Here is a 57,671-nt window from a genome sequence, read left to right as displayed (position 1 = left end):
GGGTGCGCAAGGCGATGATGCTGGCGCTGCAGTCGCCGGAATCGCGCGCACGCCTGGTGGCGCTGGCCGAGCGCGAGTGGCGCATCCAGTTCGGACGCTGGCCGCGCCAGGGGCGCCGGGTGCTGATCCAGGAAGCGCAGGCCGTCCTGTGCCGCGCCGCCTGCGCCTGGGCCGGCGTGCCGCTGGCCAATGCCGAGGAAGAAGTGCTGCGCACGGCCGAGTTCTCGTCGATGATCGACGGCGCCGGGGCGGTGGGTCCGCGCAACTGGATGGCGCTGGCGCTGCGCCGGCACACCCAGCAATGGGCGCACGACCATATCGCAGCCGTACGCGCCGGCCGCCCTGCCGACCCGGACAGCCCACTGGCCGTGATCGCCTTCCACGTCGATGCCGACGGCGAAGTCATGTCGACGGACGATGCGGCAACCGAGCTCATCAACGTACTGCGCCCGGTGGTGGCGGTGGCGCGCTACATCGTGTTCGGCGCGCAGGCGCTGTACGCCTATCCGGAGTGGCGCACGCGCCTGGCCAGCGGCGACAAGGCGGCCCTGGCCATGTTCGTCGAGGAAGTGCGCCGTTACTACCCCTTCTTCCCGGCCGTCGGCGGGCGCGCCAACGAGCGCTTCGAATGGCAGGGGCTGGAGTTCAGCAAGGGAGACTGGGTCCTGCTCGACCTGTACGGCACCAACCGTCATCCCTCCAACTGGCCGGACGGCGAGGTGTTCCGCCCGGATCGCTTCGAAAGCAACGAACGGGGCGAATTCGAGTCGATCCCGCAAGGCGGCGGCGACCTGGCCCTGGGGCATCGCTGCCCGGGCGAAATGGTGACCGTCGAGCTGACCCGCTCGGCCCTGCACCTGCTGGTGACCGAGGTGGACTACGTGGTGCCGCAGCAGGACCTGGCGATCGACTTGTCGCGCATGCCGGCCATGCCGGCCAGCGGTTTCGTGATCGAGGGCGTGCGCCTGGGCTGAGGGAAAGGGCGGCCTCAGGCGGCGTCGCGTTCCACGGCCGACGGCTGCTGATCCTGCTCCGCCTTCGGCGCCGGGGCCACGTATTCGGCCACCCGCCCGCGCCCCTGCAGCTTGGCCTGGTACATCGCCGCATCGGCGCAGCGCATCAGGCTGTCGGCATCCATGGCGTCGTCCGGATACACGGCCACGCCCAGGCTTCCCGAGATGTGCAGGGTGAAGCCCTCGGTCACGAAAGGCCGGTTCAGCTCGCGCAAGATGTCCTCCGCTACCTTTCTCACGTCAGGCGTACCGCTTACCCGCGGCAGCAATACGACGAACTCGTCGCCGCCGAGCCGGGCCAGCGTGTCGGAGGCGCGCAGGATGCCGCGCAGGCGGGTCGCCACTTGCTGCAGCAACAGGTCGCCGATGGCATGGCCGTAGTTGTCGTTGACGGGCTTGAACTTGTCCAGGTCGAAGAAGACCAGGCCCAGCAGGCAGCTTTCGCGCTGGGCCGCGAGCAGCGCCTGGTGCAGGCGGTCGCCGAACAGCAGGCGGTTGGGCAGGCCGGTGAGCACGTCGTGGTGGGCCAGGTGGCGGATCTGCTCTTCCTGCAGCTTGCGCGCATCGATATCGGCGACGGTGCCGACGATGCGCAAAGGAGATCCGGCCGCATCGCGCTCGGCGACCTGGCCGCGCGCCAGGATCCAGCGCCAGTTGCCGTTGCGCAGGCGCGTGCGGTACTGGGCCGTGTAATCCGGGGTCGCACCAATCAGGTGAGCGTCGAGCGCCTGCAGTACGGTGGCGATGTCTTCCGGGTGCGCCATGTCGGCGAAGATGGCGCGGTCGAATTCCACCAGGCTGCGCTCCAGGTCGACGATGCCCTGGGCGCTGGGCGACAGGGTGACCAGGCGGTTGGCGAAACTATAGTCCCAGACCCCTTCCCCGGCAGCATTCAGCGCCAGTTTCCAGCGCGCCTCGGCGGCGGCCAGGGAGGCGACGGCGCGCCGCCGGTGGTCGCTTGCTGCCAGCGCCGCCCAGCCGGCCAGGGCCAGCAGCAGGGAGATGGCGACACCGGTGTAGACCAGCAACTCTCTCTGTTCTGCATAGCGGGCGTGGGCGTCATGCACGGACTGGCCGACGGTCACCAGCAAGCCATAATCGGAGAGAGCGCGCCAGCCGTAGTAGCGCTCAAGGCCGTCCATGCGGCTGATGCGGTGGAAATTGCCGCCGGGGCCGCTATCCGGCGAATATGGATACCCCGTCAGCAGCTTGCCGCTGTCACGCTGGGTCAAATCGCGCGTGGTGCGGGCGACCACGATACCGTCGGTGCGCACCAGCGCGATCGAAGCGGAATGGCCGAGGTCGATCGTGCTATAAAAGCGCGAAAAATACGCGGGTTCGATGCCGGCAACGATCACCCCTGCCAGTTTGCCCCGGGCGTCGAAAATGGGCCGCGAGAAATATACTGTCCATCGTCCCGACACCTTGCCTGTGATCGGCTTGCCGATGAACAGTCGATCGCTGCGCTCGCCGCGCAGGTGGCTGCCCACATGGTCGCGGTCGGCCAGGTCGACCTGGCCTGGCGCGCCGCGAACGCTGGAAAACACCAGCCGGCCGTCGGCATCGGTCACCCCGACCTCGATGCGCATCTGGCCCTGAAGGTTATGGTTGAGCTCGGCGACAATGGTAGCGAACTGCTCGGGATTGCGCAGCCAGCTCAGGCGCAGCTGGCTAAGCGACAAATCAATGGTAACGATGCTCGAGCGCACTTCCTCGGCAAAGGCGTGCGCCAGGTTTCGGACGTTGCGATTGCTTTCCTCATGCGCGAGCTCGCCGAGCTGCTTGCGCTCGTGCGCAACGAAGAGCCAGACCAGCGGCAGGACGACAGCCAGGAAGACGGCCAGCCGGCGCAGGACGTCAGGCCGGAAATAGGCGCTGGCATCGCTCAGGGGGCGTAGGGAAAGGAGGGGTCGCTGGGGCATTGGCCGGAAAAACCCGGCTTGCTGTGCGGGTTCAAAAGTAACGGAGAGTTAATACAAGAAATTCTACAGAGGTGCTGTATGCACCTCAAGAAATAAACAACATATGTTGTTTGTAGGCATTATCCTACTGGGATATGAAATTTTATTTCATAATTGCATTGTTGGTGAAATATTCTTTCATTTTATACACTCGGCAATTGTCCGCCGCGTTCGCCCGGTTCCCGCATAATCAGGCTACCTACAAGGAAACCACATGGAACTGCAATTCCTGGGCACTTCGTCCGGCACGCCCAGCCGCGCGCGCAACGTCTCGGGCCTGGCGCTGCACGCACCCGGGTCAAAGCACTGGTACCTGGTCGACTGCGGCGAAGGCACGCAGCACCGCATCCTGCGCACCAATTATTCGCCGATGAGCCTGCGGGCGATTTTTATCACCCACATCCACGGCGACCATTGCTATGGCCTGCCGGGCCTGCTCGCCAGCGCCGGCTTGCTCAACCGCAGCGAGCCGCTGTTGATCGCGGGTCCGCCCGCCGTGGAGCGCTTCGTGCGCGGAGTGATGGAGAGCACGGAATTGCGCCTGCCTTACCAGGTCGACTTCGCCCACGTCGAGGCGGGCTGGGGCATCTCGAGCCTGCCGGACTTCCGGGTCGAGGCGGCCGAACTCTCGCACCGCGTGCCCTCCTTCGCGTTTACCTTTCTGGAAAAGAGCATCGAACGGCGTCTCGACATCGAAAAACTCGAACGCGACGGTATCGCGTCCGGACCCGGCTGGGGCCAGTTGCAGCGCGGCGAAGATATCGAACTGCCCGACTGCCGCGTCGCGCGCAGTGCCGACTATCTGCTGCCGGGCCGGCGTCCGCGCAAGCTGATCGTGGCCGGCGACAACGATACCCCGTCGCTGCTGGCGGACCAGGCGCGCGACGCCCATGTGCTGGTCCATGAAGCGACCTATACCGAAGATGTGCTGCAAAAAGTCGGTCCGGGGCCGCAGCACAGCTCGGCACATGCGACGGCCACGTTCGCGCAAGCAGCCGGCATCCCGAACCTGGTGCTGACTCACTTCAGTCCGCGCTACCAGCCGGCCGGCAACGGCAGCCCGTCGATGGCCGACCTCGAGGCCGAGGCGCATGCGGCCTACCGGGGCAACTTGTTCATGGCGAGCGACCTGCAGCGTTATACGCTCGACCGCCACGGCGTGCTGAGTACCGTGCCTTTGCCGAACGCTTCCTGAACATGCCGCTAAAGCCGTAGGGTGGACGGCTTGCCCGTCCACGCGGTGATCGTTCGCAGCAAGATCATTCGGCACGAGAGCGGAGCTTCTACCTTTCACCGCGTGGACGGGGAACCCGTCCACCCTACTGAGCCAACTACAGCGTGGATTCAAGCCAGCGCTTGCGCGCCCGCGCGTGCAACCTGCGCATCCTCGCCCGGCTTGACGCCCGACACCCCCACCGCACCCACCACGTGACCGTCGACGATGACGGGCACGCCCCCCTCCAGCGTCGCGACCATCGGCGCACTCAGGAAGGCCGTGCGGCCGTTGTTGATCATTTCCTCGTACAGCCGCGATTCGCGCCGTCCCACGGCCGAGGTGCGCGCCTTGCCGGTGGCCGTCTCGGAACTGATCGGTGCGCAGCCGTCCAGGCGCAGCAGGCCCAGCAGATGGCCGCCGTCGTCGACGACCGCGATCGCCACCGGCCACTTGTTTTTTTCCGCCTCGGCGCGCGCCGCATCGAGCATGCGCGTCGTTTCGGCGATGGTCAGAACAGATTTCGTTTGCATGCGTTTTCCTCGTGATTATTGTGGCTGCGCCGCACCGCCGCCGGTCGGTCCGGATCCCGGAGCGCGCGGGAAGAAGCGTGCGCGCAGCGAACCCAGCAGCGACCAGCCGAGCCCGGCGACGGCCAGCGTCATGATGGTGCCGACCAGCCCGTTGCTCCAGAACACCCCCAGCCCGCCACGCGAGGCCAGCATGCTCTGGCGGAAGGCGTCTTCGGCCCGGTCGCCCAACACCAGGGCCAGCACCAGCGGCGCCAGCGGGTAGTCCAGTTTCTTGAACACGTAGCCGATGATGCCGAAGGCCAGCATCAGCCAGATGTCGAACTGCGCGTTGTGCACCGTGAAGGCGCCGATCGCGCACACCACCAGGATCGCCGGGGCGACGATGGAGAAGGGAATGCGCAGGATGGCGGCGAACAGCGGCACCGTCGCCAGCACGATGATCAGGCCGGAGATATTGCCGAGGTACATGCTGGCAATCAGTCCCCACACGAAATCCTTCTGCTCGACGAAGAGCAGCGGCCCCGGCTGCAGGCCCCAGATCATCAGACCACCCAGCAGCACCGCGGCGGTGGCCGAGCCCGGGATGCCGAGCGCCAGCATCGGCAGCAAGGCGCTGGTGCCGGCCGCGTGGGCCGCCGTTTCCGGCGCCAGCACGCCGGCGACATTGCCCTTGCCGAAGCTGTCCTGGTCGCGCGCAAATTTCTTCGCCACGCCATAGCCCATGAAGGAGGCGGCAGTGGCGCCGCCCGGGGTGATCCCCATCCAGCAGCCGATGGCCGACGAACGCAGCAAGGTGGCGAAGTGGCGCGGGATCGTGGCCCAGGTCTTGAACACCACCTTGAGGTCGATCTTGCCGTTCTTGCCGCGGAAGGCCAGGCCCTCCTCGATCGTGATCAGGATTTCGCTGATGCCGAACAGGCCGATCACCGCGACCAGGAAATCGAAGCCGCGCAGCAGCGGCGCCGCGCCGAAGGTCATGCGCAGCTGGCCGGAAATCGTATCGAGGCCCACCGCCGCCAGCACGAAGCCGATGCACATGGCGATGACGATCTTCGCTTTCGACTCCTTGCCCATGCCGATGAAGCTGGCAAAGGTGAGGAAATACACCGCGAAGAATTCGGGCGGGCCGAAGCGCAGCGCGAACTTGGCCACCAGCGGCGCCAGGAAGGTGATCATCAGCACGCCGACCAGGGCGCCGATGAAGGAGCCGGTGAAGGCGCTGGTCAGCGCTTCTCCCGCCCTGCCCTGCTGCGCCATCGGGTAGCCGTCGAAGGTGGTGGCCACCGACCAGGCCTCGCCCGGAATGTTGAACAGGATCGAGGTGATGGCGCCGCCGAACAGCGCGCCCCAGTAGATGCAGGACAGCAGGATGATCGCCGAGGTCGGGTTCATCGTGAAGGTCAGCGGCAGCAGGATCGCCACCCCGTTCGGGCCACCGAGGCCGGGCAGCACCCCGACCACGATCCCGAGCAGGATGCCGACGATCATCAGCCCGCCGTTGTGCCAGGACAGGACGGTCGAAAAGCCCTGGAGCAGCGCATTGAAGTCATCCATGTGAAGCTCCGATCAGTAACCGAACATCTGTTCGAGCGGCCCCTTGGGAAGCGGTACCGTGAACATGATTTCAAAAATCCAGAACAGGACCAGGCTGACGCCGATCCCCGTGATCGCCGACCGGAGCGGCCCGAATTTGCCGACCAGCCACATGAAGATGCCGATGAACAGGCTTGAAGCCACGTAGATGCCGATCAGCTGCAGCGCCGCGATGTAGACGACCAGCGGCAGCAGCACGGTGGCCACCAGCCTGAGCTGGTTACGTTCGAGGAAGGCCGAGCGGTCGTTCTTGCGCAGCGCCTGGACGATCACCACGATGCTGGCCAGGAAAATGGCGATGCCCATGCGCATGGGGAAGTAGCCGGCCTGCGGGCCATCCTCGGCCCAGCCGGCGCCGATCTGGTAGTTGCTGACGATGGCCAGCAGCGCGAAGGCGGCGACCACGATGCCGACCACGAGTTCCGCGGTCCGTTTGGTGATGACGGTGGGCGAGGACGGCACGCCGCCCTGCCCGTCTTCCCCGCCGATGCTGTCCTGGGTATTCATGGCCTGCGCCTCATGGTGCCATGAAACCGGCCGCCTTCATGATCTGGCGGTGGTTCTGTTCGTCTTTACCCAGGTAGTTGCGCAGCTCGTCGCCCACCATCACGGTCGACTTCAGGGCGTTCTTGGTCACGTACTCTTTCCAGTCCGGCGTGGCCACCACTTTCTGCAGCAATTCCGTGTAGTACTTGGTCACTTCCGGCTGCACCTTGCCTGGCAACATGAAGACACGCAGCATCTGGTACTGCACGTCGAGGCCCTTTTCCTTGCAGGTCGGCACGTCGGCCCAGCTCTGGGTGTCGGTGACCTTTTCGGTGTAGCTGCTGCGCTTGTCGGCGAACAGGCACAGTGCGCGATGCTGGCCGGCGCGCCATTGCGCGATCGATTCGGATGGATTGTTCGGGTTCGAATCGATGTGCTTGCCCGAGAGCTGGGTGGCCGCCTCGCCGCCGCCCTTGTACGGGATATAGATGAACTTCACGCCCGCCGCCTTTTCGACCATCGCGGTAATGATCTGGTCTTCGCGCTTTGAGCTGGTGCCGCCCATCTTGAACTTGCCCGGTTCCTTCTTCACGGCGGCCAGGTAATCCTGCGGCGTCTTGAAGGGCGAGTCGCTGTTGACCCACAGGATGAATTCGTCCTGCGCCACCATCGCCACCGGCGTCAGGTCGCGCCAGTTGAAGGGCAGCCCGGTGGCCAGCGGCACCGTGTACAGGCCGGACGAGGACACGACCAGGCGGTGCGCGTCGCCCGGCGTGCCCTTGATGTCGAGCAGGCCTTCGGCGCCGCTGGCGCCGGCCTTGTTCTGCACCACGATCGGCTGGTTCATCAGCTTGTGCTTGGCGATGATGCCCTGGATGGCGCGCGCCATGTTGTCGGTGGCGCCGCCGGCGCTGAAGGGCACGACGAATTCGACCGATTTGGTCGGGGCCCAGTCGGCCGCGGCGGCGTGGCCCATGCCGAGGGCGAGGCCGGCGATCGCGAGAGCATGCGTAAGCTTGAGTTTGTTCATCAACTGTCTCCTGTCGGGCCGCAGCCCTTGTTTTTGGTGTTCTACGAGGGTTGCGTCGCCTGGACGCTCAGGCCGCCTGTTGCAGGGCCGCGTCCGGCAGGGATGCCTGCAGCGAGCGCATCGCCGCAGCCACTCCGCCGGCCTGGTGCGGGACGCCGGCCAGCGCCAGGCCCATCTCCACGCCGGCCAGCGTGCCCATCAGCGTCAGGTCGTTGAAGTCGCCCAGGTGGCCGATGCGGAATACCCAACCGCTCAGCTTGCTCAAGCCCTGGCCGAGCGACATGTTGAAATTCGTCAGGATCACCTTGCGCAGGGCGTCGGCGTTGTAGCGTTCGCCGTTGGCGCCCAGGGGCATGACCACCGCCGTCAGGGCGCCGCTGTACTCGGCCGGGTTCTGGCACAGGATCTCCAGGCCCCAGGCGCGCACGCAGGCGCGGGTCGCCTCGGCATGGCGCTGGTGGCGCGCGAACACGTTCTGCATGCCTTCTTCCAGCAGCATGTCGCAGGCTTCGGACAGGCCATACAGCAGGTTGGTCGCCGGGGTGTAGGGCCAGAAGCCGTTCTTGTTGGCTTCGATGATCTCTTCCCAGGCCCAGAAGGCGCGCGGGAGTTTTGCAGTGCGCGAGGCGGCCAGCGCCTTTTGCGACACCGCGTTGAAGGACAAGCCCGGCGGCAGCATCAGGCCCTTCTGCGAGCCGGCAACGGTGACGTCGACGCCCCATTCGTCGTGGCGGTAGTCGAGCGAGCCGAGCGAGGAAATCGTGTCGACCAGCAGCAGCGCCGGATGGCCGGCCTTGTCGATGGCGCGGCGCACCGCGGCGATATCCGAGGTGACGCCGGTCGAGGTCTCGTTGTGGACCACGCACACGGCCTTGATCTGGTGATCGGCGTCTTCCCGCAGGCGCGCTTCGATGCGATCAGCGTCGGCGCCGCGGCGCCAGTCGTCGCCGATGAATTCGGGCCTCAAGCTGAGCCGCTCGGCCAGCTTCTTCCACAGGGTGGCGAAGTGGCCGGTCTCGTACATCAGCACCGTGTCGCCGGGCGACAGGGTATTCACCAGCGCCGCCTCCCAGGCTCCGGTGCCGGAGGCCGGATAAATCACGACGGGCTGCGTGGTCTGGAAGACCTGGCCGATCTGGCCGAGGATTTTCTTGCCGAGCTGCTGGAACTCGGGACCGCGGTGGTCGATGGTGGGATAGTCCATGGCCCGCAGGATGCGGTCGGGGACGTTGGTCGGGCCGGGGATCTGCAGAAAATGCCGTCCGGACGGGTGAGAATTCAGCTTCAACATTGCAACTCCTAGATGGGGGCCAACGTATTCAGAGAGATTCGAGCGACGAGCAACTTTGCATACAATATACGTAAACGCGGCAGTGTCAAGAAAATATCGTGTTGCGCCGCAATGCAGAAACAAGGCACTCTCCCTCTACACATGCCGTATGCATGGGCGCAAAAGCCTTCCGGCATCATCTTAAAAGAATGCTTTGCTCTGAAAAAAATCGTATACAATATATTTTATGATTCACGAACCAATACTCACCACACCATCCCGCCCGGCCGTCATCGACCGTCAGGGCCTGGCTTCCGCCGTCACCGTGCGCCTGCGCGACATGATCATCGAAGGCCTGCTCGCGCCCGGCACCCGGCTCAATGAGCGGGTGCTGTGCGAACAACTGATGGTCTCGCGCACGCCGCTGCGCGAAGCCTTCAAGGTCCTGGCCGGCGAAGGCCTGATCGAGCTGCTGCCCAACCGCGGTGCCCAGGTGGCCGAAATGTCGGTGGCCGACATCGAGCAGACCTTCGAGGTGCTGGGCGCGCTCGAGGCGCTGTCCGGCCAGCTGGCCTGCGAACGCATCACTGACGCCGAGGTCACCGAGATCCGCGCCCTGCATTACGAGATGCAGGCGGCGCATGCGCGGCGCGACCTGGCGACCTACTACAAGATCAACCACGAAATCCATGACCGCATCAACGCCAGCGCCCGCAACGCGGTGCTGACGACCACCTACCTGCACATGAACGCGCGCATCCAGAACCTGCGCTTCCGCTCCAACTTCAACCAGGACAAGTGGGATGCGGCGATGAAGGAACACGGTGTCATGCTCGATGCGCTCGAGCGGCGCGACGGGCCTGCCCTGCGCGCCGTGCTCGAACGCCACCTTCTCTCCAAGCGCGACACGGTCGTGGCCGACCTGCGCGCATCGAAAGCCAGCCAGGAGCCCTAGCCCCATGAACGCACCCGCCGCCGCACCGATCAAGCTGAGCGAACAACTCGCTTCCCGAATGAATGGGCAAGGACTGGCAAGGCGGCTGGTGGCCGGAACGGGAGGTGAAGTCCTGTTCGACGCCGGCTCGCGCGGGCGCTACTCGACCGACGCCTCGATCTACCAGGTGGAGCCGATCGGGGTCTTCGTGCCGCGCACCGAGCGTGACGTGGAAATAGCCATTGAGATTGCCCGCGAGATGGGCGTGCCCATCCTGCCGCGCGGCGGCGGCACCAGCCAGTGCGGCCAGACCGTGGGCGAAGCGCTGGTCATCGACTACAGCAAATACCTGAACCAGGTTGTCGAATTCGATGCGGCAGCGATGACGGTGACGGTGCAGCCGGGGATCGTGCTCGACCACCTGAACGCCTGGCTGAAACCCCATGGGGTCTGGTTCCCGGTCGACGTCAGCACCGCGGCCCAGTGCACCATCGGCGGCATGGCCGGCAACAACTCCTGCGGCTCGCGCTCCCTCGCCTACGGCAACATGGTGCACAACGTGGTCGCGATCGACGCCATCCTGTCGGACGGCACCGAGGCCAGGTTCCAGGACGAGCGCCTAATGGAAGATGCGCCGCCGCGCGTGCGCGAACTGATGTCCGGCCTGCGCGCGATCGCCGTGCGCGAGCAGGATGAAATCGCGCGCATGGTGCCGAAGGTGATGCGCCGCGTCGGCGGCTACAACATCGACATCTGGCACCCGCAGAGCGAACGGCCGTATACCGAGGACGGCAGCGTCAACCTGGCGCACCTGCTGGTCGGCAGCGAAGGCACGCTGGCGGTCACCAAACGCGTCGTATTGAAAGTGCTGCCGCTGCCGAAGCATAAAACCCTCGGCGTGGTGAACTTCCCGACCTTCCACCAGGCGATGGACATGACGCGCCACATCGTCAAGCTGGGGCCCGTGGCGGTGGAGCTGGTCGACCGCACCATGATCGAGCTGGCGCGCGACAATCCCGCCTTCCGCCCGGTGATCGAGAAGGCCCTGATCGGCGCGCCCGATGCGATCCTGCTGGTGGAATTCGCCGGCGAATCGCTCGACGAGCAGAAGGCCGGCCTGGCCCGGCTGGTGGCCCTGATGGCGGAACTCGGCCTGCCCGGCAGCGTGGTCGAGATGGTCGACGCCAATGCCCAGAAGGCCCTGTGGGAAGTGCGCAAGGCGGGCCTGAACATCATGATGAGCATGCGCGGCGACGGCAAGCCCGTTTCCTTCATCGAAGACTGCGCCGTGCCGCTCGAGCACCTGGCCGAGTACACCAGCGCCCTGACCGAGGTCTTCGCGCGCTACGGCACGCGCGGCACCTGGTACGCCCACGCCTCGGTCGGCACCCTGCACGTGCGGCCGATCCTCGACCTGCGCCGCGACGGCGCCGAGAAGATGCGGGCGATTGCCGAGGAAGCGGGCGCGCTGGTGCGCAAGTACAAGGGCGCCTTCTCCGGCGAGCACGGCGACGGCCTGGTGCGCAGCGAATGGGTGGCCTGGCAGTTCGGCCCGCGCCTGCTGCGCGCCTTCGAGGAAATCAAGGGCCTGTTCGATCCGGCCGGGCTGATGAACCCCGGGAAGATCGTGCGCAGCACGCGCATGGACGATAAATCCCTGTTCCGCTACAAGCCGGGCTACCAGCCAGCCAATCTGCGGCCTGCGCTGGACTGGTCGGCCTGGGACGTGCAAGTCGATCCGGTGACGGAGCAGAGCACGGCGCCCGGCCTTGGCGGCGATCCGGCCGGCGGCTTCGCCAAGGCCGTCGACATGTGCAACAACAATGGCCACTGCCGCAAGTTCGACGCCGGCACCATGTGCCCGAGCTACCGCGTCACCAAGGACGAGCAGCACCTGACGCGCGGCCGCGCCAACACCCTGAGACTGGCCCTGTCCGGCCAGCTCGGCGAAGACGGTTTTACCTCCGAGACGATGCGCGAGACGCTCGACCTGTGCGTCAGCTGCAAGGGCTGCAAGCGCGACTGCCCGACCGGCGTCGACATGGCGCGCATGAAGACCGAATTCCTGTACCACTACCAGAAGAAGCACGGCCTGTCGCGCAAGGACAAGCTGATCGCCAACCTGCCGCGCTGGGCGCCGTGGGCGGCGCGCCTGCCCTGGCTGGCCAACCTGCGCGATACGGTGCCGGGGGCAGCACGGTTGTCGGAGAAGCTGCTCGGGCTGTCGGCGCGGCGCTCGCTGCCGGGCTGGCGCCTGGACACCTTCCTGGCTGGCGTGAAAGCGCCGTCGCTGGCGCCGGAACAGGCCGACGTCGTGCTGTTCGCCGACACCTTCAATAATTACTTCGAGAGCGAGAACGCGGCGGCCGCGCTGCAGGTATTGCAGGCTGCGGGCTACAAGGTGCATGTGGCTCGTGCTGCTTCGCTCGATGCCGAGCCGGCACGGCCGCTGTGCTGCGGACGCACCTACCTCGCCAGCGGCCTGGTCGACGAAGCCAAGGCGGAGGCGCGCCGCGTGGTGGAGGCGCTGCGTCCCTATGTGGCGCGCGGCCTGCCGGTGGTCGGGCTGGAGCCGTCCTGCCTCTTGACCTTGCGCGATGAATTCCTCGTCATGGGCCTGGGCCGCGACGCCGAGCTTCTGGGCGCGCAGGCCTTGCTGTTCGAGGAATTCCTGGCGCGCGAACACGCCGCCGGCAAACTGAAACTGACCTTGAAAGCTTTGCCGGAAGCGCGCGCGCTGCTGCACGGGCACTGCCACCAAAAGGCTTTTGACGCGGTACGGCCGGTGCAGACGGTGCTGGGCCTGGTCCCCGGTCTCAAGGTGGAACTGATCGAATCGAGCTGCTGCGGCATGGCGGGCAGCTTCGGCTACGAAGCAAAGCACTACGAGGTATCGATGCAGATGGCCGAACTGTCGCTGCTGCCGGCGGTGCGCGCCGCCGGTGCGGACACGGTGCTGGTGGCCGACGGCACCAGCTGCCGCCACCAGATCGCCGACGGCGCCCAGCGCGAAGCCGTGCACGTGGCGCGCGTGCTGGCACGCGCGCTGTCGTAGGGTGGGCACTCCGTGCCCACGCGGTGATACGTGACGGCGAGATCATCGTGCACGAGAACGAAGCCGTTGCGTATCACCGCGTGGGCGGAAGATCCGCCCACCCTACCTGAAAGGATGTCATGAGCGAGCAGAATGGCAAGGTACACCTGACCATATCGGATGGCGTGGCAGCCATCCTGATCGACCGCCCGCAGGCGCGCAATGCGATGACCTGGGCGATGTACGAAGAACTGGGCGCGATCTGCACCCGCATCGCGGCCGACCCGACAGTCCGCGTCGCCACCATCCGCGGCGCCGGCGGCGAAGCCTTCGTCGCCGGCACCGACATCGAGCAGTTCAGCACCTTCAAAGGTGGTGACGACGGCATCGCCTACGAACAGGCCATCGACGAGCGCGTGGGCCAGATTGAAAGCCTGCCCATGCCGACCATCGCCATCGTCGAAGGCTGGGCCATCGGCGGCGGCCTGGCCATCAGCGCCGCCTGCGATTTCAGGATCGCCACGCCCAACGCCAGCTTCGGGGTGCCGATCGCGCGCACGCTCGGCAACTGCCTGTCGATGAAGAACACGGCGCGGGTCGTCGCCGCGGTCGGCGTGCCGACGGCGAAACGCCTGCTGCTGCTGGCCGAGACCATCAGCGCGCCTGAAGCGCTGGCCTGCGGCTTCGTGACCAGGGTAGCCGAGCCAGGTACGCTGGACGAAGAAGTGGCGAGTATGTGCAAGCGGCTCGCCAATCACGCGCCGGTGACGATGCGGGTCTCGAAGGAAGCCATCCGGCGCATGGTGAACGCGGGCCTGCCGGACGGCGAAGACCTGATCCGCGCCGCCTACGGCAGTCTTGACTTCAAAATCGGCGTCAACGCCTTCCTCGACAAACAACGACCACAGTGGACCGGAGCATGACGATAAAACCAAAACACACCGGCCCGCTGGCCGGCATGCGCGTCCTCGAACTGGCGCAGATCATGGCCGGTCCCACCTGCGGCATGATGCTGGCCGACATGGGCGCCGACGTCATCAAGGTCGAGAAGCTGCCGGGCGGCGACGATGCGCGCGCCTACCGCGAGCCGCGCGTGAACGGCGTCTCGGCGCCCTTTATGATCCTGAACCGGAACAAGCGCGGTATCGCCCTCAACCTGAAGCACGCGCAAGGGCGCGACATCCTGCTGCGCATGGTGAAGGAAGCCGACGTCCTCACCGAAAACTACCGCCGCGGCACCCTCGAAAAACTGGGACTCGGCTACGACGTTTTAAGCAAGGTGAACCCGGGCCTGATCTACTGCGCCGTCTCCGGCTACGGCCGCGACGGCCCGGACGCCGACAAGCCGGGCTTCGACCTGATCGCGCAGGGCTTCTCCGGCCTGATGTCGATTACGGGTGAGCCGGGCGGCCCGCCGGTCAAGACCGGCAACTCGATCGCCGATACCAACGCCGGCATCCTCGCCATGGCCGGCATCACCGCCGCCTACGTCCATAAACTCAAGACCGGCGAAGGGCAAGTCGTCGACACCTCGCTGATCGAAGCGGCCCTGCAGCAGACCTACTGGCAGGCCGCCATCTATTTCGCGACCGGAGAGTCCGCCGGTCCGACCGGGTCGGCTCACCTGCTGACCGCGCCCTACCAGGCCTTCCAGGCCAGCGACGGCTGGATCAACATCGGCGGCGCCAACCAGGGCAACTGGGAGCGCATTGCGGTAGCGCTGGGACGGCCCGAATGGTGCGAGGATCGACGCTTCAGGACGAACACGGACCGCATGGAGAACCGCGAGACGCTGGTCTCGATGATGAGCGAGATCGTGGCGACCCGGACCAAGGCCGAATGGATCGCGATCCTGGATCAGGCGGGCGTGCCGGTGGGACCGGTGCACACGATGGCGGAAGCGCTCACGCACCCCCAAACGCTGGCGCGCGGGATGGTGCTGGAGCTGGAACATCCGCAGGCGGGAACCACGAAGGCGCTCGGCTGCCCGATTCACTTTTCGAAGACGGCGACGCGGGTCGACCGGCCGGCGCCAATGCTGGGCGAGCATTCGCGCGAGCTGCTCCGCGAGTATGGGTACAGCGATGGCGAGATCGATGGGTTTGTCGAGGCGGGCGTGGTGGAGGAAGCAAAAGCCTGATCAGGCCAGCTGCAGCGACTCGATCCTATCGCGCCCATTGCGCTTGGCCCGGTACATCAGCTCGTCGGCCGCCGCGATCAGGCGCCGCAGCGGCGGCTCGAAGCTGAACTGGGCGAGGTCGACGCTGGCGACGCCGAAGCTGGCCGTCGCTTTTAAACGCGTCGCGCCATCATTGGACACGACTTCGGTCGCGGCGAAGGTCACGCGCAGGCGCTCGGCCAGGCGCATCCCGCCCTCGAGATCGGTACCCGGCAGGACCACCAGGAACTCCTCTCCCCCATAGCGCACCACGCTGTCGACGCCGTCGCGGATCGCCGCCTGCAGGATGCGCGCAAAGCCGCGCAGGACCATGTCGCCATCGCCATGGCCGTGGGTGTCGTTGATGTGCTTGAAGTGGTCGATATCGCACAACACCACGCTCAGGCAGTTCGCTTCGGGCGCCCGGTCGATCCACTGCCCTCCCATCAAATGGTCGTGCAGGTAGCGGCGGTTGAAGCAGCCCGTCAGGTGGTCGCGCTCGGCCGCATGCTTGAGCACCGACCAGGAGCGGAATTCCTCGCGCGAGACGTGGTGGAAGCGGCGCGCGGCCAGGAAGCCGAAGGTATTCACCAGCACCAGCAGCATGCCCATCGTGAATTCGTCGGCCGGCGTAAACCGGCCATACCGGTTGGCCAGGAACACGAAGACGACCGTCGTGACCACGGCGATGATCGAGGCGTAGCGCAGGCGGTTCGGAATGTACAGGTAGACCACCACCAGCATGATCGCCAGCGACATCGCATGCCAGTGGAATTCGGCCGGGCGCAATACCGAGATGAGCATGAAGCAGGCCAGCGCCACGCTTTCCGACAGTGAAGCCGCGAGCCGCGTCGCGCGCACCGACAGGGGACGGCGATAAGCCAGCCAGGCGCAGGTGCCGGCCGTCAGTCCGACGAGGATGCGGGCGGCCAGCAAGGCCATGGCATCCGGCCCCCAGCCGAGCGCGGCCAGGTCGGTGGCGAAAAAGCCGAGGTAGAACACGGTGCAGAAGGTCAGCGTAAAGCCGAGCAGCGACCGGGTCTGTTCCTGCTTGTGCCGCAGGAAGGCGTGTTCGGTCGGCGCGCACACGAACTCGCCAGTCAGCGAATTGATTTCCATGAAGACTAACTCCAGTACCGCGCCTACTGATGAGAGTTCCATTGTGCCAGTAATTGGAACGGTAGGAAATCACTGATTGCGACTGGTGGTTACCGATCAGCTCGCCTGGACGGACAGATCAGGACTTCTCCTATCGACTTCATTAATAAAATCTTATTGTGCTATCGCCACCGGAAGCCTTAGGCTTGACCTGCTGTTGACAACTTCTTTCACGATGAGTCCCTACCCGATGGAGACCGACATGTCCGACAAAGAGAATACCCAGAGTGTCAGCGAAAGCGAAAATCCCGCGATGCCGGCGCCGACGCCGAAGGCCGGCCGGCCGCGGCGCAACAAGGACTGGTGGCCGAACCAGCTCGACCTGTCCGTGCTGCACACCCACTCCCACCTGTCCTGTCCGCTCGAAGAAGAGTTCGACTACGCCGAGCAATTCAAGAAGCTCGACGTCGAGGCGCTCAAGCGCGACCTGGTCGAGGTGATGACCACCTCCCAGGACTGGTGGCCGGCCGACTACGGCCACTACGGCCCGCTGTTCATCCGCATGAGCTGGCACGCCGCCGGCACCTATCGCATTGCCGACGGCCGCGGCGGCGGCGGCGAAGGCCAGCAGCGTTTCGCCCCGCTCAACAGCTGGCCCGACAATGCCAACCTCGACAAGGCGCGGCGCCTGCTCTGGCCCATCAAGAAGAAATACGGCCAGCAAATCTCCTGGGCCGACCTGGTGGTGCTGGCCGGTAACGTGGCGATGGAATCGATGGGCTTTAAAACCTTCGGCTTCGGTTTTGGCCGGCCCGACGTCTGGGAACCCGAGGACATCTTCTGGGGTCCGGAAGACACCTGGCTCGGCGACGAGCGCTACAGCGGCGACCGCCAGCTGGCCGGCCCGCTCGCCAACGTGCAAATGGGCCTGATCTACGTGAACCCCGAAGGCCCCGGCGGCAACCCGGACCCGCTGGCCGCCGCCCGCGACATCCGCGAAACCTTCGCCCGCATGGCCATGAACGACGAAGAAACCGTCGCCCTCATCGTCGGCGGCCACACCTTCGGCAAGACCCACGGCGCCGCGCCGGCGGTCGGCAATGTCGGCCCCGAACCCGAAGGCGCCGGCCTGGAGGACCAGGGCCTCGGCTGGAAGAACAAGTTCGGCACCGGCAAAGGCCCGCACGCGATCACCAGCGGCCTCGAGGGAGCATGGACCGCCAACCCCACCAAATGGGACAACGGCTTCCTGGAAAACCTGTTCAAGTACGAGTGGGAACTGACCACCAGCCCCGCCGGCGCCAAGCAATGGAAGCCGAAGAATCCCGAAGCGCAAAACACGGTGCCGGACGCGCACGACCCGGCCAAGCGGCACGCGCCGATGATGCTGACCACCGACCTATCGATGCGCCTCGACCCCATCTACGGACCGATCGCGAAACGTTTCTTCGAACACCCCGACCAGCTCGCGGACGCCTTCGCCAAAGCCTGGTTCAAGCTCTTGCACCGCGACATGGGCCCGCTGTCGCGTTACCTCGGCCCCTGGATTCCGGAGCCGCAGCTCTGGCAAGACCCGGTGCCGCCAGTCGAACATCCCCTGATCGACGAGCAGGACATCGCCGCACTCAAGCGCACGATCCTGAACGCGGGCCTGTCGACGCCCGACCTGGTCTCCACCGCGTGGGGCGCGGCGGCGAGCTTCCGCGGCACCGACAAGCGCGGCGGCGCCAACGGCGCCCGCATCCGGCTCGCGCCGCAAAAGGACTGGGAATCCAACGAACCGGACCGCCTGCAGAAAGTCCTGGCCAGCCTCGAGCAGATCCGCAGCGACTTCAACGGCGCAGCAACCGGCGGCAAGCAGGTCTCGCTGGCCGACCTCATCGTCCTGGCCGGCTGCGCGGCGGTCGAGGATGCGGCCGCCAAGGCAGGCGTCCAGATCACGGTCCCGTTCGCACCAGGCCGCACCGACGCCTCGCAGGAACAGACGGACGAAGCCATCTTCGACGTCCTCGAACCGCTGGGCGACGGCTTCCGCAACTACTTCCGCCCCGACGATCCGCTGACGCCCGAAACCCGCCTGCTCGACCGCGCCAACCTGCTGAAACTGACTGCGCCGCAAATGACGGTGCTGGTCGGCGGCATGCGCGCGCTCGGCGCCAATCACGGGCAGAGCAAGCATGGCGTATTCACCGAGCGTCCCGGCACGCTGAGCACGGACTTCTTCGTCAACCTGCTCGACAGCGGGGTTGCGTGGCGGCCGTCGGCGTCAGCTTCGGCCGGGCGTGTCTACGAAGGGACCGATCGGGCGACGGGAGCCGTGAAATGGACGGCCACGGCGGCCGACCTTGTCTTCGGCGCCCATTCGCAGCTGCGCGCGATTGCGGAGGTCTATGCAGCCGACGACGGCAAGGACAGGTTCGTGCGCGACTTCGTGGCGGCGTGGGACAAGATGATGATGCTGGATCGCTTTGATTTGCTGGCGAGGAGGAATCCGAGGCGGGCGTTGAAGCAAGCAGCTTGAATCGCCGGCGGTGCTGGTAACGAAAAAGGCTTACGCGGAAGGTGCGCGTAAGCCTTTTTAATATTGGTAGGCCTCCCCGGAGTCGAACCGGGCACCAACGGATTATGAGTCCGCTGCTCTAACCAGGCATGAGCTAGAGGCCCAGAAATCGGGACATTGGCTGGAAAAAAAATTCTCGCCACCTGCTTCAACGGCGCGGTACCGTAAAGCAGAGTGGCGAGAGGATATGGCTTTTGGTGTACAGCAGTCAAGCATTTGCTCAACTCAACCGCTGAACTCAGCAACAACAATCAGCTGCTACCTTCCAGGAAACTCTTCAGCTTGTCCGACCGCGACGGATGCCGCAGCTTGCGCAGCGCCTTCGCTTCGATCTGACGAATGCGCTCGCGGGTGACGTCGAACTGCTTGCCGACCTCTTCCAGCGTGTGGTCGGTCGACATCTCGATACCGAAGCGCATGCGCAGCACCTTGGCTTCGCGCGGGGTCAGCGAATCCAGCACATCCTTCACCACACCGCGCATCGAGGCATGCAGGGCCGCATCCGACGGCGCCAGCGTGTTGTTGTCCTCGATGAAGTCGCCCAGGTGCGAATCGTCGTCGTCGCCGATCGGCGTTTCCATCGAGATCGGCTCTTTCGCGATCTTCATGATCTTCCGGATTTTGTCTTCCGGCATTTCCATCTTGACCGCGAGGGTGGCCGGGTCCGGCTCGGCGCCCGTCTCTTGCAGGATCTGGCGCGAGATGCGGTTCATCTTGTTGATGGTTTCGATCATGTGCACCGGGATACGGATGGTGCGCGCCTGGTCGGCGATCGAACGGGTGATGGCCTGGCGGATCCACCACGTCGCATAGGTCGAGAACTTGTAGCCGCGGCGGTATTCGAACTTGTCCACCGCCTTCATCAGGCCGATATTGCCTTCCTGGATCAGGTCGAGGAATTGCAGGCCGCGGTTCGTGTACTTCTTGGCGATCGAGATCACGAGACGCAGGTTGGCCTCGGTCATCTCGCGCTTGGCCTTGCGCGCCTTCATTTCACCGGCCGCCATCTGGCGGTTGATGTTGCGCAGGTCCGGCAGCGGCAGCACGACGCGCGCTTGCAGGTCGATCAGGCGTTGCTGCAGTTCCTTGATCGTCGGGATATTGCGGCCGAGGATGGCACTGTAAGCGTGGCCGGCGTTGACTTCGCCGTCGACCCATTCCAGGTTCGTTTCGTTGCCCGGGAAGACCTTGATGAAGTGGGCGCGCGGCATGCCGCAGCGGTTCACGGCCACATCTAAAATCTGCTTTTCGATGTGGCGCACTTCGTCGACCTGGCCGCGCAGGGTGTCGCACAGCTTTTCGACGACCTTCGCCGTGAAGCGGATGCCCAGCAGTTCATTGGAGATGGCTTCCTGGGCCTTGACGTAGGCTTTGGAGTTGTAGCCGTCCTTCTCGAAGGCCTTGCGCATCTTGTCGAACTGCTGTTCGATCAGGCCGAATTTTTCGAGGGAAGCCGCTTTCAGCGCCTCGAGCTGTTCGGCCGAGTAGCCGGCGGCGCCAGGGGTGGCGGCGGCTTCTTCTTCCTCTTCCTCTTCTTCGTCCTCGGCTTCGTCGTCATCCTCTTCGTCGTCGGTGCTTGGGCCGACAGCCGACGGCGACGTTTCTTCGGCGCCCTCTTCCTCGACCAGGCCGTCGACGATCTCGTCGATCTTGATTTCGTCGGCTTCGATGCGGTTGGCGGCGGAGATGATTTCGGCGATCGTGACCGGGCAGGCCGAGATGGCCTGGATCATGTCGCGCAGGCCGTCTTCGATGCGCTTGGCGATTTCGATTTCGCCTTCGCGGGTCAGCAGCTCGACCGAGCCCATTTCGCGCATGTACATGCGGACCGGGTCGGTGGTGCGGCCGAAGTCGGAGTCGACGGTCGACAGCGCCGCCTCGGCAGCGGCCTCGGCTTCATCGTCGCTGGTGACGGTGGCAACATTGTCGGACAAGAGCAGCGTCTCGGCATCGGGCGCGTGTTCGTACACGGCAATGCCCATGTCGTTGAAGGTGCCGATGATGCCTTCGATCGCTTCCGGATCGACGATGTTGTCGGGCAGGTGGTCGTTGATTTCCGCGTAGGTCAGGAAACCACGTTCCTTGCCGTTCTTGATCAGCGTCTTGAGCTTCTGGCGGCGCAGCTCGATCTCTTCTTCGCTGGCTTCCGTGTCCGATGCAAACGCGTCTTTCAGCAGGGCTTTTTCTTTCGCCTTGCGGTCCTTGGCCTTGGCCTTGTCGACGGCTTTCATCTCGGCGCGTTCGACCGCGTTGAGTGCGGCGACTTCGTCGTTCTCGGGGGTGAATTCTTTCGGCTTGCGACCGCGGCGCCCCGGGACTTTCACGGATGGCAGCACGTAGCCCGACGTGTCGATGGCGGCCAATGCGGCCGCATCGGTGGTCTGGCTGACGACAGGCGCGGCGCCCGCTGTGCGAACTTCCGCCTTGTCTTGCGCATTGTCCGCCTTGGCGGACGCTCTGGTGGGTTTGGCAGCCACTTTGGGTTCGGGTTTCTTGGTTGGCACAGGCGCTTTCGATGTCACAACGACTAACTTTACGATGGTTAAAGATAAAGTTTTGTTACCTTACATCACGCTGCAAACAGCGTACAACACTGCTGCGCTAACTGAAACTCCACGCCCCTTTGGACACAATAATCGTTTCAAAGGTTGCAATAGTTAGCGTTTTATTATAGCACGCACCCCTCTTTTTCCAAGTTGCACAAATCCTAACAGCCGACTTCGCAACACACCCTCAGCGAGGTGACATCGCCGCAGCATCTTCCTGCTCCAGGACCTGCAGCTGTGCTGTAATTTCGCGATAGCGAGTGCTCACCTGATCTGGGGTCAGCCCCTTGGAAAACAACTGGTTGGTCTCCTGTTTTAGCGCATCTTTCTTGATTTGCCTCACAGCACTAGCCAGCCAGACACGGTCCGCCTCGGGGTCGGATTCCGGTTCCGAGGCGATCTCGGCGATGATGCGGTCGTAGCCATCGCCGCCCTCTTTCAGCTGTTCCGACAGGGCCGCGAAGGTGCCGTACTCGCCCAGGGCCTGGGCGGTGCCGACCAGGTAGCGCAAGGCGTCGCTCGATTCCTGGCCGAAATGGTCAAAGGCTTGCAATGCCGATTCGTCCAGGCCCAGCGACAACGCCGGATGGGCTACCAGGATGCGCACGATCTGCAGTTCCAGGCCGACCGGTTCCGGGCGGCCCTGGCGCGGCGGCGCCTGCTTCACGACCGATACCGGCTTCGAGAGTTCGAACAGGCCTTCGATCTCGGCCGGCGTCGATTCCGTCAGGCTGGCCAGGCCGCGCACGATCTGCAGGCGCAGCGCGGAGGGCGTCATGGCCTGCAGCAGCGGCTTGGCATCGTATTGGGTGGCGGCGCGCCCTTCCGGCGTCGACAGATCGTGGTCGCCCGTCACTTCGCGCAGCAGGAATTGCGACAGCGGCATCGCGTCGTTGATTTCCTGCGCAAAAGCGTCGGCACCGTATTCGCGCACGAAGCTGTCCGGGTCGTGCTTTTCTGGCAGGAACAGGAACTGGATGGTCTTGTTGTCCGATACCTGCGGCAAGCAGGCTTCCAGCGCGCGCCGTGCGGCGCGGCGGCCGGCTTTATCTCCGTCGAAACTGAAGATGACGTTGTCGGTCTGACGCAGCAGCTTTTGCACGTGGGTGCTGGTGCAGGCCGTGCCGAGCGTGGCCACGGCTTGCGGGAAGCCGAGCTGGGCCAGCGCGACGACGTCCATGTAGCCTTCGGTGACGAGCACGTAGCCGGCGTCGCGGATCGCTTGTCTCGCTTCGAACAGGCCGTAGAGTTCGAGGCCCTTCTGGAACAGCGGCGTTTCCGGCGAGTTCAGGTATTTCGGTTCGCCCTGGTCGAGCACACGGCCGCCGAAGCCGATCACCTGTCCCTTGGTATTGCGGATCGGGAACATGATGCGCTCGCGGAAGCGGTCGTAGCGTTTCTTGTTGCCGCCGTCCTCGTCCACCTTGTCGATCACGAGACCGGACTCGACCAGCGCCAGGGCCTCGTAGTCGGGGAAGACGCTGCGCAGGTTGTCCCAGCCGGAAGGGGCATAGCCCATGCCGAAGCGGGCGGCGATCTCCCCGGTGAGGCCGCGGTTCTTCAAGTAGGTGATGGCATTGGTGGCGCCGCGCAGCTGGGCCTTGTAATAGTCGCAGGCCTGGCTGAGGGCATCCGTCATCGCCAGCGATTGCGCCTGCTGGGCGGCGCGCTGCAGTGGCGGAATCTTGTCGTCGTTATCGGGGACGACCATGCCCACGTTCTGGGCCAGGTCCTTGACGGCGTCGACGAAGCCCATGCCCGAGTATTCGATCAGGAAGCCGATCGAGGTGCCATGGGCGCCGCAACCGAAGCAGTGATAGAACTGCTTGGTCGGGCTGACGGTGAAGCTGGGAGACTTTTCGCTGTGGAAAGGACAGAGGCCCATGTAATTGGCCCCACCCTTTTTCAGCTGGACGTAGCGCCCGACGACGTCGACGATGTCGACGCGGTTGAGCAAATCGGTAATGAATGATTGCGGGATCACGTGGCTTACACAGTGTTTGTCTAAGGTCAGACTATACCGCAGGGCTCGCTGCAAATTGATTTGCAACAAGCCCGGGGCCGTCCGGCCCTATTGTGCTGATGTTTGTGTTGCTTCAGGCGCCGGTCAGGGCTTTCTTGACCAGGGTCGAGACGACGGTCATGTCGGCGCGGCCAGCCAGTTTCGGCTTGACGATGGCCATGACTTTACCCATGTCCTGCGGACCGGCGGCACCGGATGCGGTCACGGCGGCAGCGACTTCGGCGGCGATTTCCTCATCCGACAGGCCGGCCGGCATGTAGGCGACCAGCACCTCGAGCTCGGCCTTTTCGATGTCGGCCAGGTCCTGGCGGTTGCCCGCTTCGAACTGGGTGATCGAGTCCTTGCGCTGCTTGATCATCTTTTCGACGATGGCGACGGTTTGCTGGTCGTTCAGTTCGATCTGCTCGTCAACTTCCTTGCGCTTGATCTCGGCGAGGATCAGGCGGATGGTCGCCAGCTTGCCGGCTTCCTTGGCGCGCATCGCCGCTTTCATGTCGTTGGTGATTTGTTCTTTCAAGCTCATGGTTTCTCCGAGGCTATGGGGGAAAACAACAAAACCCGCCGGGGTGACAACCAGGGCGGGTTCGCAGGACTTCTCGCAGCTGCCGGGACGAGCGTACCGCTACGTCACCGGATCAAGCGGCCGGGCAGTCTTAGTACAGTTTCTTAGGCAGTTGCTGGCTGCGGATGCGCTTGTAGTGGCGCTTCACGGCAGCGGCCAGCTTGCGCTTGCGCTCTGCAGTTGGCTTCTCGTAGAACTCGCGTGCGCGCAGTTCGGTCAGCAGGCCGGTTTTTTCGATGGTGCGCTTGAAGCGACGCATGGCGACTTCGAACGGCTCGTTTTCTTTAAGGCGGATAGTGGTCATGTAAAAATGAAACCGTTGGATTTAGAAAGAACGAAAGTCTAGCAGGTTTTGGCGGACAGTGGAAGAGATTACGTGGATGTGATGTATTTGATACAGGCCTAGAGCGTCTAACAACGCCTTCAGGGCAAGGCGCATCGTCGAAGACAGTACGTTAGTACGGCGAGACGATGCAACGCAGCCATGAAGGTGTTGTTAGGCGATCTCACACACTCTGGCCCGCGACGTAGCCCGACGCCCATGCCCACTGGAAGTTGTAGCCGCCCAGCCAGCCGGTGACGTCCACCGTTTCGCCGATGAAGTACAGGCCGGGCACATCCTTGGCCATCATGGTCTGCTGCGACAAGGCACGGGTGTCGACGCCGCCCAGGGTCACCTCGGCCTTGCGGTAGCCCTCGGAACCGGTCGGGACGATGGCCCAGCGGTTGATGGCGTCGCCGAGCTTGCGCAGTTTGGCGTCGGCCATGTCGGCCAGGCGCGCATCCGGTGCGAAGCCGTTGGCCAACAACAAACCCTCGGCCAGGCGTGCCGGCAGCCATTGGGCCAGCACGTTGCCCAGCTGCTTTTTCACGGTCGTCTTCGAACCGATCAGCTCTTCGGCGACATCCATTTCCGGCAGCAGGTTCACGACGATCGGCGTACCCGGCTCCCAGTAGCTGGAAATCTGCAGGATGGCCGGGCCCGACAGGCCGCGGTGGGTGAACAACAGGTCTTCGCGGAACAGGCCGCGCTTGGCATTCTTGCCCTTGCCGGAGCCAGTCGAGACCTCGACTTCGAGCGCGATGCCGGCCAGCGGCGCGAACGCGTCCCAGCTCGGGCCGTCGAAGGTCAGCGGCACCAGGCCCGGACGCGGCTCCACCAGCGGCAGGCCGAACTGGGTGGCGATGCGGTAACCGAGGTCGGTGGCGCCGATCTTCGGGATCGACAGGCCGCCGGTGGCGATCACCACGCTCTCGGCGCCGATATCGCCATGGTCGGTGGCAACCACGTAGCCGCCCTCCTCTTTGGTGACGCCATGCACCTTGCAGGGCATGCGCCAGTTGACGCCGGCGGCGCTGCATTCGGCCTTCAGCATGGCGATGATCTGCTCGCTTGAGTCGTTACAGAACAGCTGGCCGCGGTGCTTCTCGTGGTAGCCGATGCGGTGCTTTTTCACGAGCGCCAGGAAATCCTGAGCCGTGTAGCGCGACAGCGCGCTTTTACAAAAATGCGGATTCTCGGACAGGAAGTTGCTTGGTGCGGCGTTGAGGTTGGTGAAGTTGCAGCGTCCGCCGCCCGAGATGCGGATCTTCTCGGCCAGCTTCTCGGCGTGGTCGATGAGGACGACGCGCTTGCCGCGTGCGCCGGCGATTGCCGCGCACATCATTCCGGCCGCGCCCGCGCCGATAATCGCTACATCGAATTGTTTTGCCATGAGCTGCTGCCGCCAGATTCAAACCCGCCATTGTAAACGTTCGCGCCGAGGCTGCGGCCGCCCACGGCCAAATTGGCCGCAGGCAAACCACAGGCTTCATCCGCCGTCGAGGGGGCGCACCTCGACATCGCGGCCGTTGAGCACGGTACCCTCGGGCCCGATCGTGATCGTGTGCGTGCGGGCCTCCCGCAAGCCGAGGCGGCCGAGCTGCTCAGGTGCGACGCGCAGTACGTATTCCCCAGGAAAGATGCCGGTCATAACGTAATAGCCGTCGGCCGCGCTGCTCATCGTGGCCACCACCTTGTGCGCGGCATCGACCAGTTCGAGCCGCAGGTCGCCGACCGGACGGCGCACGCCCTTGCCGAGCAGCCAGGTCGTGCCGTCCACCTCGCCCGTCACGCTGACCGCAAAATCGACCTGGCTGACCTTGCCCGGCCGCGGCACGATGCGCACGCCCTTCACCTGCGCTTGCCACTGCGGGTCCTCCAGCGTGTCCGGGTCGAGCCCGATGTCGACATATCGGCTGGCAGGCAGGCGCGGCAGCCAGGCCACGCCGTCCGCATCCGTGTGCACGCCGTAGTTGGCGCCGTTGATGGTGAAGCCGACGCCGGCAATGCCCTCCTCGCCTGCGTCCTGCGCGCCGTTCAGGTTCTTGTCGAGGAAGACACCGATCGATCCCGCGCCCATGTTCGCCATCGGCTGCGCCTCGCGCAACAGGCGCCCCCTGCGCGGCTCCAGCCCCATGGCCAGGAACAGGCGCACGCCGACGCCATACTCGCGGCGGTTCGAGTAAAAGCCGCTCACGCCCAGGCCGAAGCTGCCCAGGCTCTTGTTGAGCGACGCCGCCGCGCGCAGCTCGCGCTGCGGGAACAGGCGCGTCAGGCCCAAGTTCAGCAGGTAACCGTTACGCAGGTAGCGATCGGCCGAGACCGCCGCACTTTGGAGCCGGGCCGCGGGCGCCAGCGTGTATTGCAGCTGGCTGGTGATGCCGACGCCTGCCACCCTGCGGCTGACCTGCAGCGCACCGTCGGCCTGTTCGGTACCGCCCAGCGACTGCCAGCGCAGCGTATTGCTGAGCGCAGTGCCGTTGCGGTAGACCGACAGGCGCCCCTGGACTTCGCGGCTCTCCAGGCCTGAAACGAACACGTCGCGCCTGAGCTGCAGCGACAGCGGCAAGAAGCTGGCGGTCCCGAGCGCCAGCACGCCTTCGGCGCGCAGCTCGTCGCGGCTGCGCACCGGATCGCGGCTGGGCGTGAAGAATTCGCTGCTGAAGCCGTCGAGACGGGCGCGGCTGGCCGAGAGCGCCACGTTGCCGAGCCGGGTCTTCAACCCGAGTTGGGCCAGGCGGCCGCCGTCGTCGGCTTTCACCGCGTCGGCGGTCAGGATGACCCGGTTCCAGTAGCTGCGCAGGCCGAGGTTGGCATAGCTGCGGGTGGCATCGAACAAGGGCAGGCGCTGCCAGCCGGCGGTAGCGTTCAGGTGCTTGCCTACGCCCCATTCGAACTGGGCCAGGGCGCGCTCGCGCGCGTACTGGTCGCGATGCGCAGCCAGGTCGTAGAACAGCGCGCCGCGCGGCAGCGCCGACTGTTCCAGCAGGAAGGACTGGCGCTCGATGCGCAGCTGCCCGAGCGGCCCGTGGAACACCAGACGGAACTCGTTCGGGCCATACGCCAGCGGCTGGTCCTCGAAGCTGTACTTGCCGCCTGGCCCCGATTGCTGGACGCCGACCAGCGCCTCGTTGTAGTACAGCTCGACATCCCAGCCCGGCGGCAGGTCGCCTTGCAGCGTGTGGCGGTCGAAACTGGTCGGCTGGTCGAGCGGACGGTTGCTGAGTGCGATGCCGTTGCCGGTCGCGCTGCTGACCGAGATGTTGGCCACGCCCGGTACCGGCACACTGCCGACCAGCACGCTGCGCGCCCCCAGCGGTCCCAGCAGGCCGCCGTCCGGATCGTGGCGCCCGAGCGTCAGGCGTGGCGCGGACGGGGACGCATGCAGGCTGCGGCTGGCGTACAAGGCCGCTTCCATGCCCAGCAAATCGGTGGTGAGATAGGCGGTCCAGAATGCCGCCGTGCTGCGCCCTCCTCCGCGCCGATCGAGCCCGAAGCCCAGCGTCTGGTCGACGAAGGGAACGTCGGCCAGGCGGTAAGGGGTGGCCAGCCGGGGATAACCGGGGTCGACATAGCCGCCGGGCCTGCCAGGCAGCTTGCCGCGCTCGCGCCGTTGCAGGCGTGCCTGCAAGGGCAATTGCTCGCGCGGGCGCACCTTCAGCGCCAGGCTCGGCATGTCGAGATCAAGGTCGACCGGCAGCCAGCGCGCCAGCAGGCGGCTGGCCACGTAGATGTCGTCCTCCTCCAGCTTGACCGTTGACGGGTCGAGTTCCTCGCGCCGGCCACCGATGTGGACCGCACGCCCCGCGACGTCGAGACTGAAATTGCGCTCCTCCGAGAGGATGTAGCCGCTGGCGCGTCCTGCACCGGGCGTCGCGCGGATGGCCAGCGTCAGCAGCCGCGCCATCTCGCCCAGCGGCAGGTAGACGTCATGCCCGAGTTCGTAGGCGGTGACCGCGTCGGACAGCACCTGGCTACCGAGGCGCACTTCGAGCAGGACCTCGCTGCCCGGGCTTTCCTCCTTCGCCTGGACCGGCGCCGCCGCTACGACGGGCTGGCATGCCGGTAGCGCGGCGGCCACGGCCAGCGCCACGAGTACCCAGCCCGCGCGACGTGCGCCCGCGCGTTGCGACTGCGTCCGGCCCACCGGATCGCCGCCTAGGAAGCGGGCACCGCGAACAGTGCCGATCGGCCGAACGCCCGGCCGGACGGGTTCATGGCAGGTCCAGGCTGGCCTGCGCCAGCAGCTTGCCGCCGGCCTCGGGCCGGTCGCGGTAGCTGACGTCAAGCGTGCCGCCGGCCAGCGCCAGGCCAATCGGCACCTGGAGCGGGAGCGTCGTCCTGCGGATGCGGTTCGGCGTGTACACGGCAATGCCATTCACCTGCGCCAGGCTCTGCGGCTTGCCGTTCTTTGGCGTGAACGTGACGCTGACGTCGCCATATACCGAGTTGCCGCCTTCGCGTTCGAACTGCAGCGTGAGCTGCACACGCCTGGCGTCGTCCTTGCCCAAGGCTAGCCCTGCGAGCTTCACGCTCGCGCCGGCGGCGCCGTGGCGCACGATGACGGGAACCGAGGCGCCGACCAGCGCATTCATCACCACGCCGATCTGCGTGTTGTTACCCGCATCCTGGTTCTCGATGCTGGCCTCGCCCTCGATGTCGGGCAGCTTGTCGAACTGCAGGTGCGACCGGTACTCGCCCTCGGCCAGGTCCGCCGGCTTGCGCAGCATCACGCGAACGGTCTGGGCGGTGCCCGGCTGCAAGGTCACCTGACGCGGCGCATAATGCAGCATCGCGTCGGCGAATCGTTCGCCGTCCTGCGCACGCTCGGCCGTCTCGAACTGGCCGGCTTCGGTCATGCGGCGGTTCACCAGCGAAATGCGATAGCTGGCCGGCTTGTTGCCGTTATTGATCAGCTCGATCTGGGCGGCGCGCGTGTTCTTGTCGAACACAATGCGGGTCGGGTGCAGCATCAGCTCGGCGCGGGCGGGCAGGAACGGCGCCAGCAGCAGGTAGGCAAGCACAAGACGTGCAGCGCATCGTATGGCGGGAATGCTTGTAAAAGCAGGGTAAGGCATGGCGATGTCCTTTCGCTGTGCGGCGCTGGCACAGGATCACTGGTGGTTAACGATCACGGAAAAGGTTCCGGAATAATGTCCGGGTGGCTGATTGGGCGCCACGACCAGCGTCGCGCCCACTGCCAGCGTGGCGCCACCGCTCCCGACCGACAGCAGTGCATCGGACGTGACGAAATCGTCGACCGCCATGCTGTTGGTACCGCTGCTGAGACGGGTGGCGCCGTTGGCCGGCAAGGAGACGATGGCCGATGTCGAGGTGGCGGTAGCGGCGGCGCTCAAGCGGCCGCGGCCGGCGTCGAGCGTGGTTTGGCTGGCGCTGAACGTGGCCTGGCTTGCGTGCGGGGAATTGAGCAGGATGACGCCGCCGGTACGCGAACGCAAGCCCGAGGGACTCAGCATGATCGTGCCGCCGCTGGCGGCGACGAAGCGTCCGAAGTCGAGGCTGCGGGTATTGCTCAGTGCGACCTGCTGCGCGAACGCAGCGTAGGGAAAGAGTACGAGCGCGAACGCGAGCAGCGCCTGGACGGCGGTGCTCGCGAGCAGGATGAAGCGCTTGCTGCGTACCGGCATGACCAGGAGCGGGTTGCCCCGCTACCCGATTCCCTAGTTGTACGCGACCGTCGCTTTGACCGAGCCGACGTAATTACCGGGCACCTGGCCTGCCGCGACGGTCAACACGCCGCCCACGAAGAAACTCTGGGTTCCGGCGCCGCCAGTGCCTGCAAGCAAACCGCTGGTAATGTCGCTTTCCGCGGTGAACGCCATCGTTTCCGTTCCGCCACTCCTGAGGAGCGAGGTCGGTGTGAGGGTGATCGAATACGTCATGCCGCCCTCACCGGTCACGTTGAACTTGGCTGCGGCAGCCGTGGTACCCGCCAGCACCACATCGCCGCTCTTGCCGCGGGCACCGCCCGTGGAAATGGTCACCGTACCGCCGGCTGCGCCGGGAGCGAAGCTGCCGAAGACCAGGTCGGCGGTTTTCGTGATCTGGATCGGCGCGATGACGGTGCCGGTTGCTTGGGCGGTGTCCTCTGCTGCGATGGCGCTGCCGGGACCGGCAATTGCAAAGACCAATATGGCGCAGCTAATAACGCTCGAAGCGGAGCGGAAATACTTGTTCATTCTGGGCATCCTTCACATTGAGAGGACCGGCCTGGAGCCGGATCAATAACGAGACCGAACGCGTAAATGTCGTTTGGCTGGCAACCGACTTGCTTTGCAGTATCGTTTTTCCATAGTGAAAGATAATTCCCTGCTTGATTTTGCCCTAGATCATCTAACGTGTAGTTCCTATTGGGAATATCGGAAGTGCATAGGGTGGCTGGCTCAGGTACGCAATGCCCGTGCGGTGTGCATGCAGGCCGCCACCTGCGCGCTGATCGACGGCGGCACCGGCACCTCGCCGCGCAGCGCGCGGGTAATCCAGGCAGCGGTGGCCGCCGCATCGCGCGCCTCCGGCACCTCGGCCAGGATGTCGGCCGGCGCATCGCGCTCCACCAGCAGGCTGCGCTCCCCGCCGTGGAACCAGTCGATCTGCTGGGCGCGGTGTGGGTTGGCGACCGTCTCGCCTTCGGTGCCGCGCATCAGGAAGGCGTCGCCGCGCGCATGCGGTGCGGCCGTCAGGAAGTATTCGCCCAGCGTCTGCAGGTATTCGGGATGGGTGTAGGAGACCAGGCGCAGCGCAGCGCCCTCGAAAGGCTGCAGGATCTTGACGATCGTGTGCGTGGAGTTGCGCACGCCGAGGATGCGGCGCAGCGACAGCATGTGTGCGAGGCTCGGCGCCAGTGTCTCGATCGGCATGAAGGCCGGGCGCCCGGCGGCGAAGGCGTCGTGGACGGCGGCGCTGGTGGATGCTTCGGCCAGGCCCAGCTCCGCCATGATCTCGGCCGTGGTGACGCGTCCCGGATCATTGCGCACGCCGTGCACCAGGGTCGGCACGCCTTCGCGCGCGAGCAGCAGCGCCAGTAAAGGAGTCAGGTTGGCCAGCTTGCGCGCGCCGTTATAGCTCGGGATCAGCACGGGCGCATACTCGCCCGGCGGCGCAGGCAGCGGAGCGAACGCCGCTTCGGCCGCGTCCATGAAGCCGGCCAGCTCGTCGACCGACTCGCCCTTGATGCGCATGGCAAGCAGGATGGCGCCCAGTTCGAGATCGGAGACGCGGCCTTCCAGCATGGCGCCGTAGAGGGCAGCGGCATCGACGCGCGACATGCTGCGCGCGCCTTTCACGCCGCGGCCGATCTCCTTGATGAAATGGGCGGCGGGGAATGGGGTGGGCTGTAATGTGGTGTCCATCACGCTAGCTTACACCCTCGCACGCATGACCCGCTTTTGCGCTGTTTGCTGCAAACAAGCATTTTTGGCGCTACACTCGTTGATCCGACCTTGTCCCACGGACCGCATCATGCTGATCACACCAGATATCGAAAACACCAACGTTACCTCCTTCGGGCGCATGCCGACCCCGACCGAGCTGCACGCCAAACTGCCGCTGTCCGAGCGTGCCTTCACCACCGTCATGAACGGCCGCGCCGCGCTGCGCGACATCCTCGACCGCAAGGACGAGCGCCTGTTCGTGGTGGTCGGCCCCTGCTCGATCCACGATCCGGAAGCGGGCCTGGACTATGCGCGCCGCCTGAAAGCCTTGCAGGAAGAAGTCAAGGAAACGATGCTGCTGGTGATGCGCGTGTATTTCGAAAAGCCGCGCACGACCACCGGCTGGAAGGGCTACATCAACGACCCATTCATGGACGACTCCTTCCAGGTCGACGTCGGCATGGAGCGCGCGCGGCAGTTCCTGATCGACGTGTGCGAACTCGGCCTGCCGACCGCCACCGAAGCGCTGGACCCGATTTCGCCGCAGTACCTGGGCGACTTGATTGCCTGGACCGCGATCGGCGCGCGCACCACCGAATCGCAGACCCACCGCGAGATGTCTTCGGGCCTGTCGACGCCGGTCGGCTTTAAAAACGGCACCGACGGCGACGTCAGCATCGCGATCAACGCCGTGCTGTCCTCGGCCAATCCGCACGCCTTCCTGGGTATCAACGACAAGGGTGCGGTCTCGATCGTGCGCACCCGCGGCAACGCTTACGGCCACGTCGTGCTGCGCGGCGGCGGCGACCGTCCGAACTACGATTCGGTCTCGGTCACGATCGCCGAACAGGCGTTGAAAAAGGCCGGGCTGCCGGCCAACCTGGTGGTCGACTGCTCGCACGCGAACAGCTACAAGAAGCCGGAGCTGCAGCCGCTGGTGATGTCGGACGTGATCCAGCAGATCAAGCATGGCAACACCTCGCTGGTGGGCGTGATGATCGAATCGAACATCGTGGCCGGCAACCAGCCGATTCCTTCGGACCTGAGCCAGTTGAAGTATGGCTGCTCGGTGACCGACGGCTGCATCGGCTGGGACGATACGGTGACCATGCTGCGGAATGCGCACAAGGAGCTGATGCAGCGTCCGTGATCCCGGATTGATCCGTTCTCGGCCGGGCAATGCCCGGCCGTCTGCTTTACAATGCCAGCTTCCGCTTTTCCCTTCCTTCTGTTCCCATGATTGTTCTCGGCGTCGAATCCTCCTGCGATGAAACCGGCCTGGCTCTGTACGATACCGAGCGCGGGCTGCTGTCCCATGCCCTGCATTCGCAGGTCGCCATGCACGAGGAGTACGGCGGTGTGGTGCCGGAACTGGCGTCGCGCGACCACATCCGGCGCGCCCTGCCCCTGCTCGAACAGACCCTGGACAAGGCCGGCATTGCCAAATCGGACATCGACGCCATCGCCTACACCCAGGGCCCGGGCCTGGCCGGCGCCCTGCTGGTCGGTTCCTCGGTCGCCTGCAGCCTGGCGCTGGCGCTGGATAAACCGGTACTCGGCGTGCACCACCTCGAGGGTCACCTTCTTTCTCCCCTGCTGGCCAGCGAGCGTCCGGACTTTCCCTTCATCGCCCTGCTGGTCTCGGGCGGCCACACCCAGCTGATGCGCGTCGACGGCGTCGGCCGCTACACGCTGCTGGGCGAGACCCTGGACGACGCCGCAGGCGAAGCCTTCGACAAGTCGGCCAAGCTGCTGGGCCTCGGCTATCCCGGCGGCCCCGCGATTTCGCGCCTGGCCGAATTCGGCGATCCGAATGCCTACACGCTGCCGCGCCCGATGCTGCACTCGAAGGATTTCAACTTCAGCTTCTCGGGTTTGAAGACGGCCGTGCTGACGGTCGTGAAGAACCACGAAGAGAAAGTCGTGGCCAACATCTGCGAGCAGGACAAGGCGAACATCGCGCGCGGCTTCGTCGACGCGATCGTCGACGTGCTGACCGCGAAATGCGTGAACGCGCTGCGCCACACGGGCCTGAAGCGCCTGGTGATCGCCGGCGGCGTCGGCGCGAATGCGCAGCTGCGCGCCTCGCTGAATGCGGCGGCCGCCAAGCGCAAGTTCCGCGTGTTCTATCCGGAGCTCGAATTCTGCACCGATAACGGCGCGATGATCGCTTTCGCGGGCGCGCTGCGCCTGGAGCGCAATCCCGGACTGGCGACGCGCGATTACGCTTTCAATGTGCGGCCGCGCTGGCCTCTGGACGAACTCGAAGCCGCTTGATCAGCGGCGTTCAAGAGTGAACTTGCAACGCTGACAACGATCCTACCGTGTGACCGCCCTGCGCCGAACGATGGCAAACTCTGGCGGTTCAGTTTTGGGAGGTCTTACATGCGCGTTGTAAGCTGGAACATACACTGGGGTTGCGGGAAAGACGGGCGCATCCGTATTCACGCGATCATCGATGTGCTGCGCAAGCTCAATCCCGACATCATCTGCCTCCAGGAAGTCGCCGCCAACCACCCCGAACTCGAAGGCAGCGCCACCGCCAACCAGTTCAAGCAGCTGGCCGGCGCCTTCGGCGGCTTCCATGCGATCGAGCATGCGCCCAGCGAAATCTACCGCAACAACGTCCCCCGCCTGTTCGGCAACCTGATCCTCTCGAAATACCGCATCACGCAAGTCCAGCGCCACCTGCTGCCCTGGCCCGCCGACCCGGAACGCAAACCCGGCATGCCGCGTGGCGCGATCGACGTCGTGCTCGATACGCCCGGTTCCAAACTGCGCCTGGTCACCACCCACCTCGAATACCACTCGCCGCTTCAGCGCATGGCGCAGGTACGGCGCCTGCGCGAACTGCATGCGGAGGCGGTCGCCCGCGCGCGCAGCTTCGCCGTGCATCCGGAGATGGACGCGCCGTATCAGCTGGGCGAGCGCCCGGCATCCGCCGTCTACTGCGGCGACTTCAACATGGCGCCGGGCGATGCCGACTACCAGGCGCTGCTCGCGCCTTTCGATGACGGCTCGCCGGCGCTGGTCGATGCCTGGGCCGCGCGCCATCCGGACGCGGCGCGCGCGCCGACCACCGGCCTGCATGGCTATCCATGGCCGGACAAACCGGATTGCTACGATTATTTCTTCGTGACGGAAGACCTGGTGCGGCGCGTGGCCGCGGTCGAGGTGCAGTCGGAGACGGCGGCGTCGGATCACCAGCCGGTGGTGCTGGAACTGATTCCGGGCGCGTGATCGGCACGCGCCCGACGTACGAAAATTACGAACCGACCGGCGCGTCCGCCTGCGCCGCGATCTCGCGCAGCGCGCGCTCGAACACCTCGGGAGGCTGGCCGCCCGAGATCAGGTGACGCTGGTTGATGACGATCGCCGGCACCGAGCGGATGCCGGCGCGCTGGAAGAACAGCTCCGTCTCGCGCACTTCGTCGGCATATTCGCCGCTCTCCAGGATGCGCGCCGCTTCGGTCGTGTCGAGGCCGACCTGGCCGGCCACGCGCACCAGCAGCTCGCGCGAGCTCGGGTCTTCGCAATGGGTAAAGTATGCTTCGAACAGCGCCAGCTTCAGCGCATGCTGGCGGCCCTGCTCCTCGGCCCAGTGCAGCAGGCGGTGGGCATCGAAGGTGTTGTAGATGCGGCCGCGGCGCGCCATGTCGAAGGTGAAGCCGACCGCTTCGCCGCGCTGGCGAATCTGTTCGCGCGACTGGATCTGCTGCTCGAGCGGCGCACCGTATTTTTCGGTGATGTGCTCGACGATGTCCTGGCCTTCGGGGCCCATGTCGGGATTGAGTTCGAAAGGCTGGAAATGCAGCTCGGCGGTGACGTCGGGCGCGACCCGCTCCAGTGCCTGCTCCAGTGACTTGAGGCCGATCGCGCACCAGGGGCACGATACGTCCGACACGAAATCAATCCTCAATTGCTTGCTCACGCTACACCGCCTTCCTGTCTGGATGCCGGCGCACTGTGCGCCGGCGTGAACAGGTATGTGGGGATGCTTGCGAGGGAATCAACAGAGATTGTTGCGTCGATGTTTATTTCTTCTTTGCGCCGGCGGCCTTGCTGCCGATGCGCGATTCCTTGCCGGCGATGAGGTTGCCGATGTTGGTGCTGTGGCGCCACAGCAGCAGTGCGCTCATGGCGACGACGGCGAACAGGATCTCGTCCACGCCGAACAGCAGGCCATAGTAGAAGGGCGCGAACACGGCCGCGATCAGGGCGGCCAGCGAGGAGTAGCGGAAGGCGTACGCCACGACCAGCCAGGTGACCAGGGTCGCGAGACCCAGCCAGACGTTCAGGCCGAGCAGCACGCCCAGCGCCGTGGCCACACCCTTGCCGCCGACGAAACGGAAGAAGACCGGCCACAGGTGGCCGAGAAAAACGGCGATCGCCACCAGGGCGATGCCGGCGTCGTCGATGCCGTATTGGGGACCCAGTTTCACCGCGAGGAAGACCGCCAGCCAGCCCTTGGCGCCGTCGCCGATCAGGGTCGCGATCGCGGCCTTCTTGCTGCCGCTGCGCAACACATTGGTCGCGCCCGGGTTTTTCGAGCCATAGGTGCGCGGATCGGACAGGCCGAACAGGCGGCTCATCACGACGGCGAAGGAAATGGAGCCGATCAGGTAGGCGGCGACGGTGGCGATCAGGGTGTTCATTTAATGTGTGTCTTTCTCATGACCCTCTGGCGGGCTCGTGAATATACACCAGCCCCGAGCTCAGCGGTAGTCAGTCCGCCAGGGCGCACTGGACCGGCTTGGCGCCCAGAACGTCGACCAGCACACCGGGGGCGATGCCGACCAGGTAGCCGCGCCGCCCGCCGTTGATGTAGATCTTGTCCAGCCCCAGGATCGATTCCTCGACGTAGACCGGCATCGCCTTGCGCGTGCCGAAGGGAGACGTGCCGCCGACCAGGTAGCCCGAATGGCGCTGGGCCACCTCGGGCTTGCAGGGTTCGACCGACTTGCAACCGATCGCGCGCGCCAGGTTTTTCGTGGAGACCTTGCAGTCGCCATGCATGAGCACGATCAGCGGGCGGGCCGCCTCGTCCTGCATCACCAGGGTCTTGACCACCTCGTGCTCGGGCACGCCCAGGGCGCGCGAGGAGACCGCGGTGCCGCCATGTTCCTCGTAGGCGTAGGGATGCTCGCTGAAATCGACCGCATGCTTGCGCAGGAAGCCGGTGGCGGGTGTCTCTGACACGTGCTCTTTCTTGGCCATGCGTGATACGCTAAACACTGGAATAAAGGGTTTCTATTATGCAGCAAGAAATACGCTTTGCCACCTTCAACGTATGCAACCTGGCGCCCCCGGGTGTGAAGCTGTACGACAACCTGCTGCCCACGACGCCCGCCGAATACGAAGCCAAGCTGAACTGGACGGCGCACCAGCTCGACCTGCTCGATGCCGACGTGATCGGTTTCCAGGAAATCTTCTCGCAAGCAACGCTGAAGGAAGTATTGGCCCGGACAAAGCGCTACCGCGACGCCTTCCACCTCGGCTTCGATCCGGACCCGGCCGCGATCCGCCTGACGCCGAGCGTGGCCCTGGTGTCGCGCCTGCCGCTGGCGGCGCCGGCGCGGCAAATGGTCGAGTTCCCGCACGGCATCGAAATGCCGGTGGGCAGCCGCGACGCCGCCCGCTTCACCCGCGCACCGCTGCATGCGGTCATCACCGTCACGCCCGACCTGCTGGTCGACGTGGTGGTGGTGCACCTGAAGTCGCGCCGTCCCGACTACCGCACCGGCGACACCGGGGAAGATCCGGCCCTGTATGCCCTCGCCTGCCTGCGCTCGCTGATCCGGCGCGGCACCGAGGCGGCCGCGCTGCGTGTATTGATGACCGAAATGGGCCGCGCCAACCGCCGCCCGCGCGTGCTGCTGGGCGACTTCAACGACGTGGCCGACTCCGTCACCACTAGCATCGTGCTCGGGGCCGGCACGCCGCTGGGCGATCGCCTGTACGACGCCAGCCAGGTGCAGCGCCGCGTCGACCATGCGCGCCACCTCGGCTTTTCCAGCGTGCACGAGGGCCACTACTCGACCATCGACCACATCCTGGTCTCGGAAGAATTCAATGGCGCGCTGCCGAACGCGGTCGGCGAAGTGGTCGACGTGCTGTACCTGAACGATCACCTCGACCTGGAACTGGCGGAAGCTTCGGACCACGGCCAGGTGTTGGCGCGGATCCGTCTCTACGACGAGGGCCACGGGCTTATGGAGGCGGGGCTGTAGGGCGGGCATGCCCGCGCGTAAACGTTGCGTTATGTTGGCTTCGTTTGGGGAAAGACCCCGCCAACACGATGCCAGCTTCACGCGCGGGCATGCCCGCCCTACGCCGCACCGGTTGCCGTCCCCGCATAAAACCCCTGGTATTCGTCGCAGCCATGCTGCTGCAGGTAGTGCAGCTGCTCGGCCGTCTCCACCCCTTCCGCGACCACCCGTAGTTTGAGGCTGCGCGCCAGCGCGATGATGGCCGGGATCATGGCCGCCGCCTCCGGCTCGTTCGCAATGTCGCCGATAAAGCTGCGGTCGATCTTGAGTTTCGAGAGCGGAAAGCGGCGCAGGCTGGACAGGCTGGAAAAGCCGGTGCCAAAATCGTCGATGGTCAGCTTCACGCCGCGTGCGCGCAGGGCCTCGAGCGTGGCCGCGTTGCCGTTCATGATGGTTTTTTCGGTGATCTCGAGCTCGAGGAATTCGGGCGCCAGGCCGGATGCGCCCAAGGCTTCGTCGACGTAGCCGGGCAGGTCGCCGTGGCTGAACTGGGCGTTCGACAGGTTCACGGCCACCATTACCGGAAACCCGGCATCGCGCCAGCGCCGTCCCTGCTGGCAGGCTTCGCGCAGCACCCATAGGCCGATCGGCACGATCAGACCGGATTCCTCGGCGGCGTCGATGAAGGCATCCGGCTTCAGGAGTCCCCGCTCGGGGTCACGCCAGCGCAGCAGCGCCTCGAAGCCGACCGTACGGCCGCTGCCGATATCGATTTCGGGCTGGTATTCGAGCTCGAACTCTTTGTTGTCGAGCGCCCGGCGCAGGCGTTCTTCTATCGCGACACGCTCGAGCACGCGCGAATTCATTTCCTGGCTGAAGAAATGGAAGGCGTTGCGCCCGCTTTCCTTGGCGTGGTACATCGCCACGTCGGCATGGCGCAGCAAGGTCTTTTCGTCTTCGCCGTCGCCCGGGCAGACCGCGATACCGATCGACACCGACAGGCTGATCGCTCCGCCCGGCGTATCGATCGGACGAGACACCGATTGCAGGATGGTCGCCGCGACGTGCCCCGCCTGGTCGACGCCGCCGAGATCGGCCAGCAGGACCACGAATTCGTCGCCGCCCAGCCGGCTGACCGTATCGACCCGGCGCACGCAGCGCCGCAGCCGGTGCGCCACCTCCTGCAGAACGGCGTCGCCGACCTCGTGGCCGCGGCTGTCGTTGATCGCCTTGAAATGGTCGAGATCGATGAACATCAGGGCGAACTGGCGCTGGCGGCGTGTGATGGCCGCCATGGCCTGCTCCAGCCGGTCCATGAACAGTATACGGTTCGGCAATCCCGTCAGCGGATCGTGCTCGGCCAGGTGGCGCGCTTCCTCGACGGCGCGCCGGCGCTCGCTGATGTCGGTCAGCATCACCATATAGCGGGTCACGGCGCCGCCGGCATCGATGATCGGCGACAGGGCCGCGCGCACCGGGATCGTGTTGCCCTCGCGGTGCACGCTCCACAATTCTCCCTCCCAGTGCTGGTGGCCGTCGAGCCGGTCGCGCAGGCGGTCGTAGAAGGCGCGGTCCTGCACGCCCAGGCGCAGGCTCGGCAGTTCGACGCCGAGCACCTCCTCGGCCGGGTAGCCGGTCAGTTCGGTATAGGCGCGGTTCGCCGCCAGCACCCGGTGTTCGCGGTCGACCAGCAGGATGGCGTCGCGCGCGTGGTCGAATACCTGGCCGGCCTGGCGCAGGGACTCCTCGAGTTTCTTGCGCGCAGTGACGTCGATCTCCATGCAGAATACCTGCGCTGTCGCGCCATCGCCCGGCACCGGAAAATGGCTCGACTGCAGCCACAGGCGGCGTCCGTCGCGCAGCTCGACATGCCACTCGCGCGCCTTGACCGCTTCGCCGGTACGCCAGACCGTATCGATGGTGGCGTCGAATTCTCGCTGCTGGCCCGGATGCTTGACGAGTGCGACCAAAGGCTGGCCGATGGCCTCGGCAGCGGGGATGCCGGTGAGCTCGGCACAGGCATGGTTCCAGAAGCGCACGACGCCATTGCGGTCCTGGCTGTGCACCGCCACGGAAGGGCTGAGCTCTATCGCCGCGACCAAGCGGTACAGCCAGTCGAGCACTTCGCGTGCCGGCCCGCCGGGCAAGGCGGACAGCGGCGGTGCGGGCAATTCGCTGCTCACGAAATAGTCCTTTTCTCGAATGAAATGGTGGAACCGTGCTCTCCCAAGCGACCCATTCTTGCCCCCGGCGGCAGCGCCCCGTTTGCGCGCACGCAAAATCATCTCGCCTGCATACGGAGGGCCGGCAGCGCATCCCTTCTGTCCTCCTTTTCTGCACTTCAGCGTCCAAAAACCCCTGCTTGTCGCATTCCGATGGCGTCCTGAGTTGTCAATTTCTATAGTCTTCACCATGCGCACGGAGCTCCGCCTCAGACCAGGTGGAGCACGCGCGCCCCCTATTCCTTCATGCTCTCAACAATTCGAACAACGGCCGCCATGAAAATCGAGACCTTGCCGCTATCCTCCACTCCTTCCGCATCCATTCCCACTGCCAGCCGGCGCCGCTGGCGCAAGCCGGCCATCGCGCTGGCCGTGATTGCACTTGCAGGCGGCGGCTGGTACGCGCTGCAGGGCAAGAGTGCGCCGCCGCCTGCCGCGGCCGCGGCCAAGAAGGCCGACAAGCCGACTGTCTTCGAGCTGGCGCAGAACGACGTCGTCACGGTCGAGTCGCGCGAACTGGCGCTGCGCTTGCCGCTGTCGGGTTCGCTTGCGCCGCTGGCCCAGGCGACGGTGAAATCGAAGGTGTCGGGCGTGGTGCTCGAGACGGGCGTACGCGAGGGCATGAAGGTCGCGGCCGGCCAGGTCATCGCGCGCCTGGACGACGCCGACGCGCGCGCCCGGGTCGCCCAGCAGGCCGCGCTGCTGAAGGAAGCCAGCGCGCGCCTGGCGATGGCGACCAAGAACGAAGCCAACAGCCAGGCCCTGCTCAAGCAGAACTACATCTCGCAGAATTCCTTCGATACCACCCGCAACAGCGTCGAGCTGGCGCAGGCGGCGGTGGATGCGGCGCGCGCCCAGCTCGATCTCGCGCGCATCGCGCTGAACGACACGCTCATCCGCGCGCCGCTCAGCGGCGTGGTCAGCAAGCGCTACGTGCAGGCCGGCGAAAAACTGTCGCCGGACAGCCCGGTGATGGCCATCGTCGACCTGCAGCACCTGACGCTCGACGCCCAGGTGCCGGCTTCCGACATCCCGCGCGTGCAGGTGGGCCAGGACGTGCGCTTCAAGGTCGACGGTTTCAACGGCCGCGATTTCCAGGGCAAGGTGGCGCGCATCAATCCGGCTACCGAAGCCGGCTCGCGTTCGATGCTGGTGTATATCAGCGTGGCCAACGACGACAGCAGCCTGCGCGCCGGCATGTTCGCGAAGGGCTCCATTACTACAGACAAGTCGGACGCGCGTCCGATCGTGCCGCTCGCGGCCCTGCGCAAGGATGGCACGCGCGACGTCGTCTACCGCGTCGACAGCGGCAAGGTGGTGGCGCAGCCGGTCCGGCTGGGCATGAAGAGCGAAGACGAGGGCCTGGCCGAAGTCACGGAGGGCGTGCAGGCCGGCGCCGTGCTGCTGGCGGTGCCGCTCGACGGCGTCAAGCCGGGCAGCGCCGTGAAGCTGAACAAGCCGGCTGCGCCTGCGCAATCACAGGTTACCCTGGCGAAGAAGGACTGACATCATGTGGATCACCAAAGTCAGTATTCGCCACCCGGTCTTCGCCACCATGGTCATGGTCGGCCTGATGGTGCTCGGCCTGTTCTCCTACCGTTCGCTGGGCGTGGAAAGCATGCCGAACGTCGAGCTGCCGTTTGCCTGGGTCGAGACGCAGTATCCGGGCGCCTCGCCGGAACAGGTCGAGAACGACATCACGCGGCCGATGGAAGAAGTCATCAACACCGTCAGCGGCATCAAGAACATCCGCAGCAATTCCTGGGAAGGCCGCAGCGGCGTCTCGATCGAGTTCCACATCTCCACCAACATGGACAAGGCGATGCAGGACCTGCGCGACAAGGTGGCGCGCGTGCGTCCGGGCTTCCCGAAGGAGGCCAAGGAGCCCTTCATCATCCGCGCCGACGGCGAGAACGCGCAGCCGGTGGTGCGCCTGTCCGTCACCTCGAACGAACGCGACATGCGCGCCCTCTCGACCCTGGCGGAACAGGTGATCGTGAAACGCCTGCAGAGCGTGGCGGGCGTCGGTGAAGTGCGCACCGGCGGCATGGCGACGCGCCAGATCCTGGTGCACGTGAAGCCCGAGCAGCTGCGCAGCCAGAACATCGGCATCGACGAGGTGCTGCGCGCGATCCAGGCCACCAACACCAATCTCCCGGCCGGCAACCTGCAGTACGGCGCGGCCGAGCGCCTGGTGCGGGTCGAAGGCAAGATGCGCGAGGCGCGCGAGTTCAACAACATCATCGTGGCGCGCCGCGCCAGCGGGCCGGTCTACCTGTCGCAGGTGGCCGACGTGGTCGACGGCGAGCGCGAAGAGACTTCGATCTCGCGCGTCAACGGCGTGCGCGCCATCTCGCTCGACATCACCAAGGTGCAGGATGCGAACACCGTGCAGGTCGGCACCGGCATCATCAAGATGGTGGAAGAAATGCGCAAGACCATGCCGTCCGACGTGAAGTTCCGCGTGATGGACGACCAGTCCACGACCGTCCAGCACCAGCTCGACAACGTCAAGCGCACCATCGTCGAAGGCGCCATCCTGACCATGGTGATCGTGTTCCTGTTCCTGCATTCCTGGCGCAGCACGGTCATCACCGGCCTCACCCTGCCGATCTCGGTGCTGGCTTCCTTCATCGCGATGCGCTACTTCGGCTTCACCCTGAACTTCCTGACCCTGATGGCGCTGTCGCTGTGCATTGGCCTCCTGATCGACGATGCCATTGTCGTGCGCGAAAACATCGTGCGCCACCTCGGCATGGGCAAGAGCCACCTGCGCGCGGCCGAAGAAGGCACCAACGAGATCGGCCTGGCCGTGATGGCGACCACCTTCGCGATCGTCGCCGTGTTCGTGCCGATCGCCTTCATGGACGGCATCATCGGCCGCTTCTTCCTGCAGTTCGGCGTCACCGTCGCGGTGGCCGTGCTGGTGTCGCTGTTCGTCTCCTTTACGCTCGACCCGATGCTCTCGTCGGTCTGGCCGGATCCGGTCAAGGACCGCTTCAAGTACGTGCCCTGGCTGGGCCGCGTCATGGCGAAGATCGAAGTCGGCATCGAGCACGTGCACGTGCTGTATGGCCGCGTGCTGGCGCTGGCCCTGCGCTGGAGGAAATCGACGCTGGCGCTGGCGCTGGGCATCTTTGTCGGCAGCCTGTTCCTGATCCCGATGATCGGCGGCGAGTTCGCGCCGAAGACCGACAACGGCTTCATCGAGATGCGCTTTAAAACCCCGGTAGGATCGAGCCTGGCCTATACCGACGGCAAGGTGAAACAAGTCGAAGACGCGCTGCGCGCCTATCCGGAAATCGAGGCGATCAGCAGCGCCATCGGCGTCTACGAAGGCCACAACAGCGCCCAGGTGGTCCTGAAGCTGACCGACGTGAAGAAGACCCACCGCCGTTCGCAGGAGACGATGGAATCGGTGATCCGCGAACGCCTGTCCTCGATCGCCGGCATCACGATGTCGGTCGGTAACAAGCCGATCTTCATCGCGATTCTCGGCCGCGACGAAGCGAAGCTGGACGCCGCCGCGCACAAACTGATGGACAAGATGCGTACGATCAAAGGCGTGGCCGACCTCGAGTACAGCCAGGAAGGCGCCAATCCCGCCACCATCATCAAGATCAACAACGAGCTGGCCAGCGACCTGGGCTTGTCGGTGGCGCAGGTCGGCGCGGCGCTGCGTCCCTTCGTGGGCGGCGACCAGATCAGCCACTGGCTGGCCCCGGACGGCCAGAACTATGAAGTCAACGTGCAGCTGCCGCGCAGCGGCCGCCAGAAGGTGGCGGACCTGGCCGACCTGTCGCTGGCGTCCTCGCGCCTGGATGCTAGCGGCAATCCGATCATGGTGCCGCTACGCCAGGTGGTCGACTTCGTGCCCTCGTTCAGCCCGCAGGTGCTCAAGCGCCAGGCGCTGGAACGCCGCGTGGCGATCTACGCCGGCATCGATGGCCGTCCGTCGGGCGACGTGAATGCCGACATCAAGAAGGCGATGGATTCCATCGAACTGCCGGAAGGCGTGCGCTTCGACGTCGGCGGCGACGCCCAGCAGATGGCGGAAACCATGGCCAACTTCGGCTCGGCGATCGTGATCGCGATCATCTTCATCTACCTGGTGCTGGCCTCGCAGTTCGGCAGCTTCCTGCAGCCGATCGCGATCATGATGTCGCTGCCGATGTCGCTCATCGGCGTGCTGCTGGCCCTGCTGGCGACGGGTTCTACGCTGAACGTGTTCTCGGTGATCGGCGTCGTGATGCTGATGGGCCTGGTGACCAAGAATGCGATCCTGCTGGTCGATTTTGCGAACCACGGCCAGCGCGAAGGCAAGGCCCAGTTCGCGGCCATCCTCGAAGCGGGGCAAGTGCGCCTGCGTCCGATCCTGATGACGACGCTTGCGATGATCTTCGGCATGCTGCCGATGGCGATCGGCGCCGGCGACGGCGGCGAAACCCAGGCCCCGATGGGCCGCGCGGTGATCGGCGGGGTGATTACCTCGACCTTGCTGACCCTGGTCGTGGTGCCGGTGGCGTACACCTACCTCGACAATATCGGCAAGCGCGCACGTAAGTGGTTCGCCAAGGGGCACGAAGAGATTGTGGATGTCGTGCCGGTGATTGCGAAGGAATCTGCGTAAGCGACATCACTGCGCCGCTTGTCGAAGGGCGTAGGGCGGGCATGCCCGCGCGTGAATGCGCCGCAGTGTTAGCTTCTTTCGAAGCAAAACACGTGCGGCGCATTATCGTATTTAAAACCTATTGTTACGGCGTCTGCGTCTCCTGCGCATCCGCATTCTGCTCGGCCTCGGCATCGATCCCCTCCGATCCCGCCGCCATCATCTCATCCCCCGCCCCAGCCGGATGATTCTTCGCTTCTGCTTTGCGCTTGGCTTTTTCCTCTGCCTTGCGCTTCTTTTCCAGTTCCCGTTGCCGCTTCTCGTATTGGAAGTTGGTTTTGGCCATGATCACCTCTTGTGCGCTGAAAGGATGTGGTAGTACCGGACTATTATGCGCCAGATACGCTCGCGGGTTTTGAATTAACCCCGTGGGTGGTGCTGTGCGTGCAAGTGTTTCAGACGCTCGCGCGCAACATGGGTGTAGATTTGTGTGGTGGAAATGTCCGAGTGCCCCAGCAGGAGTTGTACGACACGTAAATCGGCACCATGGTTGAGCAAATGGGTGGCAAACGCGTGACGCAAGGTGTGCGGCGACAGCGGCGCGCGGATACCGGCCTTGAGCGCATGTTTTTTAATGACGACCCAGAACATCTGGCGCGTCATCGGTCCGCCGCGGCTGGTGACGAACAGGGCGTCGTCGACCTGTCCGTTCAGGATGATGCCGCGCGCATCTTTCAAGTAACGTTCGAGCCAGCTGCGGGCCTCGCCGCCGAAAGGGACCAGGCGCGTCTTCGCTCCTTTACCCGTGATGCGCAGCACGCCGTCGTTCAAGCTCAGTTCGACCACTTTCAGGGCCACCAGTTCCGACACCCGCAAGCCGCTCGCGTACATCAGTTCGAGCATCGTGCGCTCGCGCAGGCCGAGCGGCGTGGAAACGTCGGGCGCCGCCAACAAAGCCTCGACCTGGGCTTCCGAGAGCGTGTGGACGAAACGCACAGGCTGGCGCGCCGTGGCCATTTTCAGGCACGGATCTTCGCTGACCTGGTTCTTGCGCAGCGCCAGCGCATAAAAACGTTTCAGGACCGACAGGCGGCGGTTCGCCGTACTCGGCTTGGTGTCGGGATGGCGTTCGGCGAAATAGCTGGCCAGATCCTGTGGACCGGCGCCGAGCAGGCCGCGTCCCGGCCGCTTCGCGTCCAGCCAGTCGAGGAACATGCGCATGTCGCGCCGGTAGGCGTCGAGCGAGTTCTTCGCCAGGCCCTGCTCGAGCCAGAGCGTGTCGCAGAACTCGTCGATCAGTCCCAGATCGCCTGCTGCTGCCATGGCGATGCGGTGGCGCCTTCGTGGCGCAGCAGCCAGCGCTTGACGGACAGGTGGAAACCGTTCTCGTCGTCGCTGCTGGCAAAGCCGCCGAGGCCGCCGGCGGCGGTCACCCGGTGGCAGGGAATCACGAGCGGGAACCAGTTGGCGCCGCAGGCCTGGCCGACCGCACGCGGGGCCGAGCCGATGTCCTTGGCAATCCTGCCGTAGGTTTTGACGGTGCCGCGCGGGATGGCGCTGATCGCCTCCCACACGCGTTTCTGGAAGGCGCTGCCGGCCTCGAACAGGGGCAGCTCAAAACGGAAATCCGGATCGAGCAGGTAGCGCTCGATCTGCTGCGCGGCCTGTTCGGCCACGGCATCCTGCGCATCCTTCTCGTGGAAGCGCGGCTGGAGATAGACGAGCTCGCGCACCCGCTGGTCTTCGGTACGGATGCCGATCGCGCCGAACGGGGCCGCCACGATGGCGGAAAACAGCTCGCTGCCTTGTTGTGCGCCTTGTTGTGTACTCATATTCACAGTTTACTCCTCGCGCGGCGCGTCCACCACCTCTTTTTCGTCTGAGAAATTGTTCCTGCGTGGCGGCTGGCTCATCCGAAAAAGATTATGCTGACAACATCTTCGGAGACATTCCATGCCGCGCGTACACCGCTTACTGGCCCTGCTCTTCCTCCTCGGCTGCCTCAGCCAGGCGGGGGCCGTGGCACAGGCGCCGCTGCGGGTAGGCATTTATCCGAATCCGCCGAAGGTGTTCATGAACGAGGACGGTGGTGCCTCCGGCATCCTGGTCGACCTGCTGCGCGAAGTGGCCAGCGCCGAACACTGGGCGCTCGAATTCGTCGCCTGCGAATGGCAGGCCTGCCTGGCCGCGCTGGAGGCCGGCCGCATCGACCTGCTGCCCGACATGGCCTGGTCCGAGGAGCGCGCCCGGCGCTACGCCTTCCACCAGGTGCCGGTGCTGCACAGCTGGTCGCAGATCTATGCACGCCCCAACAACACGATCCGCTCCCTGCTCGACCTGAAAGGACGCCGCATCGCCGTGCTGGGCGGCTCGGTCCAGGCGCAGGTGCTGCCGAGCGTGCTGTCCGGCTATGGGGCGGTGCTGGTGCCGGTCGTTTCGATCGAACGTGCCTTTGCGATGGTGAAGGAAGGCGAGGCCGATGCCGTGGCCGCCAACCATTATTACGGCGAAGTCCAGGCCAATGCGCAGCAGCTGGTCGCGACGCCGGTCGTGTTCAATCCGGCGCGCCTGTTCTACGCCGCGATACCGGGACGCCAGCCGGCCGTGCTGGACGCGATCGACCGCCACCTGGGCGCCTGGCGCGCCGACCCGAACTCGGTGTACTTCACGCTGCTGCGCCGCTGGCAGGCGGGCGGGCCGACCGCCGCGGTACCGCAGACCGTGCTGTGGGTGCTGGCGGCCACCGTCGGCCTGCTGCTGTCGGCACTGGCCGTGGCCAGCTGGCTGCGCACCGAAGTCGCGGCGCGCACGCGCGAACTGCGCGACAGCGAGCGCAGGCTGTCCACCATCCTCGACAGCGTCGATAGCCTCATCTACATCAAGGATGCGCAGTCGCGCTTCCAGTACGTGAACGGCGCCGTCTGCCGCATGTTCAACCGGCCGGCGGCGGCGATTATCGGCCAGACCGACGAGGTCCTGTTCGGCCCCGAACAGGCGAAGATGACGCGCGCAGGCGACCTGGCCGTGTTGCGCGATCACCAGCGCTTCGTGACGGAAGAACGCCTGAACGACAAGCTGTATCTGACCACCAAAATCCCGCTCGTCGACGGCGAGCAAGTCAACGCGCTGTGCGGCATCACCACCGACATCACGCCGCGCAAGCAGGCCGAGGAATCGCTGCGCATCGCCGCCACCGTGTTCCAGTCGGGCGAAGGCATGTGCGTGCTGAGCCCGGAGGCCGTGATGATCGAGGCGAACCAGGCCTGGGCCGCACTCTACGGCCGCGATGCCGCCGAACTGCCGGGCACCGCCTTCCCGCATTTCTCGCTCGAACCCGATGGCGACGATGCCCGCGAGCGCATGTGGCAGAGCGTGCGCCAGAAGACCCAGCCCTGGCAGGGCGAAGTCTGGATGCGGCGCGATAACGGCGAGCGCTATCCGGCCTGGCTGACGGTCAGCGCCGTGCGCGATGCCGACGGCGTACTCACCAATTTCGTGTGCACCCAGTCCGACATCAGCGAGCGCAAGCAGGCCGACGAAAAGATCGTCCAGCTGGCCTATTACGATTCGCTCACCAAACTGCCGAACCGGCGCCTGCTGCACGACCGCGTCCAGCACTGTCTGGGCCTGCACGGGCGCACCGGCCGCACCGGCGCCCTGCTCTTCCTCGATATGGACAATTTCAAGGACCTGAACGACAGCCGCGGCCATGCGGTCGGGGACCAACTGCTGCAGCAGGTGGCGGCGCGCCTGCTAGCCTGTACCCGCGACACCGACACCGTGGCGCGCCTGGGCGGCGACGAATTCGTGATCCTGCTCGAATCGAGCGGCGTCGACGAGCACGATGCGCGCCAGCATGCCGAGACGGTCGGCGAAAAAATCCTCTGCGCGCTGCGCAATCCCTTCGACATCGGCGGCGTCGAGCACCACGCCAGCTGCAGCATCGGCGTCACGCTCTGCCTCGGCGAGAAGGACGGACTCGACGACCTGATGCGGCGCGGCGACCTGGCGATGTACGAAGCCAAGCGCCATGGCCGCAACACGCTGCGCTTCTTCCATCCATCGATGGAAACCGAAGTCACCTCGCGCATCGAGATCGAGACCGAACTGCGCGCCGCCCTGCAGCACGCGCAATTCGTGCTGCACTACCAGGGCCAGGTCGATGGCGACGGTATCCTGACCGGGGCCGAGGCCCTGGTGCGCTGGCAGCATCCAACGCGCGGCCTGGTAGGCCCGGGCGGCTTCATCGCCATTGCCGAAACCTCCGGCCTGATCGTGCCGCTCGGCCGCTGGGTGCTGCGCACCGCCTGCGCCCAGCTGGCGCTATGGGCCGCCACGCCGGCCACGGCGCACTTCACGCTGGCGGTGAACGTCAGCGTGCGCCAGTTCCTGCAGGCCGATTTCGTCGAGGAGACCCTTGCCATCGTGCGCGAGAGCGGCATCGACCCGACCCGCCTGAAACTGGAACTGACCGAAACCCTGATGATCGAAGGCGTCGAGGAAACCATCGGCAAGATGCGCGCCCTGCGCGAACACGGCATCTGCTTCTCGCTCGACGACTTCGGCACCGGTTATTCGTCGTTGAGCTACCTGAAACGCCTGCCGCTGGACCAACTGAAAATCGACCAGAGCTTCGTGCGCGACGTGCTGGACGACCCGAACGACGCCTCGATCGCGCGCAGTGTGGTCGCGCTGGGCAAGTCGCTGGGCCTGAGCATCATCGCCGAAGGGGTCGAGACGGAGGCGCAGCGGACCTTCCTGGCGGGGATTGGGTGCGACCACTGGCAGGGTTACCTGTTCAGCCGGCCGGTGGATGCAAGGACGCTGGAAGAATTAGCCGCGTAGGGTGGGCATGCCCACGCGTACGTGCCGGTGCACACCCCAACGGTCGAAAACACTCGTTCGGCACGCATTTCGTCCAACCTCCCTATCGCGTTTGCTCATGCGATGTATCCGCGTGGGCATGCCCACCCTACGTGCACAAGCGTTCCGTGACAAAAAGACGTCAACGATAGATCCAGGCGAAAAAAAAGCGCACCCTTGGGTGCGCTTCAATCATCAGGCACGTCCCGGCCGTTTGGCAGTACCAACGGCTTCTGTCGAACGTGTGTCTCCTCTCATGATCTCCGGTATGGACTACCGACTTTTTCTGGCCCTCCCCAAGACGTATGTCCGGGTCGCCTGCACCGCTTTGGTGCCGCTGCGCCCAATCATAACGCAACTGTGCCAACGAAGAATAGTTTTTTATATACGGTTTTCAAATACCGGACATAAGCGAGGCCAGCCAGCCACATCGTCAATACGGCAAGCCTGCATTACTGACCGCTGCGTCATTATTTTTTGGCGGTCTCGCGCGCGATCGCGTCGAGCAGATCCTTGCCGATGCGGCGCTCCATCTGGCGGTGCACCGGCAGCAGCGCGGCGCGCCACTGCGCCTGCTCCTGCGGCGTCAGGTAATAGATCGTGGTCTTGCGCGCCTGGCGGATCGCCTCCAGGGCGCGGTCGTTGTCGCGCTGGGCAATCGTCTTCTCGAAGGCCGTGGCGTCGCGCATGGCCCGTTCCAGGGCAGCGCGCACGTCGCCCGGCAGGCCGTCCCAGAACTTGCGGTTGACGATCACCGCGTAGCCGAGGTAACCGTGGTTCGACACCGTCAGGTGTTTCTGCACCAGGTGCATGCGCTGGGTGTACATGTTCGAGGGCGGATTCTCGGTGCCGTCGACCAGGCCCGTCTCGAGGGCCTGGTAGGCTTCGGAAAAGGCCATCACCTGGGGCCGGGCGCCGAGTGCGCGCATCTGGGCGTCGAGTACGGTCGAGGACTGGATGCGCATGCGCAGGCCGCGGAAGTCCGCCGGCACGTGCAGCGGGCGGTTGGCCGACATGACCTTGAAACCGTTGTCCCAGTAGGCCAGGCCGGTGAGGCCCTTCGACTGCAGTTTGCGCAGCAGCTCGCGCCCGATCGGGCCTTCGGTGACGGCGTACAGCGCCGCCTTCGAGGGAAAGATATAGGGCAGGTCGAAGGCTTCGAATTCCTTCACGCCGAGCGGGCCGAACTTCGCCAGCGACGGCGCCAGCATCTGGACCGCGCCCAGCTGCAGGGCTTCGAGCTCCTCCTTGTCCTTGTAGAGCTGGCTATTCGGATACACTTCCACCTTGACGCGGCCGCGCGTGAACTGTTCGGCGAGCAGTTTGAAGCGTTCGGCGGCCTGCCCTTTCGGGGTGTCGGGCGCGACCACGTGGCTGAATTTGATGACGATCGGGGCTTGGGCCCAGGCGCTGTTGAGGGAAACGAAGAAAGCCAGTGCGGCGGCCAGGAATTTGATGGTCATGCTCGATTCAACATATGAAATAAGTGCACCTGTCGCTTTGTGTGCAGTTGCGTCGCTGCGTCAGCCGTTCACAATAGCATCGCACAAGAAAACCTTCCACCATTCATGAAAAACCCGTTTTCGCTGCGCCGCCGCGCCAGCCTGGCCCGCCCCTGGCGCTGGCTGGTGCCGGTCCTGCTGGTGCTGCTCTTCCTCGCCGTGCTGTTCTGGCTGCCCTGGCAGGCGCGCCAGATGGAAAGCAATGAACGCCAGGAGCAATTGATTGCCGATACCTTATGGGTCGAGCAAACGCTGCGTTTCGAGCTGGCGCGCAGCGAGGAAGCACTGGCCACCCTCGGTGCCGACCTGGTCGCCAATCCGCCCGCGCCCGCCGTGCTGCAGGCGCGCCTGCAACAGCTCTTCAAGAACGGTCCCGAGCTGCGCCGCGTGCTGTGGCAGGGACCGCGCGGCGAGGTGCTGGCGCACCAGGGCATCGACCCGGCCGGTCCGGCGCCGGGCCTGGACGAAACCGAGGAGATGGCACGCCTGATGCGCGCCGGGCGCTATACCGAACCGTATGGCGCCAGCCTGCACCTGCCGGGGTTGGTCGACTACTACCTGCCCCTGTACCGCAACGGCACCTACGCGGGCAGCCTGGTGGCCACCTACAGCTTGAAGACGCTGCTCAACGAAACCGTGCCCTGGTGGTTCGCCCAGGACAATGCCCTGTCCCTGCTCGACCGCAACGACCAGCCGGTCGCCGCGCGCGCCGACGGCGGTCCGGGCCGCGGCGTCTACACCCATCGCCGCGCCCTCGACTTGCCGGGCGCCTCGATCGTGCTGGCCACCGACAGCGTCAAGGGCGCACCGCGCCTGCTGCCGAACCTGCTCGTGGGCTCGGTGATCGTGCTGGCACTCGGATTGCTGCTCAGCCTGCTGACCCTGTGGCGCCACATCTCGCGCACCCTGGCGGCAGAAAGCGCGCTGCGCCAGCAGATGGCGTTTCGCACGGCCATGGAAAACTCCCTCATGACGGGCCTGCGCGCGCGCGACCTCGAAGGCCGGGTCACCTATGTCAACAAGGCCTTTTGCGAGATCGTCGGCTTGCCGCCGGAAGAATTGGTCGGCAAGAAGCCGCCGATGCCCTACTGGGCGCCGGAAGCGCGCGGCGAATACGAGGAACGTTTTGCCGGCGTGCTGGCCGGCACGATCACGCCCCAGTTCGAAACCGTGTTCCAGCGCTCGGACGGCGTGCGGGTGCCGGTGCTGGTGTTCGAGGCGCCCCTTAGGGACAGCCGTGGCGCGCAGACCGGCTGGATGAGTTCCATCCTCGACATCACCGACCGCAAGCAGGCCGAGGAACTGAATCGCCAGCAGCAGGAAAAGCTGGAAGCGAGCGCGCGCCTGGCGACCATGGGCGAGATCTCCTCGATGCTGGCGCACGAGCTGAACCAGCCGCTGGCAGCGATTTCCAGCTATACGGCCGGCGCCCTGAACGTGCTCGAGCGCGCCGACAAGGGCGTGGCGATCGAGCCTACTTTGCTGCGGCGCGCATTGGAACAGGCGCGCCAGCAGGCCCAGCGCGCGGGCCAGATCATCAAGAGCGTGCACGAGTTCGTCAAGAAGAGCGAGCCGCAGCGCGAAACCGTGAGCATCCACAGCGTGGTCGAGGGCGTACGCGCGCTGATCGAACTGCAGGCCCGTAAATCCTACGTGGCGCTGCAGATCGACCTGCCTGCCGCCTTGCCGCCGGTGCTGGCCGACCGCGTGATGCTCGAACAGGTGCTGCTGAACCTGACGCGCAACGGCATCGAGGCGATGGCCGAGGTATCGCCCGCCCAGCGCATCCTGCGCATCGCAGCCAGCGCGGATGCGACGCAGGTCTCGGTCTCGGTGATCGACCGCGGCCACGGCATCGCGCCCGACGTCGCCGAACGCCTGTTTTCTCCCTTCTTCTCGACCAAGGCCGAAGGCATGGGCATGGGCTTGTCGATCTGCCGCACGGCGGTCGAGTTCCACGGCGGCACGCTGACCCACGCGCCGAACCCGGGCGGCGGCACGATCTTTACCTTCAGCCTGCCCCGGCCCGCCGAGCTACAATAGCGCCAGATTAGGAGACCTTCATGCTGCATATCGTCGACGACGAAGACGTGATCCGTGACGCCCTCGCCTGGCTGGCGCAATCGCGCGGCCTGGCGGTGCGCGGCTATGCCGGCGGCCAGGAATTCCTCGACAGCGTCGGCGCGCCCGACGAGGCTGGAGACTGCGTGCTGCTGGACGTGCGCATGCCCGACATGAACGGCATCGCCGTGTTCGACCAGATCATCAGCCGCGGCTGGCTGGCGCGCATGCCCGTGATCTTCCTTACCGGCCACGGCGACGTGCCGATGGCGGTCGATTCGCTCAAGCGCGGCGCCTTCGACTTCTTCGAAAAACCCTTCAACGACAACCAGCTGATGGACCGCGTCGACCAGGCCCTGGCCGCGGCCCGCAATGCCGCCAGCGCGGCCCAGGTGCAGGCGCGTCTGGCGACCCTGTCGGCGCGCGAACGCGAAGTGCTCGACCTGATCCTGGCCGGCAAGATGAACAAGGTCGTCGCGGACGAACTCGGCATCAGCATGCGCACGGTCGAAGTCCATCGCGCGCATATCTTCGACAAGATGCAGGTCAAGACCGCGGTCGAGCTGGCGGGTTTGTTGAAGTAAGCCGTTCGAGGGTCGTGGGGCTGTTGCCTGTGACGGAATCGGGTGTACACGATCCGCGCGGGCATGCCCGCCCTACGGTCACCGCCAGCAGCGAGCGCATGCAAACCCGGATCAGTTAACGTATCCCGTAGGGCGGGCATGCCCGCGCGGATCAAACCGGCCACTAGCTCCACTGGCGACAGCCCCACATCGCTGAAAACTTCCGGTCACAAAGCCCCGCGCACAGGACGTGCCGAACACCGTCCCGTTTTCCCGATCGCTTGTAAAATCAATCCGACTGCGTCGCCGTGCGCGCGCCGGCGATGCCAACTTCTTTAGGGAAAGCAGATGAACGAAAAGACAGTTGCAGACAGGATGTTTTTGCGCAACGCGAAATCCATGCAGATCATGAACGGCGGCGTGCACCCGACCGTCGTGGCCCAGCTTCCACAGGAACTGATCAAGGAAGGCGATGGCCCCTTCGACGTGATCATGATGTTCTGCATGAACCGCAAGGACCTCGAACAATACCTGCCGCAAGCCAAGGAACGCCTGGGCGACAAGGGCTCGCTCTGGATCGCCTACCTGAAGCAGACGGCCTCCAAAGCCACTGATATCAATCGCGACTCAATCAACGCTTATCTGAAGGAAAACGGTATCACAGCCGTGGCGATGATCTCGATCGATGGCGACTGGTCGGCCATGCGGGCCAAGCGTATCGAACTATGATGCGTGTTGCTGCAGCGCCCACTCAACATGTTCGCGCACCAACGCGGACGGGTGCTCTGCGCGCGCCTGCAATGCCGCCACGATAAGCGGATCGCCGCGGCGCTTGTCCGCGGCATTGCCCAGTCCGACCGCCAGGTTGCGCAGCCAACGCTCGTGGCCGATACGCCGGATCGGACTGCCTTCCAGGCGGCGATTGAATTCCTCTTCTTCCCACGCGAACAGTTCCAGCATGCCGGCGTCACCCAATCCGTTACGCTCGTCGAAATCCGGCACAATTGCCCGCTGCGCAAACTTGTTCCACGGACAAGCGAGTTGGCAATCGTCGCAGCCATAAATGCGGTTGCCGATCAGCGGACGCAGCTCGACCGGGATGCTGCCCTTCAGTTCGATCGTCAGGTAGGAAATGCAGCGCCGCGCATCGAGGCGGCCGGGGCCGAGAATGGCGCCGGTCGGGCACAGATCGATGCAATTGCTGCAGGCACCGCAGTGAGGGCTGGTCGGCGCATCGACCGGCAAAGGCAGGTCGACCAGGATCTCGCCGATGAAGAAAGTCGAACCGGCTTCGCGCGACAGCAGCAGCGTATGCTTGCCGCGCCAGCCCAGGCCCGCCTTTTCCGCCAGCGGCAATTCCATCACCGGCGCCGAATCCGTGAACACCCGGTAGCCATATTCTCCGATTTCGGCTTTCACGCGCTCGGCCAGCTGGGCCAGGCGGTTGCGCAGCACCTTGTGGTAATCGCGGCCCCGCGCATACATCGACACCACCGCCGCGCCGGGTTCCAGCTGGCGCGCCAATTCGCGCTCGCGCCAGCCCTCCTGCAGAGGCAGGTAATCCATGCGCGCGACGATGGCGCGCACCGTGCCCGGCACCAGCTCCGCCGGCCGGGCGCGCTTCATGCCGTGGCTTGCCATATAATCCATCTCGCCGTGGTGCCCCGCCGCCAGCCAGGCGCGCAGGCCCTCCTCGGCGTGCGCGAGATCCACATCGGCAATGCGCACGTCGGCAAAGCCGAGTTCGCGGCCCCAGGCCTTGATGGCGCGGGAAAGGTTCTCGAGGTCGGGGGATTCGATGGACATTCGGTTTGAAAACAGTCGCGGCAGATCTGCGCCGCCAAACACACCATTTTAATTGATGCAGCACTTCACAGCCTACCTGCCGGACGAATCGGCGACCATCGCCCTCGGCGCCGCCCTGGCGCGCGCCCTCGTGCCGGGCCTGGTCATCTACCTGCACGGCGACCTCGGCGCCGGCAAGACGGCGCTCACGCGCGCCCTGATCCAGGCGGCGGGCCACAGGGGAACCGTAAAAAGCCCGACCTATACCTTGTCGGAACCCTATCGGGTGCAGCTCGATGGCCGGCCGCTGAACATCATCCACTACGACCTGTACCGCATGTCCAGCCCCGAAGAATTCCTCGACGCGGGCTTTCGCGAAGACTTCGACGGCAGCAATGTCTGCATCGTCGAATGGCCGGAAAAGGGAGAGCCGGTGTTGCCCTCACCCGACGTCCGGGTGTTGCTCGATGTCAGCGGCGCCGGTCGTGCTGTAGAATTGCAGGCGTTGTCTCCACAGGGCCTGCTATGTCTCGACCGCCTCTCCTTCGCCCCGCCGCCCCGCTGAAATCCCCCGCGCGTCGCCGTACCATCCTGAAAGCCGGCGGCACCCTGCTGCTGTCGGTGATCGCCCCGCTGCCTGCACTCGCCGCGCAGATCCTGGCCGTGCGCGTCTGGCCGGCCGACGACTACACGCGCGTCACGCTGGAAAACGACAGCAACCTGAAGGCCGAGCACTTCCTGTTGGCCGATCCGCCGCGCCTGGTGGTCGACATCGACGGCCTGGCCCTGAACGAGACCCTGAAAAGCCTGGTGGCGAAGATCGAGTCGAACGACCCCTACATCATGCAGGTGCGCGTCGGCCAGAACCGCCCGAACGTGGTGCGTCTCGTGTTCGACCTGAAGGAAGAAGTCAAGCCGCAGGTGTTTACACTGGCCCCGGTGGCCGAGTACAAGCACCGCCTGATCTTCGACCTGTATCCGGTGCGCGAAGCCGATCCGATCGCGGCCCTGATCGAAAAGGGAGAGTGGTCGCCGGGCGACGGCACCCCGACCGCGGTGCCGGCCGTGCCGGTGCCGCCTGCGCAGCCGGTCGCGCCCGATCCGGTCGCGCGCCTGGAAGCGGAGATCGCCGCCATGAGCGGCAACGCGGCGCCGCGCGCGACGCAACCAAGCCCAACGCCCGCACCCGGCAAGCCCGCGACGAAACCGCCGCTCCCCGCCAACAACGTGGTGCGCATGGTGACCATTGCCCTCGACCCAGGCCACGGCGGCGAAGACCCGGGCGCGATCGGCGCCACCGGTACCCGCGAGAAGGACATCGTGCTGGCGGTGGCCAAGAAGCTCAAAGCGCGCCTGGAAGCGCTGCCCAACACCCGCGTCATGCTCACGCGCGACGGCGACTATTTCGTCCCCCTCGGCACGCGCGTGGAAAAGGCGAGGAAGGTGCAGGCCGACCTGTTCGTCTCGATCCACGCCGACGCCTTCATCGAGCAGCGCGCGCGCGGTTCCTCGGTGTTCGTGCTCAGCGAAAAAGGCGCCAGCTCGACCGCCGCGCGCTGGCTCGCGACCGACCAGAACAAGGCCGACATGATCGGCGGCGTGAATTTGGCCAAGCATGACCGCCAGCTGGCGAGCGTCCTGTTCGACCTGTCGACGACGGCCCAGATCAACGACAGCTTGAAACTCGGTAAAGCCGTGCTGGGCGAGATCGGCGGCATCAACCGCCTGCATAAGGCGGCCGTCGAGCAGGCCGGTTTCGCCGTACTGAAGGCGCCGGACATTCCCTCGATCCTGGTCGAAACGGCCTTCATTTCGAATCCCGAAGAGGAAGCCAAATTGAAGGACGACGACTACCAGGAGCAGCTGGCGAACGCGATCACCAAGGGCATCAAGCGTTATTTCTCGGCCAACCCGCCGATGGCGAAGAGCCGCACGACCTGACGCGCGCTTGGGGCAGCGCCCGTGGCATACTACGCGGCCCAGAACCGCGTAGGTTTTCGACATGAACCAACAAGACGCCGCGATTGCCACCACCTTCGGCCAGCTGCCGGCCCTGCTGCTCACTTCACCCGATGGCGCCCAGGCCAGCATCACCCTGTACGGCGCTCACCTGATTTCCTGGCGCGGCGC

Annotated in this window: 46 protein-coding genes and 1 tRNA gene (2 of these 47 only partly in view); 20 read left to right on the top strand and 27 right to left on the bottom strand. The window is 65.3% G+C overall.

The annotated features are described in order from the left end of the window. Positions 1-974, top strand: partial view of a cytochrome P450 gene (locus C2862_RS17025; RefSeq protein ID WP_229467479.1) — the 3' portion only. The gene continues 319 nt to the left of window position 1, outside the view; the window shows 974 of its 1,293 coding nt (coding positions 320-1,293); its start codon lies off the left edge, out of view; the stop codon is at positions 972-974. A 14-nt stretch (positions 975-988) separates the two neighbouring features. Here the strand turns inward: C2862_RS17025 and C2862_RS17020 are convergent, their stop codons facing one another. Further along, positions 989-2,935, bottom strand: a complete 1,947-nt coding sequence (locus tag C2862_RS17020; protein ID WP_136221323.1) for a diguanylate cyclase domain-containing protein — start codon at positions 2,933-2,935, stop codon at positions 989-991. A gap of 253 nt (positions 2,936-3,188) precedes the next feature. Here C2862_RS17020 and C2862_RS17015 point away from each other — a divergent pair, with 253 nt between their 5' ends. Further along, positions 3,189-4,169 carry an MBL fold metallo-hydrolase gene (locus C2862_RS17015; RefSeq protein ID WP_136221322.1) on the top strand — a complete coding sequence of 327 codons (981 nt, stop codon included), beginning with the start codon at positions 3,189-3,191 and terminating at the stop codon, positions 4,167-4,169. A 149-nt stretch (positions 4,170-4,318) separates the two neighbouring features. Here C2862_RS17015 and C2862_RS17010 read toward each other — a convergent pair whose 3' ends face one another. From C2862_RS17010 to C2862_RS16990, 5 genes are all read right to left on the bottom strand, one after another. Next, positions 4,319-4,720 carry a heme-binding protein gene (locus C2862_RS17010; RefSeq protein WP_136221321.1) on the bottom strand — a complete coding sequence of 134 codons (402 nt, stop codon included), beginning with the start codon at positions 4,718-4,720 and terminating at the stop codon, positions 4,319-4,321. A 15-nt stretch (positions 4,721-4,735) separates the two neighbouring features. Further along, positions 4,736-6,274 carry a tripartite tricarboxylate transporter permease gene (locus tag C2862_RS17005; protein WP_136221320.1) on the bottom strand — a complete coding sequence of 513 codons (1,539 nt, stop codon included), beginning with the start codon at positions 6,272-6,274 and terminating at the stop codon, positions 4,736-4,738. 12 nt (positions 6,275-6,286) lie between these two features. Further along, positions 6,287-6,820 (bottom strand): tripartite tricarboxylate transporter TctB family protein, encoded by a 534-nt coding sequence (locus tag C2862_RS17000; protein WP_136221319.1) that lies wholly within the window; start codon positions 6,818-6,820, stop codon positions 6,287-6,289. Between the two features lie 10 nt (positions 6,821-6,830). Then, a complete protein-coding gene (locus C2862_RS16995; RefSeq protein WP_136221318.1) occupies positions 6,831-7,829 on the bottom strand; it encodes a tripartite tricarboxylate transporter substrate binding protein in 999 nt (332 codons plus the stop codon). Positions 7,830-7,896: 67 nt separating this feature from the next. Beyond that, positions 7,897-9,120, bottom strand: coding sequence for an alanine--glyoxylate aminotransferase family protein (locus tag C2862_RS16990; RefSeq protein WP_136221317.1), 1,224 nt, complete (start codon positions 9,118-9,120; stop codon positions 7,897-7,899). A 226-nt stretch (positions 9,121-9,346) separates the two neighbouring features. Between C2862_RS16990 and C2862_RS16985 the strand changes: the two genes are divergently transcribed. The 4 genes from C2862_RS16985 to C2862_RS16970 all read left to right on the top strand — a co-directional run bounded on the left by C2862_RS16985 (position 9,347) and on the right by C2862_RS16970 (position 15,207). Beyond that, entirely contained in the window at positions 9,347-10,054 is a 708-nt protein-coding gene (locus tag C2862_RS16985) for a GntR family transcriptional regulator (RefSeq protein ID WP_136221316.1), read from the top strand. A 4-nt stretch (positions 10,055-10,058) separates the two neighbouring features. Next, positions 10,059-13,088, top strand: a complete 3,030-nt coding sequence (locus C2862_RS16980) for an FAD-binding and (Fe-S)-binding domain-containing protein (RefSeq protein ID WP_168710095.1) — start codon at positions 10,059-10,061, stop codon at positions 13,086-13,088. A 119-nt stretch (positions 13,089-13,207) separates the two neighbouring features. Continuing rightward, on the top strand, positions 13,208-13,990 hold the full coding sequence (locus C2862_RS16975) for an enoyl-CoA hydratase/isomerase family protein (RefSeq protein WP_136221315.1): 783 nt from the start codon (positions 13,208-13,210) through the stop codon (positions 13,988-13,990). Beyond that, entirely contained in the window at positions 13,987-15,207 is a 1,221-nt protein-coding gene (locus C2862_RS16970; protein ID WP_168710094.1) for a CaiB/BaiF CoA-transferase family protein, read from the top strand. The genes C2862_RS16975 and C2862_RS16970 overlap by 4 nt, the downstream gene beginning before the upstream one ends. On the opposite strand, the gene C2862_RS16965 is transcribed toward C2862_RS16970, so the two are convergent. Then, complete coding sequence (locus C2862_RS16965; protein WP_136221314.1) at positions 15,208-16,344, bottom strand: diguanylate cyclase; 1,137 nt, start codon at positions 16,342-16,344, stop codon at positions 15,208-15,210. A 292-nt stretch (positions 16,345-16,636) separates the two neighbouring features. Here C2862_RS16965 and katG point away from each other — a divergent pair, with 292 nt between their 5' ends. After that, a complete protein-coding gene (gene katG, locus C2862_RS16960; RefSeq protein WP_229467483.1) occupies positions 16,637-18,844 on the top strand; it encodes a catalase/peroxidase HPI in 2,208 nt (735 codons plus the stop codon). A 64-nt stretch (positions 18,845-18,908) separates the two neighbouring features. Here the strand turns inward: katG and C2862_RS16955 are convergent. The 11 genes from C2862_RS16955 to ybiB all read right to left on the bottom strand — a co-directional run bounded on the left by C2862_RS16955 (position 18,909) and on the right by ybiB (position 31,706). Beyond that, positions 18,909-18,987: transfer RNA gene (locus tag C2862_RS16955), tRNA-Ile, on the bottom strand. 147 nt (positions 18,988-19,134) lie between these two features. Next, positions 19,135-21,360: an RNA polymerase sigma factor RpoD gene (gene rpoD, locus C2862_RS16950; RefSeq protein ID WP_229467478.1), complete on the bottom strand. Its 2,226-nt coding sequence runs from the start codon at positions 21,358-21,360 to the stop codon at positions 19,135-19,137. A gap of 256 nt (positions 21,361-21,616) precedes the next feature. Continuing rightward, positions 21,617-23,413, bottom strand: a complete 1,797-nt coding sequence (dnaG, locus tag C2862_RS16945) for a DNA primase (protein WP_136221311.1) — start codon at positions 23,411-23,413, stop codon at positions 21,617-21,619. A 112-nt stretch (positions 23,414-23,525) separates the two neighbouring features. Continuing rightward, on the bottom strand, positions 23,526-23,975 hold the full coding sequence (locus C2862_RS16940; protein WP_136221310.1) for a GatB/YqeY domain-containing protein: 450 nt from the start codon (positions 23,973-23,975) through the stop codon (positions 23,526-23,528). A 130-nt stretch (positions 23,976-24,105) separates the two neighbouring features. Further along, positions 24,106-24,318: a 30S ribosomal protein S21 gene (rpsU, locus tag C2862_RS16935; protein WP_005665410.1), complete on the bottom strand. Its 213-nt coding sequence runs from the start codon at positions 24,316-24,318 to the stop codon at positions 24,106-24,108. A 202-nt stretch (positions 24,319-24,520) separates the two neighbouring features. Then, a complete protein-coding gene (locus C2862_RS16930; protein ID WP_136221309.1) occupies positions 24,521-25,729 on the bottom strand; it encodes an NAD(P)/FAD-dependent oxidoreductase in 1,209 nt (402 codons plus the stop codon). Positions 25,730-25,825: 96 nt separating this feature from the next. After that, positions 25,826-28,483 carry a hypothetical protein gene (locus C2862_RS16925; RefSeq protein ID WP_136221308.1) on the bottom strand — a complete coding sequence of 886 codons (2,658 nt, stop codon included), beginning with the start codon at positions 28,481-28,483 and terminating at the stop codon, positions 25,826-25,828. Between the two features lie 67 nt (positions 28,484-28,550). Next, positions 28,551-29,360: a molecular chaperone gene (locus tag C2862_RS16920; protein ID WP_229467477.1), complete on the bottom strand. Its 810-nt coding sequence runs from the start codon at positions 29,358-29,360 to the stop codon at positions 28,551-28,553. Between the two features lie 90 nt (positions 29,361-29,450). Further along, positions 29,451-29,984, bottom strand: coding sequence for a DUF4402 domain-containing protein (locus C2862_RS16915; protein WP_136221306.1), 534 nt, complete (start codon positions 29,982-29,984; stop codon positions 29,451-29,453). A 33-nt stretch (positions 29,985-30,017) separates the two neighbouring features. Beyond that, complete coding sequence (locus C2862_RS16910) at positions 30,018-30,536, bottom strand: DUF4402 domain-containing protein (RefSeq protein ID WP_168710093.1); 519 nt, start codon at positions 30,534-30,536, stop codon at positions 30,018-30,020. 204 nt (positions 30,537-30,740) lie between these two features. Continuing rightward, positions 30,741-31,706, bottom strand: coding sequence for a DNA-binding protein YbiB (ybiB, locus tag C2862_RS16905; RefSeq protein WP_136221304.1), 966 nt, complete (start codon positions 31,704-31,706; stop codon positions 30,741-30,743). A 112-nt stretch (positions 31,707-31,818) separates the two neighbouring features. Here ybiB and C2862_RS16900 point away from each other — a divergent pair, with 112 nt between their 5' ends. From C2862_RS16900 to C2862_RS16890, 3 genes are all read left to right on the top strand, one after another. Continuing rightward, a complete protein-coding gene (locus C2862_RS16900) occupies positions 31,819-32,877 on the top strand; it encodes a 3-deoxy-7-phosphoheptulonate synthase (RefSeq protein WP_307723554.1) in 1,059 nt (352 codons plus the stop codon). Positions 32,878-32,963: 86 nt separating this feature from the next. Next, positions 32,964-34,004: a tRNA (adenosine(37)-N6)-threonylcarbamoyltransferase complex transferase subunit TsaD gene (gene tsaD, locus C2862_RS16895; protein WP_136221302.1), complete on the top strand. Its 1,041-nt coding sequence runs from the start codon at positions 32,964-32,966 to the stop codon at positions 34,002-34,004. 108 nt (positions 34,005-34,112) lie between these two features. After that, positions 34,113-34,967 (top strand): endonuclease/exonuclease/phosphatase family protein, encoded by an 855-nt coding sequence (locus C2862_RS16890; protein WP_136221301.1) that lies wholly within the window; start codon positions 34,113-34,115, stop codon positions 34,965-34,967. Between the two features lie 25 nt (positions 34,968-34,992). On the opposite strand, the gene C2862_RS16885 is transcribed toward C2862_RS16890, so the two are convergent. From C2862_RS16885 to C2862_RS16875, 3 genes are all read right to left on the bottom strand, one after another. Then, positions 34,993-35,658 carry a DsbA family oxidoreductase gene (locus tag C2862_RS16885; RefSeq protein WP_136221300.1) on the bottom strand — a complete coding sequence of 222 codons (666 nt, stop codon included), beginning with the start codon at positions 35,656-35,658 and terminating at the stop codon, positions 34,993-34,995. A 103-nt stretch (positions 35,659-35,761) separates the two neighbouring features. Next, the gene (gene plsY / locus C2862_RS16880) at positions 35,762-36,382 is read right to left on the bottom strand and encodes a glycerol-3-phosphate 1-O-acyltransferase PlsY (RefSeq protein ID WP_136221299.1); all 621 of its coding nucleotides are present in this window, start codon (positions 36,380-36,382) and stop codon (positions 35,762-35,764) included. Positions 36,383-36,452: 70 nt separating this feature from the next. Then, positions 36,453-36,944 carry an aminoacyl-tRNA deacylase gene (locus C2862_RS16875; RefSeq protein WP_136221298.1) on the bottom strand — a complete coding sequence of 164 codons (492 nt, stop codon included), beginning with the start codon at positions 36,942-36,944 and terminating at the stop codon, positions 36,453-36,455. A gap of 38 nt (positions 36,945-36,982) precedes the next feature. On the opposite strand from C2862_RS16875, the gene C2862_RS16870 reads away from it, so the two are divergent. Further along, entirely contained in the window at positions 36,983-37,957 is a 975-nt protein-coding gene (locus C2862_RS16870) for an endonuclease/exonuclease/phosphatase family protein (protein ID WP_136221297.1), read from the top strand. 98 nt (positions 37,958-38,055) lie between these two features. Here the strand turns inward: C2862_RS16870 and C2862_RS16865 are convergent, their stop codons facing one another. Continuing rightward, a complete protein-coding gene (locus C2862_RS16865) occupies positions 38,056-40,119 on the bottom strand; it encodes a bifunctional diguanylate cyclase/phosphodiesterase (protein ID WP_229467476.1) in 2,064 nt (687 codons plus the stop codon). A 315-nt stretch (positions 40,120-40,434) separates the two neighbouring features. On the opposite strand from C2862_RS16865, the gene C2862_RS16860 reads away from it, so the two are divergent. Then, entirely contained in the window at positions 40,435-41,664 is a 1,230-nt protein-coding gene (locus C2862_RS16860) for an efflux RND transporter periplasmic adaptor subunit (RefSeq protein WP_136221295.1), read from the top strand. A gap of 4 nt (positions 41,665-41,668) precedes the next feature. Beyond that, positions 41,669-44,788: an efflux RND transporter permease subunit gene (locus C2862_RS16855; RefSeq protein ID WP_136221294.1), complete on the top strand. Its 3,120-nt coding sequence runs from the start codon at positions 41,669-41,671 to the stop codon at positions 44,786-44,788. A 124-nt stretch (positions 44,789-44,912) separates the two neighbouring features. On the opposite strand, the gene C2862_RS16850 is transcribed toward C2862_RS16855, so the two are convergent. The 3 genes from C2862_RS16850 to C2862_RS16840 form a co-directional block, all read right to left on the bottom strand. Further along, on the bottom strand, positions 44,913-45,113 hold the full coding sequence (locus tag C2862_RS16850) for a hypothetical protein (RefSeq protein WP_136221293.1): 201 nt from the start codon (positions 45,111-45,113) through the stop codon (positions 44,913-44,915). A gap of 74 nt (positions 45,114-45,187) precedes the next feature. Next, positions 45,188-46,090 (bottom strand): site-specific tyrosine recombinase XerD, encoded by a 903-nt coding sequence (xerD, locus tag C2862_RS16845; protein WP_136221292.1) that lies wholly within the window; start codon positions 46,088-46,090, stop codon positions 45,188-45,190. Beyond that, positions 46,063-46,599: a methylated-DNA--[protein]-cysteine S-methyltransferase gene (locus C2862_RS16840; protein WP_136221291.1), complete on the bottom strand. Its 537-nt coding sequence runs from the start codon at positions 46,597-46,599 to the stop codon at positions 46,063-46,065. Before C2862_RS16840 ends, xerD begins: the two co-directional genes overlap by 28 nt. 121 nt (positions 46,600-46,720) lie before the next feature. Here C2862_RS16840 and C2862_RS16835 point away from each other — a divergent pair, with 121 nt between their 5' ends. Continuing rightward, a complete protein-coding gene (locus C2862_RS16835; protein ID WP_136221290.1) occupies positions 46,721-49,612 on the top strand; it encodes an EAL domain-containing protein in 2,892 nt (963 codons plus the stop codon). A 488-nt stretch (positions 49,613-50,100) separates the two neighbouring features. On the opposite strand, the gene C2862_RS16830 is transcribed toward C2862_RS16835, so the two are convergent. Then, entirely contained in the window at positions 50,101-51,093 is a 993-nt protein-coding gene (locus C2862_RS16830) for a TRAP transporter substrate-binding protein (protein ID WP_136221289.1), read from the bottom strand. Positions 51,094-51,198: 105 nt separating this feature from the next. Here C2862_RS16830 and C2862_RS16825 point away from each other — a divergent pair, with 105 nt between their 5' ends. The 3 genes from C2862_RS16825 (at position 51,199) to C2862_RS16815 (ending at position 54,485) form a co-directional block, all read left to right on the top strand. Beyond that, on the top strand, positions 51,199-53,175 hold the full coding sequence (locus tag C2862_RS16825) for a sensor histidine kinase (RefSeq protein ID WP_136221288.1): 1,977 nt from the start codon (positions 51,199-51,201) through the stop codon (positions 53,173-53,175). A gap of 20 nt (positions 53,176-53,195) precedes the next feature. Continuing rightward, the gene (locus C2862_RS16820; protein ID WP_136221287.1) at positions 53,196-53,777 is read left to right on the top strand and encodes a response regulator transcription factor; all 582 of its coding nucleotides are present in this window, start codon (positions 53,196-53,198) and stop codon (positions 53,775-53,777) included. A gap of 378 nt (positions 53,778-54,155) precedes the next feature. Beyond that, positions 54,156-54,485, top strand: coding sequence for a DUF3052 family protein (locus C2862_RS16815; RefSeq protein WP_229467475.1), 330 nt, complete (start codon positions 54,156-54,158; stop codon positions 54,483-54,485). On the opposite strand, the gene queG is transcribed toward C2862_RS16815, so the two are convergent. After that, the gene (gene queG / locus C2862_RS16810) at positions 54,480-55,562 is read right to left on the bottom strand and encodes a tRNA epoxyqueuosine(34) reductase QueG (RefSeq protein WP_136221285.1); all 1,083 of its coding nucleotides are present in this window, start codon (positions 55,560-55,562) and stop codon (positions 54,480-54,482) included. The two genes, C2862_RS16815 and queG, sit on opposite strands and share 6 nt — an antisense overlap. A 55-nt stretch (positions 55,563-55,617) precedes the next feature. Here queG and tsaE point away from each other — a divergent pair, with 55 nt between their 5' ends. The 3 genes from tsaE to C2862_RS16795 form a co-directional block, all read left to right on the top strand. Then, positions 55,618-56,106, top strand: a complete 489-nt coding sequence (tsaE, locus tag C2862_RS16805; protein ID WP_136221284.1) for a tRNA (adenosine(37)-N6)-threonylcarbamoyltransferase complex ATPase subunit type 1 TsaE — start codon at positions 55,618-55,620, stop codon at positions 56,104-56,106. Further along, positions 56,067-57,482 (top strand): N-acetylmuramoyl-L-alanine amidase, encoded by a 1,416-nt coding sequence (locus C2862_RS16800; protein ID WP_136221283.1) that lies wholly within the window; start codon positions 56,067-56,069, stop codon positions 57,480-57,482. The genes tsaE and C2862_RS16800 overlap by 40 nt, the downstream gene beginning before the upstream one ends. 61 nt (positions 57,483-57,543) lie before the next feature. Next, positions 57,544-57,671: the start of a D-hexose-6-phosphate mutarotase gene (locus C2862_RS16795; RefSeq protein WP_136221282.1), read on the top strand. The gene runs 676 nt beyond the window's last position; 128 of the gene's 804 nt are visible here — the first part of the coding sequence; the start codon lies at positions 57,544-57,546; the stop codon falls past the right edge of the window.

The sequence above is a fragment of the Massilia sp. Mn16-1_5 genome (genome assembly GCF_004798585.1).
Taxonomy (GTDB): Bacteria; Pseudomonadota; Gammaproteobacteria; order Burkholderiales; family Burkholderiaceae_D; genus Telluria.
Note: the sequence above shows the minus strand (reverse complement) of the source record. Positions and strands in the feature narration are given on the sequence as shown.

Excerpts from the sequence above, each read along its gene's own strand:
- C2862_RS16915 (WP_136221306.1), bottom strand. The coding sequence starts at position 29,984 with ATGCCGGTACGCAGCAAGCGCTTCATCCTGCTCGCGAGCACCGCCGTC.
- C2862_RS16965 (WP_136221314.1), bottom strand. The coding sequence starts at position 16,344 with ATGGAAATCAATTCGCTGACTGGCGAGTTCGTGTGCGCGCCGACCGAA.
- C2862_RS16875 (WP_136221298.1), bottom strand. The coding sequence starts at position 36,944 with ATGGCCAAGAAAGAGCACGTGTCAGAGACACCCGCCACCGGCTTCCTG.
- C2862_RS16980 (WP_168710095.1), top strand. The coding sequence starts at position 10,059 with ATGAACGCACCCGCCGCCGCACCGATCAAGCTGAGCGAACAACTCGCT.
- C2862_RS16820 (WP_136221287.1), top strand. The coding sequence starts at position 53,196 with ATGCTGCATATCGTCGACGACGAAGACGTGATCCGTGACGCCCTCGCC.
- C2862_RS16995 (WP_136221318.1), bottom strand. The coding sequence starts at position 7,829 with ATGAACAAACTCAAGCTTACGCATGCTCTCGCGATCGCCGGCCTCGCC.
- C2862_RS16990 (WP_136221317.1), bottom strand. The coding sequence starts at position 9,120 with ATGTTGAAGCTGAATTCTCACCCGTCCGGACGGCATTTTCTGCAGATC.
- C2862_RS16985 (WP_136221316.1), top strand. The coding sequence starts at position 9,347 with ATGATTCACGAACCAATACTCACCACACCATCCCGCCCGGCCGTCATC.
- C2862_RS16815 (WP_229467475.1), top strand. The coding sequence starts at position 54,156 with ATGCAGATCATGAACGGCGGCGTGCACCCGACCGTCGTGGCCCAGCTT.
- C2862_RS16825 (WP_136221288.1), top strand. The coding sequence starts at position 51,199 with ATGAAAAACCCGTTTTCGCTGCGCCGCCGCGCCAGCCTGGCCCGCCCC.
- C2862_RS16870 (WP_136221297.1), top strand. The coding sequence starts at position 36,983 with ATGCAGCAAGAAATACGCTTTGCCACCTTCAACGTATGCAACCTGGCG.
- rpsU (WP_005665410.1), bottom strand. The coding sequence starts at position 24,318 with ATGACCACTATCCGCCTTAAAGAAAACGAGCCGTTCGAAGTCGCCATG.
- katG (WP_229467483.1), top strand. The coding sequence starts at position 16,637 with ATGCCGGCGCCGACGCCGAAGGCCGGCCGGCCGCGGCGCAACAAGGAC.
- C2862_RS17015 (WP_136221322.1), top strand. The coding sequence starts at position 3,189 with ATGGAACTGCAATTCCTGGGCACTTCGTCCGGCACGCCCAGCCGCGCG.
- tsaD (WP_136221302.1), top strand. The coding sequence starts at position 32,964 with ATGATTGTTCTCGGCGTCGAATCCTCCTGCGATGAAACCGGCCTGGCT.
- C2862_RS16800 (WP_136221283.1), top strand. The coding sequence starts at position 56,067 with ATGTCTCGACCGCCTCTCCTTCGCCCCGCCGCCCCGCTGAAATCCCCC.
- C2862_RS16835 (WP_136221290.1), top strand. The coding sequence starts at position 46,721 with ATGCCGCGCGTACACCGCTTACTGGCCCTGCTCTTCCTCCTCGGCTGC.
- C2862_RS16910 (WP_168710093.1), bottom strand. The coding sequence starts at position 30,536 with ATGAACAAGTATTTCCGCTCCGCTTCGAGCGTTATTAGCTGCGCCATA.
- queG (WP_136221285.1), bottom strand. The coding sequence starts at position 55,562 with ATGTCCATCGAATCCCCCGACCTCGAGAACCTTTCCCGCGCCATCAAG.
- C2862_RS16970 (WP_168710094.1), top strand. The coding sequence starts at position 13,987 with ATGACGATAAAACCAAAACACACCGGCCCGCTGGCCGGCATGCGCGTC.
- ybiB (WP_136221304.1), bottom strand. The coding sequence starts at position 31,706 with ATGGACACCACATTACAGCCCACCCCATTCCCCGCCGCCCATTTCATC.
- C2862_RS17020 (WP_136221323.1), bottom strand. The coding sequence starts at position 2,935 with ATGCCCCAGCGACCCCTCCTTTCCCTACGCCCCCTGAGCGATGCCAGC.
- C2862_RS16975 (WP_136221315.1), top strand. The coding sequence starts at position 13,208 with ATGAGCGAGCAGAATGGCAAGGTACACCTGACCATATCGGATGGCGTG.
- plsY (WP_136221299.1), bottom strand. The coding sequence starts at position 36,382 with ATGAACACCCTGATCGCCACCGTCGCCGCCTACCTGATCGGCTCCATT.
- C2862_RS16940 (WP_136221310.1), bottom strand. The coding sequence starts at position 23,975 with ATGAGCTTGAAAGAACAAATCACCAACGACATGAAAGCGGCGATGCGC.
- C2862_RS16840 (WP_136221291.1), bottom strand. The coding sequence starts at position 46,599 with ATGAGTACACAACAAGGCGCACAACAAGGCAGCGAGCTGTTTTCCGCC.
- C2862_RS16860 (WP_136221295.1), top strand. The coding sequence starts at position 40,435 with ATGAAAATCGAGACCTTGCCGCTATCCTCCACTCCTTCCGCATCCATT.
- C2862_RS17000 (WP_136221319.1), bottom strand. The coding sequence starts at position 6,820 with ATGAATACCCAGGACAGCATCGGCGGGGAAGACGGGCAGGGCGGCGTG.
- xerD (WP_136221292.1), bottom strand. The coding sequence starts at position 46,090 with ATGGCAGCAGCAGGCGATCTGGGACTGATCGACGAGTTCTGCGACACG.
- C2862_RS16850 (WP_136221293.1), bottom strand. The coding sequence starts at position 45,113 with ATGGCCAAAACCAACTTCCAATACGAGAAGCGGCAACGGGAACTGGAA.
- tsaE (WP_136221284.1), top strand. The coding sequence starts at position 55,618 with ATGCAGCACTTCACAGCCTACCTGCCGGACGAATCGGCGACCATCGCC.
- C2862_RS17010 (WP_136221321.1), bottom strand. The coding sequence starts at position 4,720 with ATGCAAACGAAATCTGTTCTGACCATCGCCGAAACGACGCGCATGCTC.
- C2862_RS17005 (WP_136221320.1), bottom strand. The coding sequence starts at position 6,274 with ATGGATGACTTCAATGCGCTGCTCCAGGGCTTTTCGACCGTCCTGTCC.
- C2862_RS16830 (WP_136221289.1), bottom strand. The coding sequence starts at position 51,093 with ATGACCATCAAATTCCTGGCCGCCGCACTGGCTTTCTTCGTTTCCCTC.
- C2862_RS16930 (WP_136221309.1), bottom strand. The coding sequence starts at position 25,729 with ATGGCAAAACAATTCGATGTAGCGATTATCGGCGCGGGCGCGGCCGGA.
- C2862_RS16890 (WP_136221301.1), top strand. The coding sequence starts at position 34,113 with ATGCGCGTTGTAAGCTGGAACATACACTGGGGTTGCGGGAAAGACGGG.
- C2862_RS16855 (WP_136221294.1), top strand. The coding sequence starts at position 41,669 with ATGTGGATCACCAAAGTCAGTATTCGCCACCCGGTCTTCGCCACCATG.